54 protein-coding genes and 1 pseudogene (2 of these 55 only partly in view) are annotated in these 55,035 nt (G+C 69.0%); 30 read left to right on the forward strand and 25 right to left on the reverse strand.

Annotated elements, in window-relative coordinates; all coding sequences use genetic code 11:
* Positions 1–1,445, reverse strand: the 5' portion of a protein-coding gene (locus ACNKW1_RS11275; protein ID WP_418364686.1) for a Lon protease family protein. 985 nt of this gene lie to the left of the window's left edge; 1,445 of the gene's 2,430 nt are visible here — the first part of the coding sequence; the start codon lies at positions 1,443–1,445; its stop codon lies off the left edge, out of view.
* 192 nt (positions 1,446–1,637) lie between these two features.
* Here ACNKW1_RS11275 and moaA point away from each other — a divergent pair, with 192 nt between their 5' ends.
* The gene (gene moaA, locus ACNKW1_RS11280; protein WP_418364687.1) at positions 1,638–2,729 is read left to right on the forward strand and encodes a GTP 3',8-cyclase MoaA; all 1,092 of its coding nucleotides are present in this window, start codon (positions 1,638–1,640) and stop codon (positions 2,727–2,729) included.
* A gap of 55 nt (positions 2,730–2,784) precedes the next feature.
* On the opposite strand, the gene ACNKW1_RS11285 is transcribed toward moaA, so the two are convergent.
* Together ACNKW1_RS11285 and ACNKW1_RS11290 are read right to left on the reverse strand one after the other, a co-directional pair.
* Positions 2,785–3,408 (reverse strand): YceI family protein, encoded by a 624-nt coding sequence (locus ACNKW1_RS11285; RefSeq protein ID WP_418364688.1) that lies wholly within the window; start codon positions 3,406–3,408, stop codon positions 2,785–2,787.
* Positions 3,409–3,461: 53 nt separating this feature from the next.
* Positions 3,462–4,259 carry a CDP-alcohol phosphatidyltransferase family protein gene (locus ACNKW1_RS11290; RefSeq protein WP_418364689.1) on the reverse strand — a complete coding sequence of 266 codons (798 nt, stop codon included), beginning with the start codon at positions 4,257–4,259 and terminating at the stop codon, positions 3,462–3,464.
* An 84-nt stretch (positions 4,260–4,343) separates the two neighbouring features.
* Between ACNKW1_RS11290 and ACNKW1_RS11295 the strand changes: the two genes are divergently transcribed.
* The 4 genes from ACNKW1_RS11295 (at position 4,344) to ACNKW1_RS11310 (ending at position 8,834) form a co-directional block, all read left to right on the forward strand.
* Positions 4,344–5,390 carry a zinc-dependent alcohol dehydrogenase gene (locus tag ACNKW1_RS11295; protein WP_418364690.1) on the forward strand — a complete coding sequence of 349 codons (1,047 nt, stop codon included), beginning with the start codon at positions 4,344–4,346 and terminating at the stop codon, positions 5,388–5,390.
* Positions 5,378–5,776 carry a 6-pyruvoyl trahydropterin synthase family protein gene (locus tag ACNKW1_RS11300; RefSeq protein WP_418364691.1) on the forward strand — a complete coding sequence of 133 codons (399 nt, stop codon included), beginning with the start codon at positions 5,378–5,380 and terminating at the stop codon, positions 5,774–5,776. The genes ACNKW1_RS11295 and ACNKW1_RS11300 overlap by 13 nt, the downstream gene beginning before the upstream one ends.
* Positions 5,777–5,837: 61 nt before the next feature.
* Entirely contained in the window at positions 5,838–7,811 is a 1,974-nt protein-coding gene (locus ACNKW1_RS11305; RefSeq protein ID WP_418364692.1) for a glycosyltransferase, read from the forward strand.
* Between the two features lie 21 nt (positions 7,812–7,832).
* Complete coding sequence (locus ACNKW1_RS11310) at positions 7,833–8,834, forward strand: lysylphosphatidylglycerol synthase transmembrane domain-containing protein (RefSeq protein WP_418364693.1); 1,002 nt, start codon at positions 7,833–7,835, stop codon at positions 8,832–8,834.
* A gap of 99 nt (positions 8,835–8,933) precedes the next feature.
* Here the strand turns inward: ACNKW1_RS11310 and ACNKW1_RS11315 are convergent, their stop codons facing one another.
* A complete protein-coding gene (locus ACNKW1_RS11315; protein ID WP_418364694.1) occupies positions 8,934–9,803 on the reverse strand; it encodes a RibD family protein in 870 nt (289 codons plus the stop codon).
* Positions 9,804–9,899: 96 nt separating this feature from the next.
* On the opposite strand from ACNKW1_RS11315, the gene ribA reads away from it, so the two are divergent.
* A complete protein-coding gene (gene ribA / locus ACNKW1_RS11320; RefSeq protein WP_418364695.1) occupies positions 9,900–11,057 on the forward strand; it encodes a GTP cyclohydrolase II in 1,158 nt (385 codons plus the stop codon).
* Positions 11,058–11,132: 75 nt separating this feature from the next.
* Here ribA and ACNKW1_RS11325 read toward each other — a convergent pair whose 3' ends face one another.
* Entirely contained in the window at positions 11,133–11,987 is an 855-nt protein-coding gene (locus tag ACNKW1_RS11325) for a creatininase family protein (RefSeq protein ID WP_418364696.1), read from the reverse strand.
* 77 nt (positions 11,988–12,064) lie between these two features.
* Here ACNKW1_RS11325 and ACNKW1_RS11330 point away from each other — a divergent pair, with 77 nt between their 5' ends.
* Complete coding sequence (locus ACNKW1_RS11330; RefSeq protein ID WP_418364697.1) at positions 12,065–13,762, forward strand: hypothetical protein; 1,698 nt, start codon at positions 12,065–12,067, stop codon at positions 13,760–13,762.
* Positions 13,763–13,783: 21 nt separating this feature from the next.
* Here ACNKW1_RS11330 and ACNKW1_RS11335 read toward each other — a convergent pair whose 3' ends face one another.
* The 4 genes from ACNKW1_RS11335 to ACNKW1_RS11350 all read right to left on the reverse strand — a co-directional run bounded on the left by ACNKW1_RS11335 (position 13,784) and on the right by ACNKW1_RS11350 (position 19,154).
* Positions 13,784–14,113, reverse strand: coding sequence for a hypothetical protein (locus tag ACNKW1_RS11335; RefSeq protein WP_418364698.1), 330 nt, complete (start codon positions 14,111–14,113; stop codon positions 13,784–13,786).
* Between the two features lie 75 nt (positions 14,114–14,188).
* Positions 14,189–15,469, reverse strand: a complete 1,281-nt coding sequence (locus tag ACNKW1_RS11340) for a DNA recombination protein RmuC (RefSeq protein ID WP_418364699.1) — start codon at positions 15,467–15,469, stop codon at positions 14,189–14,191.
* 3 nt (positions 15,470–15,472) lie between these two features.
* On the reverse strand, positions 15,473–17,971 hold the full coding sequence (locus ACNKW1_RS11345) for an ABC transporter permease (protein ID WP_418364700.1): 2,499 nt from the start codon (positions 17,969–17,971) through the stop codon (positions 15,473–15,475).
* Positions 17,972–17,981: 10 nt separating this feature from the next.
* Entirely contained in the window at positions 17,982–19,154 is a 1,173-nt protein-coding gene (locus tag ACNKW1_RS11350) for a M20 aminoacylase family protein (RefSeq protein ID WP_418364701.1), read from the reverse strand.
* Positions 19,155–19,387: 233 nt separating this feature from the next.
* Between ACNKW1_RS11350 and dbpA the strand changes: the two genes are divergently transcribed.
* From dbpA to ACNKW1_RS11365, 3 genes are all read left to right on the forward strand, one after another.
* On the forward strand, positions 19,388–20,851 hold the full coding sequence (gene dbpA, locus ACNKW1_RS11355; RefSeq protein ID WP_418364702.1) for an ATP-dependent RNA helicase DbpA: 1,464 nt from the start codon (positions 19,388–19,390) through the stop codon (positions 20,849–20,851).
* A gap of 182 nt (positions 20,852–21,033) precedes the next feature.
* On the forward strand, positions 21,034–21,951 hold the full coding sequence (locus tag ACNKW1_RS11360) for a histone deacetylase (protein WP_418364703.1): 918 nt from the start codon (positions 21,034–21,036) through the stop codon (positions 21,949–21,951).
* A gap of 51 nt (positions 21,952–22,002) precedes the next feature.
* Positions 22,003–22,866 (forward strand): DUF429 domain-containing protein, encoded by an 864-nt coding sequence (locus tag ACNKW1_RS11365; protein WP_418364841.1) that lies wholly within the window; start codon positions 22,003–22,005, stop codon positions 22,864–22,866.
* A gap of 69 nt (positions 22,867–22,935) precedes the next feature.
* On the opposite strand, the gene ACNKW1_RS11370 is transcribed toward ACNKW1_RS11365, so the two are convergent.
* Entirely contained in the window at positions 22,936–25,341 is a 2,406-nt protein-coding gene (locus ACNKW1_RS11370; protein ID WP_418364704.1) for a molybdopterin-containing oxidoreductase family protein, read from the reverse strand.
* Between the two features lie 114 nt (positions 25,342–25,455).
* On the opposite strand from ACNKW1_RS11370, the gene ACNKW1_RS11375 reads away from it, so the two are divergent.
* The 8 genes and pseudogenes from ACNKW1_RS11375 to ACNKW1_RS11410 all read left to right on the forward strand — a co-directional run.
* A complete protein-coding gene (locus ACNKW1_RS11375) occupies positions 25,456–26,082 on the forward strand; it encodes a LysE family translocator (protein WP_418364705.1) in 627 nt (208 codons plus the stop codon).
* Positions 26,083–26,143: 61 nt separating this feature from the next.
* Complete coding sequence (locus tag ACNKW1_RS11380) at positions 26,144–26,668, forward strand: M48 family metallopeptidase (protein WP_418364706.1); 525 nt, start codon at positions 26,144–26,146, stop codon at positions 26,666–26,668.
* Between the two features lie 69 nt (positions 26,669–26,737).
* Positions 26,738–27,160, forward strand: coding sequence for a rhodanese-like domain-containing protein (locus ACNKW1_RS11385; RefSeq protein WP_418364707.1), 423 nt, complete (start codon positions 26,738–26,740; stop codon positions 27,158–27,160).
* A gap of 7 nt (positions 27,161–27,167) precedes the next feature.
* On the forward strand, positions 27,168–27,575 hold the full coding sequence (locus tag ACNKW1_RS11390) for a class I SAM-dependent methyltransferase (RefSeq protein WP_418364708.1): 408 nt from the start codon (positions 27,168–27,170) through the stop codon (positions 27,573–27,575).
* Between the two features lie 398 nt (positions 27,576–27,973).
* Positions 27,974–29,308 (forward strand): TrkH family potassium uptake protein, encoded by a 1,335-nt coding sequence (locus tag ACNKW1_RS11395; protein ID WP_418364709.1) that lies wholly within the window; start codon positions 27,974–27,976, stop codon positions 29,306–29,308.
* Entirely contained in the window at positions 29,298–29,996 is a 699-nt protein-coding gene (locus ACNKW1_RS11400) for a potassium channel family protein (RefSeq protein ID WP_418364710.1), read from the forward strand. The genes ACNKW1_RS11395 and ACNKW1_RS11400 overlap by 11 nt, the downstream gene beginning before the upstream one ends.
* 79 nt (positions 29,997–30,075) lie before the next feature.
* A complete protein-coding gene (locus tag ACNKW1_RS11405; RefSeq protein ID WP_418364711.1) occupies positions 30,076–30,297 on the forward strand; it encodes a hypothetical protein in 222 nt (73 codons plus the stop codon).
* A pseudogene (locus ACNKW1_RS11410) lies at positions 30,294–30,398 on the forward strand (cold-shock protein); the annotation flags it as partial. The gene ACNKW1_RS11405 and the pseudogene ACNKW1_RS11410, both read left to right, overlap by 4 nt.
* Positions 30,399–30,602: 204 nt before the next feature.
* Here the strand turns inward: ACNKW1_RS11410 and ACNKW1_RS11415 are convergent.
* Positions 30,603–31,070 (reverse strand): DeoR family transcriptional regulator, encoded by a 468-nt coding sequence (locus ACNKW1_RS11415; protein WP_418364712.1) that lies wholly within the window; start codon positions 31,068–31,070, stop codon positions 30,603–30,605.
* Positions 31,071–31,190: 120 nt separating this feature from the next.
* Here ACNKW1_RS11415 and ACNKW1_RS11420 point away from each other — a divergent pair, with 120 nt between their 5' ends.
* The 4 genes from ACNKW1_RS11420 to ACNKW1_RS11435 all read left to right on the forward strand — a co-directional run bounded on the left by ACNKW1_RS11420 (position 31,191) and on the right by ACNKW1_RS11435 (position 36,333).
* On the forward strand, positions 31,191–31,442 hold the full coding sequence (locus ACNKW1_RS11420) for an RNA recognition motif domain-containing protein (protein ID WP_418364713.1): 252 nt from the start codon (positions 31,191–31,193) through the stop codon (positions 31,440–31,442).
* 90 nt (positions 31,443–31,532) lie between these two features.
* Entirely contained in the window at positions 31,533–32,624 is a 1,092-nt protein-coding gene (locus tag ACNKW1_RS11425) for an efflux RND transporter periplasmic adaptor subunit (RefSeq protein WP_418364714.1), read from the forward strand.
* 14 nt (positions 32,625–32,638) lie between these two features.
* The gene (locus ACNKW1_RS11430) at positions 32,639–35,692 is read left to right on the forward strand and encodes an efflux RND transporter permease subunit (protein ID WP_418364715.1); all 3,054 of its coding nucleotides are present in this window, start codon (positions 32,639–32,641) and stop codon (positions 35,690–35,692) included.
* A complete protein-coding gene (locus ACNKW1_RS11435; protein ID WP_418364716.1) occupies positions 35,689–36,333 on the forward strand; it encodes a TolC family protein in 645 nt (214 codons plus the stop codon). The genes ACNKW1_RS11430 and ACNKW1_RS11435 overlap by 4 nt, the downstream gene beginning before the upstream one ends.
* Positions 36,334–36,344: 11 nt before the next feature.
* On the opposite strand, the gene ACNKW1_RS11440 is transcribed toward ACNKW1_RS11435, so the two are convergent.
* The gene (locus tag ACNKW1_RS11440; protein ID WP_418364717.1) at positions 36,345–36,854 is read right to left on the reverse strand and encodes a CIA30 family protein; all 510 of its coding nucleotides are present in this window, start codon (positions 36,852–36,854) and stop codon (positions 36,345–36,347) included.
* Positions 36,855–37,064: 210 nt separating this feature from the next.
* Here ACNKW1_RS11440 and ACNKW1_RS11445 point away from each other — a divergent pair, with 210 nt between their 5' ends.
* Complete coding sequence (locus ACNKW1_RS11445; protein WP_418364718.1) at positions 37,065–38,222, forward strand: iron-containing alcohol dehydrogenase; 1,158 nt, start codon at positions 37,065–37,067, stop codon at positions 38,220–38,222.
* A gap of 38 nt (positions 38,223–38,260) precedes the next feature.
* The gene (locus tag ACNKW1_RS11450) at positions 38,261–39,358 is read left to right on the forward strand and encodes an NADH:flavin oxidoreductase/NADH oxidase (RefSeq protein ID WP_418364719.1); all 1,098 of its coding nucleotides are present in this window, start codon (positions 38,261–38,263) and stop codon (positions 39,356–39,358) included.
* A gap of 92 nt (positions 39,359–39,450) precedes the next feature.
* On the opposite strand, the gene ACNKW1_RS11455 is transcribed toward ACNKW1_RS11450, so the two are convergent.
* Positions 39,451–39,987, reverse strand: a complete 537-nt coding sequence (locus ACNKW1_RS11455) for a PadR family transcriptional regulator (RefSeq protein WP_418364720.1) — start codon at positions 39,985–39,987, stop codon at positions 39,451–39,453.
* Positions 39,988–40,199: 212 nt separating this feature from the next.
* Here ACNKW1_RS11455 and ACNKW1_RS11460 point away from each other — a divergent pair, with 212 nt between their 5' ends.
* Positions 40,200–43,103, forward strand: coding sequence for a crotonase/enoyl-CoA hydratase family protein (locus ACNKW1_RS11460; RefSeq protein ID WP_418364721.1), 2,904 nt, complete (start codon positions 40,200–40,202; stop codon positions 43,101–43,103).
* A gap of 75 nt (positions 43,104–43,178) precedes the next feature.
* Here ACNKW1_RS11460 and ACNKW1_RS11465 read toward each other — a convergent pair whose 3' ends face one another.
* The 7 genes from ACNKW1_RS11465 to mltG form a co-directional block, all read right to left on the reverse strand.
* Positions 43,179–43,520 carry a zinc ribbon domain-containing protein YjdM gene (locus ACNKW1_RS11465; protein ID WP_418364722.1) on the reverse strand — a complete coding sequence of 114 codons (342 nt, stop codon included), beginning with the start codon at positions 43,518–43,520 and terminating at the stop codon, positions 43,179–43,181.
* 51 nt (positions 43,521–43,571) lie between these two features.
* A complete protein-coding gene (locus tag ACNKW1_RS11470; protein WP_418364723.1) occupies positions 43,572–44,291 on the reverse strand; it encodes an ankyrin repeat domain-containing protein in 720 nt (239 codons plus the stop codon).
* Positions 44,272–45,048 (reverse strand): TatD family hydrolase, encoded by a 777-nt coding sequence (locus ACNKW1_RS11475; protein ID WP_418364724.1) that lies wholly within the window; start codon positions 45,046–45,048, stop codon positions 44,272–44,274. Before ACNKW1_RS11475 ends, ACNKW1_RS11470 begins: the two co-directional genes overlap by 20 nt.
* 105 nt (positions 45,049–45,153) lie before the next feature.
* On the reverse strand, positions 45,154–45,519 hold the full coding sequence (locus ACNKW1_RS11480) for a PilZ domain-containing protein (RefSeq protein WP_418364725.1): 366 nt from the start codon (positions 45,517–45,519) through the stop codon (positions 45,154–45,156).
* Positions 45,516–46,574 carry a DNA polymerase III subunit delta' gene (gene holB, locus ACNKW1_RS11485; RefSeq protein ID WP_418364726.1) on the reverse strand — a complete coding sequence of 353 codons (1,059 nt, stop codon included), beginning with the start codon at positions 46,572–46,574 and terminating at the stop codon, positions 45,516–45,518. Before holB ends, ACNKW1_RS11480 begins: the two co-directional genes overlap by 4 nt.
* On the reverse strand, positions 46,571–47,242 hold the full coding sequence (tmk, locus tag ACNKW1_RS11490; RefSeq protein WP_418364727.1) for a dTMP kinase: 672 nt from the start codon (positions 47,240–47,242) through the stop codon (positions 46,571–46,573). Before tmk ends, holB begins: the two co-directional genes overlap by 4 nt.
* An 11-nt stretch (positions 47,243–47,253) precedes the next feature.
* A complete protein-coding gene (gene mltG / locus ACNKW1_RS11495; protein ID WP_418364728.1) occupies positions 47,254–48,255 on the reverse strand; it encodes an endolytic transglycosylase MltG in 1,002 nt (333 codons plus the stop codon).
* 188 nt (positions 48,256–48,443) lie between these two features.
* Here mltG and ACNKW1_RS11500 point away from each other — a divergent pair, with 188 nt between their 5' ends.
* On the forward strand, positions 48,444–49,478 hold the full coding sequence (locus ACNKW1_RS11500) for a YgfZ/GcvT domain-containing protein (protein ID WP_418364729.1): 1,035 nt from the start codon (positions 48,444–48,446) through the stop codon (positions 49,476–49,478).
* 22 nt (positions 49,479–49,500) lie between these two features.
* Positions 49,501–50,310: an NRDE family protein gene (locus ACNKW1_RS11505; protein WP_418364730.1), complete on the forward strand. Its 810-nt coding sequence runs from the start codon at positions 49,501–49,503 to the stop codon at positions 50,308–50,310.
* On the opposite strand, the gene ACNKW1_RS11510 is transcribed toward ACNKW1_RS11505, so the two are convergent.
* Genes ACNKW1_RS11510 through tadA form a run of 3 tightly spaced genes read right to left on the reverse strand, consistent with a single transcriptional unit; the run spans position 50,280 to position 51,701 of the window.
* Positions 50,280–50,759 carry a GNAT family N-acetyltransferase gene (locus ACNKW1_RS11510; RefSeq protein ID WP_418364731.1) on the reverse strand — a complete coding sequence of 160 codons (480 nt, stop codon included), beginning with the start codon at positions 50,757–50,759 and terminating at the stop codon, positions 50,280–50,282. The two genes, ACNKW1_RS11505 and ACNKW1_RS11510, sit on opposite strands and share 31 nt — an antisense overlap.
* Positions 50,756–51,235 (reverse strand): L,D-transpeptidase family protein, encoded by a 480-nt coding sequence (locus ACNKW1_RS11515; protein ID WP_418364732.1) that lies wholly within the window; start codon positions 51,233–51,235, stop codon positions 50,756–50,758. Before ACNKW1_RS11515 ends, ACNKW1_RS11510 begins: the two co-directional genes overlap by 4 nt.
* 1 nt (position 51,236) lies before the next feature.
* Positions 51,237–51,701 (reverse strand): tRNA adenosine(34) deaminase TadA, encoded by a 465-nt coding sequence (gene tadA / locus ACNKW1_RS11520; protein WP_418364733.1) that lies wholly within the window; start codon positions 51,699–51,701, stop codon positions 51,237–51,239.
* A gap of 121 nt (positions 51,702–51,822) precedes the next feature.
* Between tadA and xpt the strand changes: the two genes are divergently transcribed.
* Entirely contained in the window at positions 51,823–52,425 is a 603-nt protein-coding gene (xpt, locus tag ACNKW1_RS11525) for a xanthine phosphoribosyltransferase (RefSeq protein WP_418364734.1), read from the forward strand.
* Positions 52,426–52,516: 91 nt separating this feature from the next.
* Positions 52,517–53,377: an HDOD domain-containing protein gene (locus tag ACNKW1_RS11530; RefSeq protein WP_418364735.1), complete on the forward strand. Its 861-nt coding sequence runs from the start codon at positions 52,517–52,519 to the stop codon at positions 53,375–53,377.
* A 16-nt stretch (positions 53,378–53,393) separates the two neighbouring features.
* On the opposite strand, the gene ACNKW1_RS11535 is transcribed toward ACNKW1_RS11530, so the two are convergent.
* Positions 53,394–54,338, reverse strand: a complete 945-nt coding sequence (locus ACNKW1_RS11535) for an alpha/beta hydrolase (protein WP_418364736.1) — start codon at positions 54,336–54,338, stop codon at positions 53,394–53,396.
* 60 nt (positions 54,339–54,398) lie between these two features.
* Complete coding sequence (locus ACNKW1_RS11540) at positions 54,399–54,599, reverse strand: hypothetical protein (RefSeq protein ID WP_418364737.1); 201 nt, start codon at positions 54,597–54,599, stop codon at positions 54,399–54,401.
* Here ACNKW1_RS11540 and ppk2 point away from each other — a divergent pair.
* Positions 54,598–55,035: the 5' end (the start) of a polyphosphate kinase 2 gene (ppk2, locus tag ACNKW1_RS11545; RefSeq protein WP_418364738.1), read on the forward strand. Its footprint extends 744 nt past the window's final position; 438 of the gene's 1,182 nt are visible here — the first part of the coding sequence; the start codon lies at positions 54,598–54,600; its stop codon lies beyond the right edge, outside the window. The two genes, ACNKW1_RS11540 and ppk2, sit on opposite strands and share 2 nt — an antisense overlap.

Consider the following 55,035-nt stretch of genomic DNA (forward strand, 5'->3'; position numbering starts at 1 on the left):
GCAACACCTTCGCGATGCACCGGGAGGAGCTTGGCCGTACGCACCAGCAGCGCCATCAGGCGCGCGTACTCGCACTCATTCCCGGGCGTTCGCGGCAGGTCATCATCGAAGTCGGCCGGCACCTTGAACAGGTCGGCGAACTCCGGATCGTGCTCCATGAGCAGGTAATACACGTCGCGATCGCCGATCAGCACCACCTTGAGCGCGCACGGCAGCGCCTCGGGCTCGAGCGTCAGCGCGCCGCTCCAGCCCTGCGCCTCGGCAGGCGGTTCGATGCGGATCTCACCCGCGCGCAGGCAGCGCTTGAGGCCTTCCCAGGCAAAGGGCTGCGACAGCAGGCGCTCGGCATCCAGCACCAGGTAGCCACCGTTGGCGCGATGCAGGGCACCGGCACGGATCAGGTTGAAGTGGCTGACCTGGTTGCCCTGCTGCACGATGTGTTCGATGCGGCCAATCAGGTTGCCGTAGCCCGGGTTGTTCTCGAACACCACCGGCGCGCCCTGAGAGGCCGAATGGTCGACCAGCAGCTTGACCTGGTAGCGGTGGTAACGGGTGTTCTCCTCCGGCTCGGGTGCCTCCTCATCCTCCTCATCCAGCATCGTGCCCTTGATCGCGGAGTCGAGCACGTCGCGCTCCACGGCGTCGAGGAAGGCGAGCACCTCGGACAGATCCTCATGCGCCTCACGCACCTCGCGCAGCAGGTGCGCGACGGCCGGGCCCAGCACCTCGCGCTCGGCGCGCTCGATGGATTCACGCACTGCCTTGCGCCAGCCGGGGAAGTCGTTGAGCAGATCCTCCAGGCGGTCGCTCCAGGCGCCGACGCGCGCCTCGATGGTCTTGCGCTCGTCTTCGGGCAAGGCCTCGAAAACCTCGGGCGACATCGCTTCGCCCTCCCTGGTGGGTGCGAACACGAAGCCCTCGGGCGTCTGCATCAGGGAAATGTTCTCGGCTGCGCAGGCCTGGCCGAGCTCGCGCAGGGCGGCCTCCTCGCGCGCCTTGTGCGCACTCTGCAGCGATTCGACGCGATCTACGTGCGCATCGCTGTCGAGCGCGGCACCGAGCGCCGGCCCGAGGTCGCGGATGAAGGTCTGCATGTGCGTACGCAACGCCCCGCCCCGTCCGGCAGGCAGCGCGAGCAGCTTCGGCTTGAGCGGCTCGCCGAAGTTGTGCAGGTAGCACAGGTCGGGCGGCACGAGTTCGCTCGCCGCGCGTTCGTGCAGCAGCCGGAAGGTGGTGGCGTGCTTGCCGCTGCCCGTCTCGCCCAGCACAAAGACGTGATAGCCGGTGTGCCCCATCGCGAGCCCGAAGCGGATCGCTTCCACGGCGCGCGCCTGGCCGAGGTCGCCGGCATGTTCGATGAGGGATTCGGTGGTTTCGAAGGTGAAGCAGGCGGGGTCGCACTGCTTGCGCAGCGCCGTTGCCGGCAGCGGCACGAGATCGGCCATGTTTGATTCTTCTCCTGATGCCGGATCGATCCGGAGCGCAATGATACACCCCGCCTTCGCGGCCCGCGCCCACAGGCTGCCACGCCTTGACCCGCATCACGATGCGCCCCAGCGCGAACCCTGCCGCGAACCGTGCCTTGCATCGCGTTGTCCATGCTTTGATAATCCTGCAACCCGACCCCGCCGCCGACCATGAAAGTCATCCCGATCCAGCAGCTTGCTCCGAGCAACGCACCCCACACCGAGGTGCCCGACCCGGCCTCACGCCCAGCCCCGGGTGAAGCGCTTGTCGACCGCCGCGGGCGCGAGGTACGCGACCTGCGCATCTCGGTCACGGACCGCTGCAACTTCCGCTGCGTGTATTGCATGCCGCGCGAGGTGTTCGGCGACGACTATGCCTTCCTGCCCAGGCGCGAACTGCTCAGTTTCGAGGAGATCCTGCGTGTGGCGCACCTGTTCGCGGCACGCGGCGTGCGCAAGATCCGCATCACCGGGGGCGAGCCGCTGCTGCGCAAGGACGTCGAGCGCCTGATCGAGATGCTCGCCCGTCTGGACGGGGTGGAGATCACGCTGACCACGAACGGCGTGCTGCTGCCCCGCATGGCGCAGCGCCTGGCCGACGCCGGCCTGCATCGGGTCACCGTGAGCCTAGATGCGCTGGACGACGCCCTGTTCCGGCGCATGAACGACGCCGACTACCCGGTCGAGAAGGTGCTCGAAGGCATCGACGCCGCACGGGCAGCCGGGCTGGGTCCGATCAAGGTGAACATGGTCGTCAAGCGCGGCACCAACGACGGTGACATCGAGGCCATGGCCACCCATTTCCGCCATAGTGGGCACATCCTGCGCTTCATCGAGTTCATGGACGTAGGCGCCTCGAACGGGTGGAAGATGGACGAAGTACTGCCCTCGCGCGAGGTTGTCGCACGCATCGACCGCCTGTTCCCGCTCGAACCTGCCGACCCGAACTACGTGGGCGAGGTCGCCGAACGCTGGCGCTACAAGGATGGCGCAGGTGAAATCGGTGTGATCTCCTCGGTCACGCAGGCCTTCTGCTCAAGCTGCACACGCATCCGACTATCCACCGAAGGGCAACTCTACACCTGCCTGTTCGCCCAGCAGGGTCACGACCTGCGCACCTTGCTTCGCACCGGCGCGGACGACGCACAGATCGACGCCGTCATCGCCCGTGTCTGGAATGGCCGTGACGACCGCTATTCGGAGATCCGCACGGCGGCAACGGCGGCGCAGCGCAAGATCGAGATGTCCTACATCGGCGGTTGAGGCGACGACGGCTGCCGGGTGAGGCACCGCCGCACCCGGTCCCTTGTCGAATCGCTCAATCCCGGATCGCCTCTAGTTCGAAGCGCAGTTGCACCGCATCGCCGACCATGCCGCCCTTGAGCGCATAGTCCATCCCCCACTCGCTGCGTAGCAGGGTGGTACGGGCCGAGATGCCCAGCGTGTGCTTGCGATGGCCGAAGGGATAGCTCGCCACCTTGTTCAGCGACACGTCCAGCGTCACCGGTCGCGTCTTGCCGAGCAGGGTGAGATTGCCGCCGAGCCGGCCCTCGAGCCGCCCGTCACGCTCGCCCGTCAGCTCGAAGCCCGTGGCCTCGAAGACGATTTCCGGATAGCGCCCGGCGTCGAGGAAATCGCTGTCGCGCACATGACGGTCGCGCGCCTCGTGGTTGCTGAACACGCTGTCGGCGGCCACGACGACCTTCCCCGACACCAGCGTGCGCGCCTCCTCGTCATACACGAAGCTGCCGCGCGCCTTGAGGAACATGCCGATCACGTCGGCGTAGCCCACGTGATTGACCTGAAAGCCTATCGCGAAATGATCGGGATCGATCGTGTAGCCGTGCGGCTCGGCCCAGGCCGGCGCAGCGCCCAGAGCGGCCGCCGCGAGCCCTGCCGCAAGCCAGGGACGCAGGCCGAAAAACCGTGTGTTCCTCTTCATCCTGTCTTCCTCCTTACGCTTCCAACCCGTGCCGGCGAGCGCCCGGCACCCATTCAGGCGTCGACGCGGCCATGCGCGCGCCGCCACCGGACATCGACCGCGAACGACCACGCCAGCAGCGCCAGTGCCAGCACCAGCAGCGGCACCGCGAGCGCGGGCTTCACCATCGGCAGCAGGCTCACGAGCAGGCTGGCGACCTGCCACACACACACCAGCTTGCGCCGCCGACTCTCGGGCAGCGGCCCTTCGAGCCAGGGCCAGACGAACATCGCCGCCACGAAGCCGTAACGCATCGCCCCGATCGCCAGCACCCACGACCCCGCCTTGTCCATCAGCAGCAGATGCACGCACAGGATCAGGATCAGGAAGGCGTCGAGCTCCATATCGAAGCGCGCGCCGAACGCGCTCTCGCAGCCGCAGCGCCGCGCCACCCAGCCATCGACGCCGTCCATCAGCAGCGCCAGCGCGGCGACCAGGGCAAGCGCGGTCGCGTGCTGCTGCGCCCACGCCGGCGCCGCCAGCGCCCCCGCCACCAGCGCCACCAGCGCGGCGCGCAACAGGGTCACGCGGTTGGCCGGCCCCAGCCCGCGGCGCGTATCCGGCCACGCGTGCAGGATCAGGGCGCCCACCGCCGCCATCACCACCGCCGCCACACCCGCGACGCGGAGCGGCAGGGCCATCACACTCGCCGCCAGCGCGCCGAGTGCGATCGTCACCGCGAGCCCGCCCGCCAACTCCAGCCAGAGCTGCGGCCACGAAGCCTGCGTCGCGGGCATGCCGTCCTCGTTCATGCTCTCCTCGCCTCCGGCGCCTCGGTCGCGGCGCGCTGCTACCATGTCGGCTTCGATCATCGGACCGCGCGAAGGGTTCGCGCAAGACGGCGGAAACACCCAGCCGACTCCACCCCTCGCCTTACGAACGCCCAGGAACACAGGATGCCCGACACCAACCTCGCGTTCTGGACCCTCGCCCCGGGACACGGCGCCCTGCGCCCGGCGCCGCTGCGCCCGCTGCAGGACGGCGAAGTCCTCGTGCGCAACCTCTACAGCGGCATCAGCCGCGGCACCGAGAGCCTGGTGTATCGCGGCGAGGTGCCGGCGAGCGAATACCAGCGCATGCGCGCGCCCTTCCAGGAGGGCGCGTTTCCCGGTCCGGTCAAGTACGGCTACATCAGCGTCGGCGTCGTCGAGGCCGGCGCGGGACCCGATGCCGAAGCCCTCTGCGCCCGCCCGGTGTTCTGCCTTCATCCGCACCAGCAGCGCTACATCGTGCCGGCGGCGGCCGTGCTGCCCCTGCCCGACGGCCTGCCGCCCGCGCGCGCGGTGCTCGCCGCCAACATGGAGACCGCGATCAACGGCTGCTGGGACGGCGCGCCCAGCGTGGGCGACCGCATCGCTGTCGTCGGCGCCGGCGTGGTCGGCAGCCTGGTCGCCTGGCTGTGCAACCGCATCCCCGGCACCGACGTCGAACTGATCGACATCGACCCCGGCCGCGCGCGGCTCGCGGAGGCGCTCGGCCTCACACACCGCCTGCCCGATGCGGCGCGCGGCGACTGCGACCTCGTCTTCCACGCCAGCGGCAACCCTGCCGGCCTTGCCACCGCACTGGCGCTCGCGGGCCAGGAAGCGAGCATCATCGAGATGAGCTGGTACGGCAGCGCGCAGGTCGGCCTGCCGCTGGGCGGCGCCTTCCACGCGCGCCGGCTCGCCATCCGCTCCAGCCAGGTCGGCCACTTGCCGCCCCAGCGCAGCCCGCGCTGGGACCACCGCCGCCGCATGGAACTCGCGCTGCGCCTGCTCGTCGACGCCCGACTCGATGCGCTGATCAGCGGCGAGACGGATTTCGCCGCGCTGCCCGCGCTCATGCACCGCCTCGCCCACGCACCGGCAGGCGCGCTGTGCGAGCGCATCCGCTACCCGGGCGCCGACGCCCACCAGACCGCTCACCCCCACGACTCCGGAGATCCCGCATGTACAGCCTGACCGTCCGCGACCACATCATGATCGCCCACAGTTTCCGCGGCGAGATCTTCGGCCCGGCGCAGCGCGTGCATGGCGCCACCTATCTGGTCGACGCCTGCTTCCAGCGCGCCGAGCTCGATGCCGACGGCCTCGTGGTCGACATCGGCCTCGCCAGCGACACGCTCAAGGCGGTGCTCACCGAGTTCAACTTCCGCAACCTCGACGACGAACCCGCGCTCCAAGGCCGCAACACCACCACCGAGTTCATGGCGCGCGTGATCTTCGACCGCATGGCGGCCGCCATCCGGGACGGCCGTCTCGGCGCGGGCGGCCAGGGCCTGCAGCACCTGAAGATCACCCTTCACGAATCGCACATCGCGTGGGCGAGCTACGAAGGCGCGCTGTGACCTCGGCGCCGCCGGCCGTCCCGCGCCCTGCCCCCGCCCGCACGCGACCGCACCCCATCGCATGAACCGAACGCTCGACTTCATCGTGCCCGGCGATCCGGCGCAGCGCACGGGCGGCTACCTGTACGACGCCCACATCGTCGCAGAACTGCGCCGACTCGGCTGGACGGTCACGGTGCACGGCCTGCCCGGACGCTTCCCGCGCGCCGACGCGACCGCGCGCGCCGCGCTCGCGCGCACCCTGGACGCAATCCCCTCAGGGCGCACCGTGCTCGTGGACGGCCTCGCGCTCGGCGGCCTGCCCGAGGTCGCGATCCGCCAGCGCGACCGCCTCGCGCTCGTCGCCATCGTCCATCACCCGCTCGGCGACGAGCGCGGGCTGAGCGCCGCGCAGCGCGCCTGCCTGTATGCGAGCGAACGCGCCGCACTGGGCGCCGCACAGCGCATCCTCACCACCAGCGCCTTCACCGCGCGCCGGCTCGCCGGATTCGGCGTCTCGCGCGCACGCATCGCAGTCGTGGAGCCGGGCGTGGCGCCCCTGCCGCTGGCCCCCGCCGACAGCGAGCCGCCGCGCCTGCTCTGCGTCGGCAGCCTCGCGCCGCGCAAGGGGCAGGATCTGCTCGTGCGGGCGCTCGCCGGGCTGCGCGAGTTGCCCTGGCAGTGCGAACTGATCGGCAGCACCATGCGTGACCCGGACTTCGCCGCCGAGGTCGCGCGCCTGATCGAGGCGGCCGGCCTGCACGAGCGCATCCACCTGCGCGGCGAATGCAGCGACGAAGCGCTGCGCGCCGCCTACGCCGAGGCCGACCTCTTCGTGCTGCCCTCGTATTACGAGGGCTACGGCATGGTGGTGACCGAGGCGCTGGCGGCCGGACTGCCGGTGCTCACCACCACCGGCGGCGCCCTGGCCGACACCTTGCCCGCGGCCGCGGGTATCGCGGTGCCGCCGGGCGAGGCCGACGCCCTTGGCGAAGCCTTGTCGAGCCTGCTGCGCGAACGCAGCCTGCGCCTTGCCCTGCGCGACGGCGCCCGCGAGGCACGCGGACGCCTGCGCGACTGGAGGCTGGCCGGCGCCGAGTTCGCCGCTGCACTGACGACGAGTTCGTCCGCCCCGAACGCGCCTCATCCCGATGCCTGCTTCGACGCCGACTGGCTCGCCCTGCGCGCCACCGCCGACAGCGCGGCCCGCGCCCCACGGCTCGAGGCGCTCGCCGCCGAGTGGCTGCGCCAACGCCAGGTCGCCGCCCCCGGGCGTGCGCTGCGCATCACCGACCTTGGCAGCGGCAGCGGCGCCAATCCGCGCCACCTCGCGCCACGCCTGCCCGGGCCGCAGCAGTGGACCCTGGTCGACCACGACCCCGCGCTGCTCGCCCATGCCCGCGTCGCCTGCGAGGGACTGCGCGACGCACAGGGCGGCACCGCAGCGCTGCGCACGCGCTGCGCCGACCTCGGGCAGCTCGACCGCCACACCCTCGCCGAGGCCGATCTCGTCACCGCCTCCGCGCTGCTCGACCTGGTGGAAACCGCTTGGCTCGACCGCTTGGCGCAGGCCTGCGCGCAGACCGGCTGCGCGCTGCTGATCACCCTGAGCGTGGATGGTGGATGGTCGTTCTCGCCATCGTCCTCGGCAGAACCCGCGGACGCGGCGGCGCTGGAGGCGGAAGACGATTTCGTGCGCGAAGCCTTCAACGCCCATCAGCGTCGCGACAAGGGGCTCGGCCCCGCGCTCGGTCCCGACGCCGCACCGGCACTCGCCAGCGCGCTGCGACAGCGCGGCTTCACGGTCACGCTCGCGCCCAGCCCGTGGCGGCTGGACATCGCCGAACCTGCATCGGCTGCGCTCGCGCAGGCACTCATCGACGGCTGGCGCGACGCCGCCAGCGCGCAGCGCCCGGAAGCCAGCGTACGCATCGACGCCTGGCATGCCCGCCGCAGCGCGGACTGCCGGAGTGGACCCGGCAGGCTGGAGGTCGGCCATCTGGATCTCTTCGCGCTGCCGCCGGCCCCGGGCGAAAGCGCACCACCACTTGCCTGAACTCGCGCGAGCGCCTGCCGGATGAGCCTGCCCCCGCCCGCAAACCCCGCCCATGGCAGTCATGGGACCGGCGCCACCGCTGCCGCGCACCGCGCCCGCATCCTGCGCCTGGCCGCCAGCATCGGCCTGCTCGCGGGCGTGCTGTACTGGCTCGACCCACGCGCACTCGGCGCAGCCTTTTCCGCACCGCATCCGGGCTGGCTCGCGGCAGCGCTCGCGCTCGGCGTGCCGCAGGTGGTGCTGTCGGCCTGGCGCTGGCGGCTCACCGCAGCGCGCCTGGGTGCGCATCTGCCGCTTGGCGCCGCAGTGCGCGAGTACTACCTTGCCACCTTCCTCAACCAGGTGCTGCCCGGCGGGGTGATGGGCGACGCCGCGCGCGCCTGGCGTCACGCCCGCAAGGAAAGCCATTTCCAGCGTGGTGGCGCTGCGGCGTGGCAAGCCGTGGTGCTGGAGCGCGCCTCCGGCCAGCTCGCGCTCCTGCTGGTGGTGCTCGCCAGCCTGGCGCTGTCACCTGCGCTGCGCTCGGCCGTCCACGGCGCGTTCAGCGGCCCGAGTCACACGGAGGCGACGCTGGCCGGGCTGCTGCTCGCGCTACTGGCGCTCGGGCTGACCCTTTCGAGAACCCGCCTGCGCGTGCATCTCAGCCAGTTGCGGCAGGCGGCACGGCAGGCGCTGCTCGCACGCGGAGCTTTCCTGCCCCAGCTGATCGCCTCACTACTCGTGGTCGCAAGCTATGTCGGCGTGTATCTGTGCTGCATGCGCATGATCGGCATCGACACGCCCCTCGCCACGGCCGCGCCGCTCATCCCCTGGGTGCTGCTGGCGATGGCGATCCCGCTCTCGATCGCTGGCTGGGGCCTGCGCGAAGGCGCGGCGGCGCTGCTGTGGCAGGCGGCAGGTCTCGATCCGGCGCAGGGGGTGGCGATCTCGATCAGCTACGGCGCGGTGGTGCTGCTGTCCAGCCTGCCCGGCGCGCTGATGCTGCGCCACGGCGGCACAGTGGCCGTCCCGGACCCTGGCTGAGGCCACACTGCAGCAGCGGTAGACGCATCCTGTATGCAGAGCGCGCACCCTGCAGGGACCGGGGACGCATCCTGCGAGGGGATGCACGCAAACACCACCTCACGCCATCTGCCGGCGCAGGTCGAGGTCGAACACCACATCACCGCCACAGGAAAAGCAACGGCTCATCGGGCGCAGCGCCTGCGCCAGCGACTGGATCGGTGGCAACGCCAGCCCCGGCCGGCCCGAGCCGATCAGCATCGGCGCCACCAGCATGTGCAGCCGATCGAGCACACCCGCTTGCAGGAACCGCGACACCGTCACGCCCCCGCCTTCCACCAGCACCCGCCGGTAGCCCGCCGCATGCAGCGAGGCCAGCACGACCGCCGGGTCGAAGCCCGCATCCCCTGCCGGCAGCGCACGGCGCACAAGCTCGCCGGACCCGACCATGCCCGGAGCGCCAGGGTCTTCGCCGCTGCCTCCATCTGCAACCAGATGAAGTGTAGGCGCGCTGCGGTCATGGAACACGCGCGCCGCAGGATTGGCCCGACCGCGCGGGTCGAGCACCACCCGCAATGGATTTACCCCCGGCACGTGGCGCACCGTGAGCTGCGGATTGTCCGCATTCAGGGTGCCCACGCCAACGATCACCGCATCGACCACCGCACGCAGCCGATGCAGATGCATACGCGCCTCGGGCCCGTTGATGTAATGCGAAGCGCCGCTCTCGGTTGCGATGCGTCCATCCAGGCTCTGCCCAAGTTGGGCCACGACGAGCGGTCCCGGTGCAGTCACCAGCGGGAGGAAAATGTCGAGCAGCTGCGACGTCTCCGACGCCAGCGCCACATTGCAGCGCCACGCGCCGCCGGCCTCGACCTTGATCGTCGTATCGCCAACGATGAAACTTGTACGCATCTCGACGGCCCAATTCACGTCGTACGCTTGCAGGATGCAGGCCCAGCCCCAATCTGGTAGAAGTCTTTCCGACATCGAACATTCCTCAAAAGACGGTTTGCACCCGCGGCGCCCGCTCTGTGCGTGCATCGCAGCCTGGCAACCCGAGAACATCCCCACGGAGAACAACGAATGCGCCAAGCCGAGCGTGCCATCTTCGACCTGCGACGCGGGCTTCCGATCCTGCTCCGCCACCCTGGCCGCGAAATTCTCGTTCAGGCGGTCGAAGGCCTCGACGACAAGGCGCTTGCCGCGCTGCAATCCCTGTCCGGCGCACCTGCCCGGCTGGTGCTGAGCGAGCACCGTATGGCCGCGCTCGGACACCGCGATGCGGGCGAGACCGTCTCGCTCGACCTTTCGCCCCTGCCTGGCGCCGCCAGCCTGCGCGATCTGGCCTGGAAACGCGGCGTCCGTCTGCCTGCCGCCGCTACCTCCACACCCGGCGCGGATCCCGAGCGCGCGGCACTGCGTCTGCTCGGGCGCGCCCAGCTCGTGCCCGCGGCGATCGCATGCGATATCGCGCCGGGTCGCGCCGACGCCGTGGCTGCCGAGATCGCGAGCGGCGAGTTGCTCGCGGTAAGCAGCGAGACCGCGCTGCGCCTGTGCGAGAGCGGCCCGGGCGGACTCGCCCGCATCAGCGAGGCCCGCGTGCCGCTCGCCGAAGCCGAGGATAGCCGCTTCGTGCTCTTCCGCGAGGCCGACGGCATTCACGAGCACGTCGCCATCGTCATCGGCGACACTTCACGCTGGCCCGAGGCCGTCCCTGTCCGCCTGCACTCGTCCTGCCTCACCGGCGATCTCTTCGGCAGCCTGCGCTGCGACTGCGGTGAACAGCTGCGCCGCGGCGTGGCTGCGATCAATGCCATGGGCGGCGGCGTGCTGCTCTATCTGTCGCAGGAAGGGCGCGGCATCGGCCTGGCCAACAAGCTGCGCGCCTACGGACTGCAGGACGAGGGCCTGGACACCATCGACGCCGACCAGGTGATCGGTTTCTCCAAGGACGAGCGCGACTTCCGCGTCGCCCACGAGATGCTTGAGCAGCTCGGCATCCATCAGGTGATGCTGCTGACCAACAACCCGAGCAAGGTCGAGGCGCTGCAGCACGCTGGCATCAATGTGGTCGCGCGCCAGGCGATCTACGGCGAGGTCACCACGCAGAACCAGCGCTACCTGCGCACCAAGGCCAACCGCCACGGGCACTGGCTGCACGAGCTGCTCAACGAGCAGGGCGAGCCGGCCTCCGCCGACCCCGAGTGCCTGCCGGCGCCGGACGTGGCCACCAAACTCTGACCATCGCCACGGGCGACGACCATGCCTGTGCCTGGCGCGCCCGTACGCATTCGTGTGCGCAGCGAGCGGCGGCGTTCAGCCCCCCTCGCCGCAGTCCGCACCGCTGGCGGTACCGACATCTGCACCACGGTCGCGCAGGCCGGCCAGGTCGAATGCCCGCGCGTCCCCGATGACTCGTGCCAGCACGGTGGCGAAATGCTCGACCAGGCGCGCACCGAGCGCCGCATCGGCCAGGGACGCGTTGCCGGTGACGCCGTCAGGGTTCAGGTCCTGCGCCATCCACCCGAAGCCTGCCTCGCTCTCCGCGCCCAGCGTGCGCCCCGCGGCGGCCATTTCGGCGCCGAGCGAAGGGTAATCCCGCAGTGCCGCCGTGCGCACCTTGTGCGGCGCCAGGTGAAGCATCATCGCGGTCTCGAGCGCGCCGCCATGCAGGCCGTGACGCAGTTCGGCCGCAGGCAGCGCGTCGGGCGGCGGCGCGAAGCGGAAATAGTTTGCACGCACCACCAGCATGCGATGCGCCACGCGCAGCTTGAGCGCGGCCAGGTCCACCAGCGCCTTGTTGCCGCCATGGCTGTTGAACAGCACCAGCCGCCGCAGCCCGGCGCGCGCGACGCTGTCGCCGAGCTCGACCAGCGTGGCCAGCGCCGTCTCCGGGCTCAGGCTCAGGGTGCCGGCGAAGGCCGTGTGCTCCAGGCTCAACCCCACCGTCAGCGGCGGCAGCACGCACACCGGCATTCCCTCGGGCAGCTTCGGTACCGCCGCCTGCAGCAGGCCGAGCGCGATGTCGAGGTCGGTGGACAACGGCAGATGCTCGCCATGCTGCTCCACCGCCGCCAGCGGCAGGATGGCCACGCCATCGTCCGCGGCGAGGCGAGCGATGCGCTGCGGGGTGAGATCCTGCCACCAGGGCAGCGCGACAGGCACGGTCATGGGCGAGAACTCCTCGGGGCGCGTTCAGGTGCGCCCATCATAGCCTGCCGCAAGGCAGCGCCGGTTCGAGGTGGCGCATGAGGACACCGACCGGCCTCTGGTCGCGCGGCATGGCCATCGCCGCGACGGCAATCGCCCTCCTGGTGCTCAACACCCTGCTCGCCCACGGCAACGCCTGGCCCACGCTGTGGCCGGCGCTGGAATGGCGGCTGGCGCCCGAGCTCGCGCCCCTCACGATGCTGGTCGCTGCGTGGGTCGGGCTCGCAGGCCCGCTGCCACGCTGGCTCGCGCGCGCATTGGCCACGCTCGGCACACTGTGGGTGGTGTTGCATTACATCGACGTCACCGTGCCTGCGATACTGGGGCGCCGGGTCAATGCCTACTGGGACGCGCCGCATCTGGGCGCGGTGATCCGCATGGGCGGCAGCGAAGGCGCATGGCTGCGCGTGGCACTGACGCTGGCGGTCGCCGTACTCGTCCTTGCCCTGCTCTACCTGGTCGTGCGCGCCTGCATCGGCGCGCTCGGCCGCGCCGCGGCACAGCGGCCGGCGCGTACGCTGATGCTGGGCTTTGCCACGCTCACGGTCGCGCTGTGGCTGGCCCAGAGTTCAACCGGGCGACCGCCGGTGTCGATGTTCGCGCCCACGGTGTCCGCAATGCTGGCCGAGCAGTACCGGCTGCTCGATGCGGCGCTTTCGCGCGGCGCAAGTGCCGAGCGTCTTGGACCCGGTCCGCGCTTCGCAGGCACCCTGGATGCACTCGACGGCGCCGACGTGCTGCTCGTGTTCGGCGAGGCCTACGGCGCGGTCACGCTCGACCGCGCGGACATCGCGACCAAGCTCGCGGCGCCGCGCGAGCGCCTCGCGACCGCGATCGCCTCGTCCGGGCGGGCGGTGGTGTCGGCGCGGGTGGTGTCGCCGACCTTCGGCGGCGCCTCGTGGCTCGCCCACGCGAGCCTGCTCTCCGGCCTGGACATGCGCGACCCCACCGACTACCAGCTGCTGCTCACCACCGATCGCCCGACCCTGGTGCGCCACTTCGCCGCGAATGGCTACCGCACCGTGGGCTGGATGCCAGGCCTGCAGAAACCCTGGCCCGAAGGCGCCTTCTACGGCTTCGACCGCTACGGCAACGCCGACAGCATCGGCTATGAGGGGCGTCCCTTCGGTTTCTGGCGCATCCCGGACCAGGCCTCGATGGCGCTGATCCATGCGCAGGAGTTCGGGCTCGGCTTCGGGGCCGGCGGCGAGGGCAAGCCACAGGCGGGGCAGGTCAGGAATGAGCCGCTCCGTCCGGACTCTCCGAGCGATGCACGCCAGCCGCGGCTGGTGGTCTTCCCCACCGTGACCACCCACGCTCCTTTCCGAGCGCTACCGCCGTTCCGCGCCGAGTGGTCCACCCTGCTCGGCCGCGAAGCCTTCACGCAGGCCGAGGTGGATGCCGCCGAAGCCGTACCCACCGACTGGAGTGCCCCGCTGCCCGCCTACCTCGCCTCGATGCGCTACCAGTTCACCTGGCTGGCAGACTATCTCGCCCGCCACGCCCCCGAGAACCTGGTGCTGATCCTGATCGGCGACCATCAGCCGATCGGCAGCGTGACCGGGCCGGATCAGCCCTGGGACGTGCCGGTGCATGTGATCGCCCGCAATGCAGCTCTGCTCAAGCGGCTGGAGGCGGCAGGTTTCGTACCCGGGCTGCATCCGCGCGGCGCGTCGCTCGGTCCCATGCACGCGCTGACCCCGATCTTCATCGACGCCTTCGACGGTAGCGACTGAGCGTGGCGCACTTGCAGGCGCTCAGTGACCGCTCACACCTGCCTCCCGCTCACCTTCGCCCCCCTCTTGCCCCCCCTCTTCGGGCGGATCGAAGCGATACAGCAGGGTCTTGCAGCGCACGCAGGAAACGATGCGGCGCTCATCCTTGCCGTGCGTCAGTCCCTCGTCCTTCAGCTCGGTGGAATCGCAGGCCTTGCAGCGCGCCTCCGTCTGCTCGTTTGCGTAGAGGTAGCCGTTGAGGTCGGGCAGCGCGCGCTTGGCCTCCTCGATGCGGTGAAATTTGCGCAGGATCAGCCAGAAGGTGAAGAACACCCCAATGATGAACAGGATGGGAAGGGGAACGTCGGTCATCGGCTCTGGCGCCTCGTAAAGGATGATGGGTGCAGGGACCATACAGGCCCGCGCGGCCCGCATCCCTGTCTTGCGTCAAATACCGGACTGCCCCTGCAGGGATGACCCCGCCGGACTACCGCCGCCGGGTACAGCAGCCTCCACGGCGGGCACGTCAGGCGCTGTACCGTTGAGCGCATCGTCCTCGTCATCGAGCTGGACCGCCTCGATGCGGCGAAAGTGGGCGCTGATCTTGCGGCTCGAGGTGTGCACCTCCTGCACGTCGCGGCTGGCCTGGTCGATGTGGCGCGCGAGCGCGGCCATCCGCTCGTCGAAGCGGTGGAAGTCCTTCGCGAGCTTGCCGAGCGCGTCCTGAATGATGTGGATCTGCTTGCGCGTCTCCACATCCTTCAACACCGCGCGCGCGGTGTTGAGCACCGCCATCAGCGTGGTCGGCGAGACGATCCAGACGTGTTTTTGCTGCGCATAGGCAACGACTTCCGGGTGCCAGGCGTGCAACTCGGCGAACACGGCTTCGGCAGGCAGGAACATCACCGCGCCATCCGACGTGGTGCCGGGCAGGATGTACTTGCCGGCGATCGCGTCGACATGGCGCTTCACGTCGGCGCGAAAGGCCTGCTGTGCGGCGCGGCGATCGAGCTCGGCCAGCGCGGTATCGAACATGCGATGATAGTTCTCGAGCGGAAACTTGGCGTCCACCGCCACCTTTCCGGTCGGCTCGGGCAGGGTGAGCAGGCAATCGACGCGCGTGCCATTGGGCAGCACCTGCTGAAAGGAGAAAGCCTCGGGCGGCAGCATGTTGCGCACCAGGTTCTCGAGCTGCACCTCCCCGAAGGCGCCGCGCGCACGCTTGTCGCCAAGCAGCTCCTGCAGGCTCACCACGTTGGTGGTGAGGCCGTCGATCTTCTTCTGCGCCTCGTCGATCGTCGCCAGACGTGCCATCACGCTGGCGAAGGTCTCGTTCGTTTTGCGGAACCCCTCGTCCAGACGCTGATTGACCTGGCCCGACAGGGTATCCAGGCGGCCATCGACGCTTTGCGTCAGCACCTTCATGCCGCGCGACAACTGCAACGAGGCCGCAGTCAGGCCGCGCTGCAGCAGCTCGCGGTCGGCACGGGCGTGCTCGCCGATGCGGTCGGTCTGACGGGCGAGGCCCTCGTGGAGGTCACGCAAGAGATCCCGATGCTGGAGGTTGAGCTGCTGCTCCATGAGCTCCGCCAGATCGTCGCCAAGCCGAGTGCGCAACGCGCCCTCCGCCCGGAAGCTGCGCACCAGCAAGCACAGCAGCAACACCAGCACGGCGGCGAGCAAGCCGGTAATCAGCGCCTCGGCGTGACTCAGTTGCGGAAAGTCCATCGTTCAGCCCAGCGCACGCAGGCTGGCCAGCGGCGGGCGGGCAAGGAGCCCACGGGTACCGAGCCAGCCCCCCGCCACCACGCCAGCTGCGCCCAGCACCACCGCAGCCAGCACCGGCGCCAGCGCCGGCACGTAGCTCATGCGGAACACCTCCTCTGCCAGCAACCAGCCGATCGCGCTCGCCCCGATACCGGCCAGCACACCAGCCACTCCGCCGAGCACGAGGAACTCGGCAAACAGGGCCTGTCGCACCTGGCGGTTGCGCGCGCCCAGGGTGCGCAGCATGGCAAGCTCGTAGTCTCGCTCGTCGTGGGTGGACTGCAAGGCCGCATAGAGCACGACCAGACCGGCCAGCACCGCGAAGCCGAACACGAACTGCACGATCACGATCAGCTTGTCGGTCATCGCCTGTACCTGTGCGATCACCGCGGCGATGTCGATGACGGTGAGGTTGGGGAAGTCCGCCACCAGCCGCGTAGTGAAATCGTGCTCGCCCGCAGGCAGATGGAAGCTGGTGATCAGACTCGCGGGATACTTCTCCAGCAGGCCTTCGGATGCGATGAAGAAGAAGTTCACCCGCATCGAATCCCAATCCAGCTTGCGCACGCTGGTGATCGGCGCCTCGACCTGCTGCCCGGCGACCTCGAAGCGGATGCGGTCGCCGACCTTCAAGCCGAAGGTCGCCGCCAGCCCCGTTTCGACCGAGAGCTGCGGCTCGGTCGCCGCGCCGTGCCAACGCCCGGCCTCGAGCACGTTGCCGGCGGGAAGATCCGCGCCATAGGACAGGTTGAACTCGCGCTCGGCCAGACGCCGCGAGCGCTCGTCCGTGAAACTCGCCGGGTCGATGGCCTGGCCGTTGATGCTCAGCATGCGCCCGCGGATCATCGGCTGGATGGCCGGCGCCTCCAGCCCGGCATCCAAGAAGTGCGCGCGCACACCCTCGCGCTGATCGGGCTGGATGTTGATGATGAAGCGGTTGGGCGCATCGGACGGCGCCATGTTGCGCCAGTTGTCGAGCAGGTCGGCGCGCACCAGGGTCAGCAGCAGCAGCGCGGTCATGCCCAGGCCCAGTGCGGCAGCCTGGATGACGCTGCTGCCCATGCGCCGCCCGAGCGCGGCGATGCCGTACCGCCAGCCGCCACCGCGCAGGCTGCCCTGCCCCTTGAGCCGCCCGGCAAGCACGAGCACGCCCCAGGCCGCCAGCGCGAACACGCCGAGCGCCACCGCAAAGCCGATCGCAACCAGCGCCCCGAGGCGGGCATCGGCCGCGATCCAGAAGATCAGACCGAGCAACGCCGCCAGCCCCAGCACCCAGGCCGCGCCCGACACCGGCTCGGCGAACTCGAACTCGCGCCGCAGCACACGCAGCGTGCTCACTTTGCCCAGGCGGAGGAGTTGCGGCAGCACGAAACCTGCCAGCAAGGCCATGCCGACCACCAGCCCGTGCGCCAGCGGCAACAGGGACGGCGCCGGTAGCTCGGTCGCCATCAGCTCGCGCAGCCCGCCGGCCAGCCCCCACTGCACCGTCCAGCCAAGCGCCGTACCCGCCAGCGCGGCCGCCAGTCCGAAGAGCAGGAACTCCCCCACCACGATGCCCAGCACCTGCGCCTGACCTGCACCCAACACTCGCATCACCGCGCAGCCGTCGAGGTGGCGCGCCATGAAGCGCCGCGCCGACAGGCCCACCGCGACCGCGGCGAGGATCACCGCAAGCAGCGCCGCCAGGCGCAGGAAACGCTGTGCCTGGTCAAGCGCGGCGCGCACCTCGGGGCGGGCGTTCTCCACCGTCTCCACGCGCTGGCCGCGGCCGAGATGGTCGCGCGCCCATTTCTCGTAGGCCTCGACCGCCTGCGGCGTGCCCGCCACATGCAGGCGCCACGTGGCGCGGCTGCCGACGGTGATCAACCCGGTGGCCTCCAGATCGCTCAGATTGAAGATCGCGCGCGGCAGCAGCGCAAAAAAGTTCGCACCGCGGTCGGATTCGAAGCTCACCATGGCGCCGACCCGGAACTCGAGCATGCCCAGCCCGACCGTATCGCCCTGACGCACACCGAGCTCCGCGAACAGGCGCTCGTCCAGCCACACCTCACCCGGCGCCGGCGCACGTCCAGCCGGCGCGTCGGGCTGGTTCGGCCCCGATGCGACGCGGATTGCGCCACGCAGCGGATATCCGTCCTCTACCACCTTGACGCCGCCCAGCACCGCAGCCTCCTCGGTACTGGCCATGCTGGTGAACAGCACCGTGGTCGCCGTCTGCAGGCCGCGGGCGTGCGCCTCATCCACGAACCGCGCCGACCAGGGCTGATCGGCGCGCAGCAACAGGTCGCCGCCAAGCAGCTGGTTGGCCTCGCGATCCAGCGCGCGACCGACCCGGTCGGCCAGGAAGCCGACGCTGGTGAGGCTGGCGACTGCGATCACGATCGCCAGGCCGAGCAGGTGCAGTTCACCCGCGCGCAGGTCGCGCAGCATCATGCGCAAGGCAAGACGCAGGGTTCGCATCATCGCGCCGGCCTCATTTCACCGCGCCGAGCAGACGACGCACCAGTTCGCTCCAGTAGGCCACGCCGACCGGCATCACCTCGTCGTTGAAGTCGTAATTGGGGTTGTGCAGGGTGCAGCCGCCCTCGCCCGGGCCATTCCCGATCCACACATAGGCGCCCGGTTTGTGCTGCAGGAAATAGGCGAAGTCCTCGGCACCCATGCTCGGACGACGGTCGGTGAATACCCGCTCGCTGCCCGCAACCGCACGCGCAGCCTCGGCGCACAGCGCAGCCTCGGCGGCGGTGTTGACCGTCGGCGGATAGCCACGGCGGAACTGGAAGTCCACCTGCACGCCGTGGCTCAATGCGATGCCCTCGGCCATCTGCCGCAGGCCCTGCTCGAGGCGGTCACGCACCTCGGCGGAGAAGGTACGCACCGTACCGCACAGCTCGGCGCGGTCGGGAATCACGTTGTAGGCCTCGCCGGCGTGGAACTGCGTCACCGACACGACGCCGGCCTCGATGGGATCGAGCACACGGCTCACCAGCGTCTGCGCCGCCTGCACGAAGGCCGCGCCCGCGACGACCGGGTCCACGCCGAGGTGCGGCATGGCGGCATGCGCACCAACCCCCGTAAAACGGATGTCGAAGCGGTCGGCGCTAGCCATCACCGGGCCGGTATGCACTGCAAAGTTCCCCGCCTCCATGCCCGGCCAGTTGTGCATGCCGAACACTGCCTCCATCGGGAAGCGGTCGAACAGGCCATCCTCGATCATCGCCGCCGCACCGCCCTCGCCTTCTTCGGCCGGCTGGAAGATCAGATACACGGTGCCGTCGAAGTGCGGCTTCGCGACCAGCGCCTCGGCCGCACCGAGCAGCATGGTGGTGTGGCCGTCGTGGCCGCAGGCGTGCATGCAGCCCGCCACGGTGGACGCGTGTGCGAACGTGTTGCGCTCGGTGATCGGCAGCGCATCCATGTCGGCGCGCAGACCGACCGCACGCAGGCCACGCCCGCCGCGCACGACGCCCACGACACCAGTGCCGCCGATGCCGCGGTGGGTCTCGATGCCGAGCGATTCCAGGTGGCGGGCGACCAGCTCTGCGGTGCGGTGCTCCTGAAACGCGAGCTCCGGGTGGGCGTGGATGTCGCGACGGATCGCAGTCAGTTTGTTCTGCAGGGGGCGAACGTGTTCGATGAGGCTCATGGCTGCACCGTATTGTTGTCGTCTGTTGCGGGAAACTCGAGTGTATTACACGCGGGCAGAGCGACGGATCATGCCGCGCACAGTCGGCGTCGCAGGTTGGGTCAGAAGCCGGCGCGGGGGCGAAGTTCCCGCTCACGCTCATCCACCCGTGCCGAATCGGGGGTCGAATCACGCGCGGCACCGTTCCGGCAAGTTTTCTGCTGACGGCGCCGAATCAGGCCTGATAATTGCGCATGACCCAAATTATCGACAATGCCTCCGGGCACCCCAGCGGCGCACCCGACCAGCCCGAGGCGCAGCCCCCGGCGACCGAGCCCGGCCTGCCCTTCGACAGCCTGCCCCTGCCCCCAGCCATGCTGGATGCCCTGGGCCGGCTGGACTACCGCACGATGACTCCAATCCAGGCAGCCAGCCTGCCGCTGGCGCTCGCCGGGCACGACCTCATCGCACAGGCCAAGACGGGCAGCGGCAAGACCGCGGCCTTCGCGCTGCCGCTGCTGGCCCGGCTCGACGTGCGCAAAACGGCCGTACAGGCCATGGTGCTGTGCCCGACCCGCGAACTGGCCGACCAGGTTACCCAGGAAATCCGCCGTCTGGCGCGCTTCGAAGCCAACATCAAGGTGCTGCCGCTATGCGGCGGCACCCCGATGCGCCCGCAGCGCGACAGCCTGGAGCATGGCGCCCACGTTGTGGTCGGCACGCCGGGGCGCATCATGGACCACCTCGAACGCGGCAGCCTGGTGCTCGACGCACTCGACACCCTGGTGCTCGACGAGGCTGACCGCATGCTGGACATGGGCTTCCACGACGACATCGCCTTCGTCGCCAGCCGGTGTCCGTCGGCGCGGCAAACCTTGCTGTTCTCCGCCACCTATCCCGAAGGCATCGCCGCGCTTGCCGCACGCTTCCTGCGCAAGCCGCAGGAGGTGAAGCTGCCCGAGCAGCACGCCGCCAGCAAGATCCGCCAGCGCTTCTACGAGATCGAGCACCCGGCGCGGCTGCAGGCGGTCGCGAAGTTGCTGCGTCACTACCGCCCGGCCAGCACCCTGGCCTTCTGCAACACCCGCCGGCAATGCCGTGACCTCGTCGAGCTGCTGCGCGCGCAAGGCTTCGCCGCGCTCGCCCTCAGCGGTGAACTCGAGCAGCGCGAGCGCGACCAGGTGCTGATCCAGTTCGCCAACCGCAGCTGCTCGGTGCTGGTGGCCACCGACGTAGCGGCTCGCGGGCTGGACATCGCCCAGCTCGAAGCGGTGATCAACGTTGATGTCACCCCCGACCCCGAGATCCACATCCACCGCATCGGTCGCACCGGGCGCGGCGACGAAGAAGGCTGGGCGCTGAGCCTGTGCAGCAGCGCGGACAAGCGCCGGCTCGCGGGCATCGCGCAGGCGATGGGCTTCGAGCCGGAATGGCACGCGCTCGACGAATTGACGGCAGACGAAGGACTGCCGCTGCAGGCCCCCATGGTGACGCTGTTGATCCTGGGCGGACGCAAGGACAAGATCCGCCCGGCTGACGTGCTCGGCGCACTCACCGGCGAGGCGGGTTTCCAGCGCGAGCAGATCGGCAAGATCACCGTCACCGACCAGACCACCTACGTCGCCGTCGAGCGCGCGATCGCACGCGAGGCGGTGCGGCGCCTTGCGGCCGGCAAGCTCAAGGGTCGAAAGGTGAAGGTGCGGGCGCTGGAGGCATGAGGCACAGCAGCCCAGGGCGCGGACGTACGGGGGGTGGGCAGGCGCGCGCGTGCTGGCCGCGGTTCATCCTTTGCGCACTTCGCGACACGCCAGCGGCCTGAAGCAGCTGCCGGGGCCAGACCTCGCCTCGACCGCCCCAGCCCGCCACGCTCGACCGAAAACCCTTTGTCCTGAAGCCTGTCTTGAAGCTCTACTACGCCGACCATTTCGTCCTGCCCCTGCCCGAGGGGCACCGGTTCCCGATGGAGAAGTACGCCCTGCTGCGCGCCCGCCTGCGCGACAGCGGCTTGTTCGCGGAGGGAGATTTCCGCGTGCCCGCGGCAGCGGGTGACGCGGAAATCCTGCGTGCCCACGACGCCGGCTACCTGCAGCGCGTCGCCAGCGGCACGCTGGACGCTGCAGAGGTGCGGCGGATCGGTTTCCCGTGGAGCGAAGAGATGGTCGAGCGCTCACGCCGCTCGGCAGGCGCCACGCTCGCTGCCTGCCGCAGCGCGCTCGAACGCGAAGGTGGCAGCCCCTGCGCGGCCAACCTCGCCGGCGGCACCCACCACGCCTATCGCGACTTCGGCTCGGGCTTCTGCGTGTTCAACGACGCCGCAATCGCCGCCCTGGCGATGCGCGCCGAAGGCCGCGCCGGACGCATCGCCATCGTCGATTGCGATGTGCACCAGGGCGACGGCACCGCCGCCATCCTCGCAGACACCCCCGAAGTCTTCACCTGCAGCCTGCATGGCGCAAAGAACTTCCCCTTCCGCAAGCAGACGAGCGACCTCGATGTGGATCTGCCCGACGACACCGGTGACGAAGCCTACCTCACCGCACTCGACGCCGCGCTCGATACCGTCTTCAGCCGCGCCCGCCCCGAGCTGGTGATCTACCTCGCCGGCGCTGACCCCTTCGCCGGCGACCGCCTCGGCCGGCTCGCGCTCAGCATCGAGGGACTGGCCGCCCGCGACGCACGCGTACTCGGGGCCTGCCGTACCGAGGGGGTGCCGGTCGCCATCGCCATGGCCGGCGGCTATGCTCAGCCGATCGACGATACCGTGGCGATCCACTTCAACACCATCCGCACAGCAGCACGGATGCTGCGCCCGGGCTGAGTGTCCCCAGCGCATGCCTTCGACGCCGTCCGCTCGACCATCCACCCCTACATGCCGCCTGCAGCCAACGCTGTTCCCCACCTGCGCCTGATCGGCGTGGATTTCACCTCCGCCCCACGCCGCGCCAAAGCGATCACGGTGGCCTGCGGCCACCTCGATGGCGACCGCGTCGTGCTTGGGGGTTTCGAGCGCTGCTCCGACTGGCCCGCCTTCGAAGCCCTGCTCGCCCGCCCCGGTCCCTGGCTGGGCGCGTTCGACTTTCCCTTCGGCCTGCCACGCGAAGCGGTGCGCGACCTGGGCTGGCCGCGGGACTGGGCGACACTGGTGCGCCATTGCGCGGCACTGGGCAAGCCGGCCTTTCGCACCGCGCTCGACACCTACCGCGAATCCCGCCCCAGCGGCCAGCGCTACGCCCACCGCGCCACCGACCTGCCCGCGCGCTCGCACAGTCCGCTCAAGCTGGTGAATCCCCCGGTGGGGCTGATGTTCCTCGAAGGCGCCCCCCGCCTGCTCGCGGCCGGCGTGCACGTACCCGGTCTGCATGACGGCGACCCGCAACGCATCGCCCTCGAAGCCTACCCAGGCCTGCTCGCCCGCCGCATCACCACGGCCTCGTACAAGAGTGACGAGCGCCGCAAGCAGAACGAGGAACGCCATGCCGCGCGTGCGCAAATCATCGACGCACTCACCGCCGGGCGGCCCCCAGCATCCCCCGCGGAGCGAGGCCCCTTGGGCACACCGACCTTGGTCGCTTCGCCCGAGCAACGCCAGGCCCTGGAGGACGACGCCAGCGGCGACCTGCTCGACGCCGCGCTCGCCCTGCTGCAGGCCGCCGCGGCCGCACGCCAGGGCCCGCCGAATTTCGGCCTGCCCGCGGCAATGGACCCGCTGGAAGGGTGGATCGCCGGCTGCTGAAGCCCGGCGACCTCCTCTGCGGCCAGACCCCACGCCGGCACATCAAGTCGAAACGCCCGCGGCCGCCGATCACCCCTGCAAGCGCGGGCCTTCCAACTCGACTTCGCACAGCCCGGAGCGCAGCGGCTGCGAGCCGCTGACCGGATCGACGCGACGGTCCGACACCAGCCGGCTGTAGTTCGCGCCCTGCTCCGAGAGCGCGTCGTAGCCGTCCGCCCCACCGCGCCCGCCGGGCTGCCACCAGCCGTACTCGACCCACACCACGCGCGCATCGAGCGCGGCGTCGAGGCGCGCGCGCACGCGGATGCTGCCGTTGGCCGTGCGCACGCGCACCCGATCGCCCTCGGCAATCCCGCGTTCATGGGCGGCATCCGGATGCAGGTGCACCGCCGGCTCGGGCGCGCGGCGGCGCAGCGAGGGTGCCTGCCGGTCCTGCCCGTGGCGGAAGTGGCGCAGCTTGGCGGTGGTCATCACGAGCGGAAAGTCGCCGGCGCTCGACCCGAAGGGCGAGTCCGCCGGCTCGACGAAGGTGGGCAACGGCGGCACACCGTGGGCCAGCAGGTTCTCGGAGTACAGCTCGATACGGCCGGTTGGGGTCTGGAAGCCCTCTTCCAGATACTTGCGGTAGCGGGTGGCACCCGGCTGCGCAAGGCCGCCGGGCGTGCGCCGCAACTGCTCGAGGCAGACGCCTAAGGGGGCGAGGACGTGGGCCAGCCCGGCCTCCAGGTCGCCGCCCCAGAAGTGCTCCGCCAGGCCCAGCCGCTTGGCCAGTTCGAACACCACCCACGCGTCGGCGCGGCTTTCGCCCAGCGGCTCGATCGCGGCCAGTCGCAGCTGGACCCACTGCTCGGCGGCCTGGCTACCCTCGAAGCCGACCCGCAAGGCCTCGCGCTCCCAGGGCGTGCAGATCGGCAGCACGATGTCGGCAAGCGCAGCGGTCGGCGTCAGCGTCACGTCGGCATAGACACAGAACTCAAGCGCACCAAGCGCCCGCGCGCCGCGTTCGGCGTCGGCATGGTTGAGCAGGAAGTTGCACCCGAAGCCGATCAGCGCACGGACCGGATAGGGCTTTTGCTCGAGGATCGCGTCGTAGAGCACGTCCGAGCCGATCCGCGCATTGCACGCCGGCCCGATCCGCGACTGCTCGAAGCCGATGCAGCGCGCACGCTGCGCGGCCGTGAGCAGCGCCTTGCCGGAAACGTCGTTCGCCGGCAGCGGCGTGAACGCCACATTGCCACCGGGCGCATCGAAACTGCCGGTGAGCGCCATCAGCGTGGCGATCGCGCGGTCGGTCTGGGTGGCGTTGGTATGCTGGCACACGCCCGCCCAGCAGTAGTAGGCGACCGCCGCGCCGGCCTCGTGCAGCAGGCGGGCACACTGCTCCACTTGCCCCGGCTCGATCCAGCACAGCGCCGCCACGCGCTCGGGCGTATAGGCAGCACACGCTTCCTCAAACAGCGAAAACGCAGTACGGCAGTGCACGCGGCGTCCGTCCGCATCCGCCAGCTCGCACGCACCCGCAAGCACGGGCTGAGCGCCCGCGCCACGGCGTGGCCCCACTCCCTGCGCACACGCAACCGCCGCCCCGTCCGCACCCAGCGCCACGAAATCATCCGCCGCAGCCCCCGCAGGGGGCACCGCGAGTTCGCCCGCGCGCAGAAAACGCCCGGTGTCGCTGCGTACCAGCAGCGGCGCGTTGGTGAAATCGCGCACGAAATCGGCATCGAACCAGCCGTGCGTCAGCATGGCGCGCGCCACGCCGAGCGCGAGCGCGCCATCCGCCCCCGGGCGCACGCGCAGCCACAGGTCGGCGCCCGCCGCAAACCCGGCCTTGCGCGGATCGACCACCACCACGCGCGCGCCACGCGCCTTCGCGTCGCGGATCGACAGTGCGTTGTTGAGCCAGGTGTCGCGCGGGTTGTGGCCCCACAGCACGATGCAGCGGCTGTGCGCAAAATCGGGCGTGGCGATGCCGCGACCGAAGGTGTGCACATGGGTGTAGTCCTTGTGCCAGTTGCAGATCTCGGTACCGTTGGCGACGTTGGGGCTGCCGAAGGCATTGGCCAGACGCTCGATCCAGCGAACGTCATCGGCGATCGGGGTGCCGCTCGGGGTCGCGATTGCGAACGCCACCGCTTCGGGACCGGATTCGTCGCGGATGCGCGCCAGCGCCGCCGCCGTACGCGTGAGCGCCTCGTCCCACGAGATCTCGCGCCAGCCCGGGTCGGCCTCCCCCTTGGGCCGCGTGCGCATCATCGGACGCAGCAGGCGCTGCGGGTCGTAGACCAGCTCCGGCGCCGCACGCCCCTTCACGCACTGCGCCCGCCCGGTGGGGTGCGACGGATCCGGCTGTTGCGCGACGAGGCGGCCGTCCTCCACCACCATGCGCGAGCCGCAGCGCGACTTGCACAGGCCGCAGAAACCGGGAATCGACTGCCTGGATGCGGAGGCTTGCGCCGTGTGGGCTTCTTTCATGATTGCAGGCTCCATGATGCCCGGACCGGTGCACCCGGCCGGCGCGAAGACATAAGATACGACGCTTCGAAACCCGCCGGCCATTGCGCCACACCACCACGGCACTCGCAGACCATGCTCGCCCCCGACCAGTTTCTCGCTTTCCTGCTCGCCGCCATCGTCGTCACCATCTCGCCCGGCCCGGACAACCTCATGGTGCTGGCCATGGGCATGTCGAAGGGGCGCAGCCGTGGTATCGCCTTCGGACTGGGCTGCGCGCTCGGTTGCCTCAGCCACACCGCGCTCGCAGTGATCGGGGTAAGCGCGCTGATCGCCGCATCGCCGCTCGCCTTCACCGCGCTCAAGGTCGTCGGCGGGCTCTATCTGCTGTGGCTGGGCGTGCAGGCCCTGCGCAGCCGCGGCGGCACCCGGGTGGCACGCGCCGAGATGCCCGACCAGGCCTTGTCCACGCTGTTCTTCAAGGGGGTGTTCGCCAACGCGATCAACCCCAAGGTGGCACTCTTCTTCGTCGCCTTCCTGCCGCAGTTCGTGGTGCCCGACAACGGCAGCGTGGGCCTGCAGATGGCGCTGCTGGGCATCGTGTTCACCGCGCAGAGCGCGCTGCTCTTCGGCCTGCTCGGCTACTTCGCCGGCAGCGTCGGCCAGTGGCTCAATGGCAAGCCGCGCGTGGGCACCTGGCTCGATCGCATCGCCGGCTGCATCTTCGTGGCGCTCGGGCTGCGGCTCATCGTCACGCGCTGAAGCATCGCACACCTGGCCGACCGTCACCGCCCGGCCCCCCGGGCTTTCGCCCTCCCTCACCATGCGCCCCCGCCCCGCACCCGCCTACCTCGCCGGCTATCCCGCACACCTGCAGCAGCAGGTGCTTGCCCTCATCGAACAGGCTCGATTCGCCCCCGCGCTGCTGCGGCGCTACCCGAAGGCGCACACCGTACGCTCCGACAGCGCGCTCTACGACTACGTTCAGGCGCTCAAGGCCGAACACCTGCGCAGCGCGCCGCCGCTCGGCAAGGTGCGCTTCGACAACACCCTGCACGTGATCCGCAACGCGCTCGGCACCCACACCGCCATCTCGCGCGTGCAGGGCGCACGCCTGCAGGCCAAGCGCGAGATCCACATCGCGACCCTGTTCCGCGCCGTGCCGGAGGAGTTCCTGCGCATGATCGTGGTGCACGAACTCGCCCACCTGCGTGTGCGCGAGCACGAAAAGGCCTTCTACCAGCTCTGCCTGCACATGGAACCGGACTACCACCAGTACGAGTTCGATCTGCGCGCCTACCTGGTCTACCGCGACGCGGGCGGCGAAGCGCTCTGGACTGCGGGGTAGCCGGGCATACGCGAGCAAAATTGTCCGCGCCCTATTTGCCAGCGTTCTTACGCAGGTTCGAGTGTTGCCATGAACGCAAACGTGACCAAGTCCTCGCTCTACAAGCACGTCGCCCGCATCGGCAAGGCACTCTCGAGCCCCAAGCGGCTCGAGCTCGAAGGCGTGGCCAAGCAGGACAAATCCGGCCTGCTGTTCCAGGACACCGTGCACCGCGACTTCGACGCGCGTGATGCCGGCCAGTTCGCCAAGGACCACATCCCCGGTGCGGTCAATCTGGAGTGGCGCCGGGTGCTCGCCGAGCGCGACAGCATTCCGCGCAACAAGCCGGTGCTGATCTACTGCAACACCGGTAGCCTGTCGGCGCAGGCCGGCTTCGCGCTGCGCGTCGCCGGCTACGAGAACGTGCGCATCCTGCAGGGCAGATTCGAAGAATGGAAGGCGAAGGGCGGATTCGACGCGGCAAGCAAGACAGCTGCTCCGGCGAAACACTGAGGCTTTCATGAAAGGGCGCGAGAGCGGCATGCCGGACGAGGCCTACTGGGCCTCGTTCTTTGATCCTCAGGCTGTGCTGGAACGGCTACGGTTACCGCAGAACAGCCGCTGCAAAGCGCTTGAGTTCGGCTGTGGCTACGGCACCTTCACCTTGCCAGCGGCAAGCTGCACGCAGGGCACGGTGACGGCGCTCGATATCGAGCCTGACATGGTCAGCCTCGTCCAACAGCGGGCCAAGGACGCAGGGCTAGCGAACGTCCGCGCCGAAGTGCGTGACTTCGTCGAGTACGGCACGGGCGTGCCCGATGGTTCGCAGGGCCACGTCATGGCCTTCAACCTGCTGCACATCAAGGACCCGCAGGCCCTGCTACGCGAGCCCACCGGATTCTCCAGCCTGGCGGCTCGCTATCGGTGATTCACTGGCGTAGCGACATTGAAACGCCGCGCGGGCTGCCGTTGGCGATTCGTCCCAAGCCCGAGCAGTGTGCTGCCTGGCTGTCGGAAGCCGCTTTCGGCGCGATTGTCGAAGTGCCCTTGGGGCGGAGTGCGCCCTATCACTACGGTCTGTTGGCGCAACGACCGATGCGTGGCGGGCGTGGGTCGGACGTTACTGGCCAGAGAGGGAGGTTACACGCTCAATCCGCGATCCGGCGACGTCTGCTGCGGGAGGCAGTCTACGCATCACCATCCACCGCTTCACGTTCAGCGGCACGAAGGTTCTGACCTGAGCAATCCCAACCCGCCGGGCGTATGATTCGCACCCGATGTGCGCTGTTCTTCCGCGCCGCAACATGACTCGAAGGATGGTGCGAATTGAAGATTCGTGAGGTCCAGCACCCGGCCCGTGTCGTTCCGACCGCGTTCCTGATCACGATCCTGATCGGAACCGGGCTGCTCATGTTGCCGATCGCTCGTGCAGATGCGGTCGCCACGCCCTGGCTTACCGCGCTGTTCACCTCGGTATCGGCGGTATGCGTGACCGGCTTGGTGACGGTGGATACGGGCACCTACTGGTCGTCGTTCGGGCAGTGGGTGATCATGGTGCTGTTCCAGATCGGTGGCTTCGGCATGATGACGGCCGCCACGCTGCTCGGGCTCATCGTCAACCGATCGTTCCGCTTACGCACGCGGCTCACCGCGCAGGCTGAAACACACGCCGTCGGTATCGGCGACATCACCAGCGTGGCCAAGCTCGTACTGATCGTAACCCTGATCGTCGAGCTGTTTGTAGCGCTGACCTTGATGCTGCGTTTGCGCACCGCTTACGAGCTGCCTTGGGCCGACGCCGCCTGGAGCGGACTCTTCCACGCCGTGTCCGCTTTCAACAACGCGGGATTCTCGATCCACGCAGACGGGCTGGTACGCCATGCGACCGACGTCTTCATCCTCGCCCCCATCATGCTGGCGATCGTGATCGGCGGCCTGGGCTTTCCTGTCTTGCATGACCTGCGCCGGAAGTTCGCCAGCCCGCACCGCTGGTCGGTGCATACCAAGCTCACGCTCGTGGGCACGGCCGTGCTGCTGGTGGGCGGCACGATCCTGCTGCTTGGCTTCGAGTGGTCCAATCCGCGCACGCTCGGTCCAATGGCCGCCGGAGACAAGTTGCTGTCGGCGATCTTCGCGTCGGTGTCGGCACGCACGGCCGGATTCAATTCGATCGATATCGGTGGGCTGACGCACGAGAGCCTCGGGGCGCACTACTTCCTGATGTTCATCGGCGGCGGCAGTGCTGGAACGGCCGGTGGTGTCAAGGTGGGTACGGCGATGATCCTGGTAATGCTGGTGATCGCCGAGATCCGGGGGCGGATGGATACGGAGGCTTTCGGTCGGCGTATCAGCCATTCGGCCCAGCGCCAGGCCATCACCGTGCTCGTTCTCAGCAGCGCGGTGATCGTACTGGGCACGGTCTTCATCCTCCACACCACCGACATCGCCACCGACAGGATCATCTTCGAGGTGGTCTCGGCCTTTGCAACGGTAGGCCTGTCCACCGGCATCACCGCTGAACTGCCCGAATCCGCCCAAATGATGCTGGTCCTGCTGATGTACGTCGGACGGGTTGGAACGATCACATTGGCGGCATCGCTCGCGCTGGGCGAGCATCGTATGCCGTTCCGCTATCCAGAGGAGCATCCCGTTGTTGGCTAGGCTATTTACAGAGCAGTTCGCCTTCTCGAAGGGCGACAGTGTGGTCGTGATCGGTCTGGGCCGCTTTGGTGGCGCCGTAGCCGACTCCCTGATGCAACTCGGGCACGACGTGATGGGGATCGACCGTGATGCCGAACCGGTGCATGCGTGGGCGGACCTGCTGACCCACGCAGTCCAGGCCGATTCGACCAACGCGATGACCATGCGCCAACTCGGCGTGGCGGACTTCTCGCACGCCATCGTGGGTATCGGTGGCGATCTGGCCGCGAGCCTGATGACTGTGATGGCGCTGACCGAGCTGGAGATCCCGGATATCTGGGTCAAGGCCATGACGCCCGAGCACGGCAAGATCGCCGAGCGCATCGGCGCGCATCACGTCGTCTACCCCGAGGCCGACATGGGTGAGCGCGTCGCCCACCTCATCAGCGGGCGAATGATGGACTACATTGAATTCGACGACGGCTTTGCGATCGCCAAGATCCAGGCGCCGCCAGCGACGCACGACCTCTCGCTCGCCGAGTCCCTGGTGCGCGAGCGGTTCGGCGTCACGGTGGTGGGCATCAAGCGCGCGCACGAGGACTTCCAGCACGGCAAGCCCAGCAGTGTCGTGCTGCCCGGCGATCTGCTGATCGTCTCCGGGCCCACCAAGAAGGTGGAGGCGTTTGCGGCCAGTGGCCGCAGACGTTAGCCGGGCAAGCCGCTGGTGACTGCTGTCCGGCAGTCTGTGGTTCATCTCATCGTGTCGCCTCCGAAATGGCCTCCGCAAAATGCTCAACTGGATCCTGAGTCAGTTCAAGCGGCAATCGGCCGAAGATTTCGAGCGGGCGCGAGCACTGGTCAAGGCAGCCGAGCGGGGAGGGGCACACTTGAACCTATCGAAGGCACGTGAGCTTGCACGAGTGCTCGGGGTCGAAGTGGAGGTTCATGCAAGCGCCGATGAGGTCGTTCACGCCATCCGGCGTTACCTCAGTCATCACGGCGAGCTGTGAGTCTCCAAGGAAAAATCACCACCTGGAAAGACGACAGAGGTTTCGGCTTCATCACGCCCAACGGCGGTGGCGAACTGGTCTTTCTGCACGTCAGCAGCCTCGCCAACCGACAGCGCCGGCCGCAGGGTAACGAGCTGGCCACCGACGCTAAGGGGCGGCGGCAGGCAAAGGCGGTCGCCTTCGCCGGCGAGCGCGCGGGGGCGCCGGCCGCGCCGGGGCGCAGCACCCTGCCCCTGATGTTCGCGGCGGGATTCCTCGCCCTCCTGGCGGCGATGGTGTGGCTCGGACGGCTGCCGCGTCGCACTTCAGTCCACGCGGGCGTGCTGCAATATGCCTTCGATCACCCGCGCGGTCTGCAACAGGCGCTTGACCGACTCGCGGGTGAACTCGTAGCTGCCCTCGTCGACGCCGCTGCGTGGCGCAATCCAGCGCCCGTCCTCGCTGCGGGTGAGCTTGCCGCGCTCGCGCAGCTTCTCCAGCTTGCGCCGCACGGTCTCCTTGGGCAGGCCCGACACCTGGACGAGGTCGGCGAGGCGGACGGAACGGGCCTCGCCGAGCATGAAGCCATCGGGGGCGAGCATATCGGACGGCAGTGCCCCCGGACGCATCGCGTGGGCGACGCCGAGGTGCGCAACCAGTCCCCACAGCATGGCGCTGTCGATATCCATGTCGAGCCGCTGCACCAGGCGCCGCATGTGATCGAGGAGGTGGCGATTGGTCGCGAAAGCCACCATCGAGAAGCTCTTCTCGAAGCGCCGGTCGAAGTCGTCCATCCAGGTCTCCTTGCGGTCACCCGTCCCAAAATGGGCTCGATGCCGTCGATTGTCCCGGTGTCCGGTCTATCCTTCAAGCCCCTATGAACGCATTGCAGAACCGACCACCGGAGACCATGGATGAAGCTGATCCTCTCGGGCCTCGGCCCCGAAACGGACCTCGAGAAACTGCGCGAGCGCATGCGCCATTTCGGGCCGGTGCTCGGGGTCGAGCCGATCCATGAGGGCGACCTGGAACGTCCCTGGTTCATCGTCGAACTGGACCTTCCCACCGGAGCAGCGACCGAAGTGGCACGGCGGATCGACGGCATCTACTTCAACGACCGCTTCGTCCACGCGAGCGTGATGCTGCCGGTCGGGAGGACCTCATGAAGCCCCGCCGCCTCTCCCCGGTCGAGCAGCCCCCTGCGGCGTAACGGCCGCGCAAGTATGGCCATTCAACCCCCTAAGGAACCTCCTCGGATGAACACTCCCTCCGTGCTCTGCGCAGGGCTGCTCAGCCTGTCCCTCGCGGCCTGCGGCGAGCCGCCTGCGCCCGCAGCGGTGGTGGAGGCGGCGCGTCCGGCGCTCATCGTCACCGTGGCTGAGACCGCTGCGAGAGAGGCAGTGCGCCTGTCCGGGCGGGTGCGCGCAGCCAGACGCGCCGAGCTGTCGTTCGACGTGCCCGGCTTCGTGGATGAATTCAGCCTCGAGGAGGGGCGGCCGGTGAAGGCGGGAGAGGTGGTGGCGCGCCTGGACGAGCGCATCTACCGCTCGCGCCTGGACGCGGCGCGCGCCGAGTTCGAGCGCGCGAAGAACGACCTCGCGCGCTACCAGCGCCTGTGGGACAGCGAGCAGGCGGTGGCGCGCGCCGAGGTCGACGACCGCCGCGCCCGCCTCGAGGCCGCGCGCACCAGCCTCGCCGCCGCCGAGCGCGACCTCGCCGACACCGTGATCAAGGCGCCCTTCCCGGGCGTGATCACCCGCCGCCGCATCGAGCCCTTCACCAATGTGCAGGCCAAGCAGCCGATCGCCGAGCTGCAGGATCTGAACGCGCTCGAAGTGGTGGTGAACGTGCCCGAGCGCCTGGTGCGCCGCATGCGGCCGCAGCAGGGCGCGGTCGCTTTCCTCGAAGGGGATCGCGCGGTGGCGGGTGACGCCGGCGCGCCGCGGCAGGCGCTGTCGCTTGAGCTCAAGTCCTTCGCCGCCGAGGCCGACCCGCTGACGCAGACCTATGCGGTGGTGCTCGCCGTGCGCTCGGTACCGGCAGGCGTGAACCTGCTGCCGGGGATGGCGGTGAGCGTGGAGGCAGCGGACGCAGAGGCTGAAGCGGCCGCGGCCGCCGCCACGATCCGCGTGCCGCTCGCCGCCGTCTCCGCAGACGCGCAGGGCCAGCCGGGCGTGTGGGTGGTCGGGCAGGACGGGCGGGTGACGCGCCGCCCGGTACACACCGGCGCCATCGTCGGCGCCGACATGGTCGTGGCCTCCGGCCTCGCCTCCGGCGAGCGCATCGTCGCTGCGGGCGTCGGTGCGCTGCGCGAAGGCATGGCGGTGCGTCCGCTCGAATCCCGCTGAGCCCGGGGCCGCGCATGAACATCGCCGAATACACGATCCACAAGGCGGTCGTCGCCTGGGTGGCCACGCTGCTGGTGCTGGCGGGCGGCTGGCTGGCCTACGAGCGCCTCGGCCGCTTCGAGGACCCGGAGTTCGTCATCCGCCAGGCGGTCGTCGTCACCGCCTATCCGGGCGCCTCGCCGGCGCAGGTGGCCGAGGAGATCACCGACCGCATCGAGGGCGCGGTGCAGCAGATGCAGGAGGTGGAGGAGATCACCTCCGTGTCGCGCGCCGGCGAATCGCTGGTCAAGGTGGAGGCCAAGCTGGCGTTCTCGCACAGTCAGGCCGAGCTCGACCAGGTCTGGAACAAGCTGCGCAGCAGGATCGCCGATGCGGCGCGCACGCTCCCGCCGGGCGCGGCCGAGCCGGTGGTGAAGAGCGATTTCGGCGACGTCTTCGCGCTCTTCTACGCAGTCACCGGCGAGGGCTACAGCCCGCGCCAGATGTACGACTACGTCGACTTCCTGCGCCGCGAGCTGGTGCTGGTGCCGGGCGTGGCGCGGGTGGCACTGCTCGGCGAGCGCAAGGAGGCGATCTACGTCGAGGTGTCGAGCGCGCGCGCCGCCCAGCTCGGCGTGCCGCTCGACCGCATCTACGCCTCGTTGCGCTCGCAGAACCTGGTCGCGCCGGCGGGGGCGGTCGATGCCGGGCCGCTGCGCCTGCAGATCCAGCCCGCGGACGCCGTGGTGTCGGTGGACGCGCTCGGCGAGCTGGTGGTGGCCGGCGACGCGGCGAGCGGCCTGCTGCGCTTGCGCGACGTGGCCGAGATCCGCCGCGAGTACGTGGATCCGCCCACGGTGCTGATGCGTCACGACGGCCAGCCGGCGATCGGGCTGGGCATCTCCAACGTGTTGGGCGGCAACGTGGTGGAGATGGGCGACGCGGTCAAGCGCCGCCTGGCCGCGCTCGAAGGCCAGCGTCCGGTGGGCATGGCGCTGAACGTGGTCTCCTTCCAGTCGGACTCGGTGCGCGTTGCCGTGTCGAGCTTCGTCGACAACCTGGTTGCCGCAGTGGCAATCGTGGTCGTGGTGCTGCTGCTCTTCATGGGCCTGCGCAGCGGACTGATCATCGGCGCGGTGCTGGTGCTGACCGTGGCCGGCACGCTGATCGCCATGTGGATGGACGGCATCGCGATGCAGCGCATCTCGCTCGGCGCGCTGATCATCGCGCTCGGCATGCTGGTGGACAACGCAATCGTGGTCACCGACGGCATCCTGGTACGGCTGCAGAAGGGTGAAACAGTGGCTTCCGCCGCCGGCGCGGTGGTGCGCGCGACGGTCTGGCCGCTGCTCGGCGGCACGGTGGTCGGCATCCTCGCCTTCAGTGCGATCGGCCTGTCGCCCACCGACATGGGCGAATACGCCGGCTCGCTGTTCTGGGTGATCCTGTATTCGATGCTGCTGTCATGGCTGTTCGCGATCACGCTGACGCCGCTGCTGTGCGCCGCCTTCCTCAAGGTGAAGGTGGAGACGAACGTACAGGAAGGCCGAGCGCTGCGCGCATATCGCGGCCTGCTGCGGGGTGTGCTGGCCCACCGCAAGCTCAGCGGCGTGGTGCTGGTCGGCCTGCTCGCCGCCGGCGTGGTCGCCTTCGGCCATGTGCCGCCCGGCTTCATGCCCGACTCGGCGCGGCCGCAGTTCGTGGTCGACCTGGCGCTGCCGCAGGGCACCGACCTCCGCACGACCGCCGCCCTGGTCACCGAGGCCGAGGCCAAGGTGCGCGCGGCGCCGGGCGTGACTCATGTGACCAGCTTCATCGGCCAGGGAGGGCTGCGCTTCATGCTCACCTACAGCCCGGAGGACCCCAACCCGGCCTACGGGCAGCTGCTGGTGGACGTGGAACGCTTCGAGGACATCGCCGGCCTCATCGAGCGCCTGCAGCCCGAGCTCGAGGCCGGCTTCCCGCAGGCCAGCGTGAAGGTGTGGAAGTTCATGCTCGGCCGCGGCGGCGGCAAGAAGATCGAAGCAGCCTTCCGCGGCCCCGACCCAGCGGTGCTGCGCCGGCTGGCGGAGGAGGCCAAGGCGATCATGGCCGCCGACCCCGAGGCGGTGGCGATCCAGGACGACTGGCGCCAGGCGGTGCCGGTGGTGCGCCCGCGCTTCTCGGTCGAGGCCGCGCAGCGCGCCGGCGTGCTGCCCTCTGACATCGCCGCCGCGCTCGAGCGCAACTACGTCGGCCAGCAGATCGGCGTGTATCGCGAGCGTGATCGCCTGATCCCCATCCTTGCGCGCGCGCCAGCCGACGAGCGCGGCGGCGTCGAGGAGCTTGGCAATGTGCAGGTTTTCAGCGCGACGGCGGGCAAGTCCGTACCGGTGAGCCAGTTCGTCGAGCGCGTCGACACGGTGTGGGAGGACGCGCTGATCCGGCGCGAGAACCGCTTCCCCACCATCAAGGCGCAGTGCGACCCGCCCGCCGGGCAGTTGTCCGCGCCGCTGTTCGAGCGCCTGCGCCCGCAGATCGAGGCCATCGCGCTGCCGCCGGGCTACGTGCTCGAATGGCATGGCGAGCACAAGGCCTCGGCCGAGGCCAACGCGGGGCTGGCCGCGGCGGCGCCCTTCGGCTTCGCGGCGATGGTGGTGGCGGTGATCGTGATGTTCAACGGCCTGCGCCAGACCGCAGTGATCTGGCTCACCGTGCCGCTGGCGGTGGTCGGCGTCGCGGTCGGGCTGCTGCTGTTCCAGGCGCCTTTCGAGTTCATGGCCATCCTCGGCTTCCTGAGCCTGACCGGCATGCTGATCAAGAACGCGATCGTGCTGGTGGACCAGATCGACGTGGAGATCCGCGAAGGCAAGCCGCGCCTGCTTGCGGTGCTGGACGCCTCGGCCAGCCGCGCGCGGCCGGTCTTCCTGGGGGCGGCTACCACCGTGCTTGGGGTGGCGCCGCTGCTGGTCGATCCCTTCTTCCGCAGCATGGCGGTGACCATCATGTTCGGCCTCATCTTCGCCACCGGGCTCACGCTGGTGGTGGTGCCGCTGCTGTACGCGAGCTTCTTCCGCATCCGCGGCGACGAGACGGAGGCGGGACGATGAGGCGCGCACCGCTGCCCGGGCGTCTGCTCCCCGCCCTGTCTGCTGTCCTGGCCCTGCTGCTTGCTGCCTGCCAGCCCGCCGCCTTCGTGCGACCGGACGTGCCGGTGCCGGAGCGCTGGCCGCGACAGGCGGCGACGGCGAACGCTGAAGCGGAGCAGGACGCAGCAAGCCTGGGCGCGCTGCCGTGGCGGGAGATCCTGCCCGCACCCGAACTGCATGCGCTGATCGAGGAGGCGCTGGTCGCCAACGCCGACCTGCGCATCGCGTTCGAGCGCATCGAGCTTGCCCGCGCGCAGTACGGCATCGAGCGTGCGGCGCTGTTCCCGGGCGTGACTGCGACCGCGTCTGCGACGCGGGAGCGCATGCCCGGTTTCGATCCGCGCGAGAACCGTGTCGGCGAGAACGCCGTCGCCGGCCTGTCGATGCCGGCCTGGGAGATCGACCTGTGGGGCCGGCTCGCCGCCCGCAAGACCTTCCTGCCGCGCATCACGCTCACCACGCTGCTCGGCTTCGCCAGCACCGATCTCGCACAGCTCTTCGACAGCGAACTGGCTCAGTCGCAGATCAAGCGCGGCCTGCAGCAGGCCGTGGTGCAGTTGTATCGCGCGCTGGGAGGAGGCACGACCTCGACCCGAGGCTGATCGAAGGCGCCCTACTCGCCCGCAGCGAGCGTGCCAATCTCTCGAATCGCCAGCTCGAAGGGCCCGAACTGCCGATCGGCGATCATCAACCCGACTTGCCGGATGCGTGCGCCGCGCAGCGCCGGCGCATCCGGCACCGGCCGGCCGCGGAAGCTGGCGCGGAAGGCGTCGATCGGCAGCCGCAGCACCTGCCACTCGCCAGCCATGGTGTCGAAAGCCGCCTGGTAGTTGATGCCATCGAAGCCACCGTCGATGCGCAGATTGAGCTTGTAGCGCCGACCATCGCCGCGCACGGTGATCTGCAGCGCGTAGATCGCACCGTTCGGCGCATCCGACACGGGCGCGCGCACCGAGGCGAAGCCGCCGTTGTTGTCCGGGGAAACCACGCCGCTGAATACCGCGTGACCGGCGGGATCGAAGCGCAATGCGCTGCGCGACACCCCGCCCATCACGCGGTCGTCGATCGCACCCCAGCCCGCGACGGATTGCGGATGATCGAAGAGGAAGAGCGTGTCAGGCATGGCACGATTATGGCCCTGCGCAGCTTAAGAAGGCTGGGCCAACGCCAGCCGGCCAATGCAAGCCCGCCATCGAAGCTATTCAGCCCTGCGGCCAACTTCCGCACTGCCGCGAACTTTTGCGACTCGGCCCTTTCAATACCGGGTCTCGTTCAAGACCCGCCACATTCACTCCGGCAACCGCAGCCGGCGACAACAACAAAGGACCCCCCGATGCAGAACTTCGACTTCTACAACCCCACCCGCATCGTCTTTGGCGAAGGCACGATCACCCGCCTGGACGAACTCGTACCGGCTGGCGCCCGCGTGCTGGTGCTCTACGGTGGCGGCAGCGCCGAGCGCAACGGCACGCTGGCGGAGGTGCAGGCCGCACTCGGGCAGCGCCGCGTGCAGCGTTTCGGCGGCATCGAGCCCAACCCGAGCTACGAGACACTGATCAAGGCAGTCGAGCTGGTGCGCCGTGACCAGATCGACTTCCTGCTCGCGGTGGGTGGTGGCTCGGTGATCGACGGCACCAAGTTTGTCGCCGCCGCTGCCGGCTACGAGGGCGAGCCGTGGGAGATCATGCAAACGCGCGGCAAGCATGTCGCCCGCGCGCTACCGATCGGCTGCGTGCTTACCCTGCCGGCCACGGGCTCGGAGATGAACTGCTTCTCGGTGGTCACGCGCAAGTCGCTCCAGGCCAAATTCGGCTTCTCCAGCCCGCACGTGTTCCCACGCTTCTCGGTGCTCGACCCGGTCAAGACCTATACCCTGCCCCCGCGCCAGATCGCCAATGGCGCGGTCGACGCCTTCGTGCATGTCATGGAGCAATACCTGACCTATCCCGTGAACGCCCCGGTGCAGGACCGCTATGCCGAGGGTCTGCTGCAGACCCTGATCGAGGTCGGCCCCCAGGCCCTGGCCACGCCCGAGGACTACGCGGTACGCGCCAACCTGATGTGGGCCGCCACCCAGGCCCTGAACGGACTGATCGGCGCCGGGGTGCCGCAGGACTGGGCGACCCACATGATCGGCCACGAACTCACTGCCCTGTACGGCCTGGACCACGCGCAGACGCTCGCGGCCGTGCTGCCCAGCCTTCTGAACGATCGCCGCGCCGCCAAGCGCGCCAAGCTGCTGCAGTACGCCGCGCGGGTGTGGAACATTCATGATGGCGAAGAGGATGCACGCATCGACGCCGCCATCACCCGTACCCGCGCCTTCTTCGAGTCGCTCGGAGTGAAGACCCGCCTGTCCGACTACGGCATCGGCGCGGACGCGATCGACCGGATCGTCGCCCAGCTCGAACTGCATGGCATGACGGCACTCGGCGAGCACCGCGACATCGACCTCGCCACCAGCCGCCGCATCCTCGAAGCCAGCCTGTGAACCCGGGTTATTCCTCGAACCCTGCAAGGACCCACTGCATGACCGCACTCTTCCAGCCACTCAAGCTCAAGGACATCACCCTGCGCAACCGCATCGCCGTGCCGCCAATGTGCCAGTACATGGCCACCGACGGCGTGGTCAATGACTGGCACCGCGTGCATTACCCTGCCATCGCACGCGGCGGCGCGGGTCTGGTCATCGTCGAAGCGACGGCGGTTTCGCCCGAAGGCCGCATCACCCCGGCTTGCACCGGCCTGTGGAACGATGCGCAGGCTGCGGCCATGGCGCCGATCGCCGCGTCGATCAAGGCCGCCGGCGCGGTACCCGGCATCCAGATCGGCCACGCCGGCCGCAAGGCCAGCGCCAACCGCCCCTGGGAGGGGGACAACCACATCGCCGACGGCGACCCGCGCGGCTGGCAGACGATCTCGCCCTCGGCCACTGCTTTCGGCGCACATCTGCCCAAGGTGCCAAAGGCGATGACGCTGGAAGACATCACCCGCGTGCGCGAGGACTTCGTGGCCGCCGCCCGGCGCGCACACGAGGCCGGCTTCGAGTGGCTGGAACTGCACTTCGCCCATGGCTACCTCGGCCAGAGTTTTTTCTCGGTGCACGCCAACCAGCGCGCCGACACCTACGGCGGCAGCTTCGAGAACCGCAGCCGCTTCCTGCGCGAGACCGTGCAGGCGGTGCGCAAGGTGTGGCCGGAAAACCTGCCGCTGACCGCACGGTTCGGTGTGATCGAATACGACGGCCGCGATGAGGAGACCCTCGCCGAAGCCATCGAACTCACCCGCCGCTTCAAGGCCGAAGGTCTGGACCTGCTCAACGTCAGCATGGGCTTCTCGACGCTCACCGCGAACATTCCCTGGGCGCCGGCCCTGCTCGCACCGGTGGCCGAGCGCGTGCGCCGCGAGACCGGGCTGCCGGTGGCATCGGCCTGGGGGTTCGACCACCCGGCCACCGCCGATGCCTGCGTGCGCGACGGCCAGCTCGATCTGGTGATGATCGGGCGCGCGCATCTCGCCAACCCGCACTGGCCGATGCAGGCCGCGCGAGCGCTCGGGGTCGAGCGCCCGACCTGGGTGCTGCCCGCACCCTACGCGCACTGGCTGGAGCGTTACGCGGGCAGCTGAGCAGAAGGGCCCGCACGGGAGCCTGGCTGGGCGCGCGGGTTACAGAGTCGGGTCCGCTCGCGCGTCAGGCCTCGCGGATGAAATCTCGCGGGTCAGCTCTCACCGAGCACCTGCACTGCCTCGTCGTACCATGCAATCCAGTTTTCCTCGTACTGGATGCCCGCCTTGAGGATCAGGTGATGGATACGGCGCTTGCGCGTGGGCGTCGTCTCGGGCGCAAAGTCGCGGGCCTCGATCGCACGGTAGGCGCGCAGTTTTTCGCAGTGGAGCTCACGGCGCCGGCGCAGTTCGGGCAGCAGGCCAAGCGGGCCGAGCGTGGCGTCAGCGCGCAGCCGGACCATGAACTCGTCACGCAGTTCGGGCAGCGGCGCAGGTTCGGCGGCCCAACGCTCGAGCTCCTGGCGGCCAGAGGGCAATACACAGTAGGTGCGCTTGCGGGTGCGGCCAGCGTCAGGGTCGGGCTCGGACAGGATCCAGCCCGCCTTTTCCATTCGGCCCAGCTCGCGATAGATCTGCTGGTGCGTCGCCTGCCAGAAGTGGCCAATGGACTTGTCGAAACGCCGTGCCAGATCGTAGCCGGACGAGGGTTGTTCGAGCAGCGAGGTGAGCAGGGCGTGGGCGAGCGACATGGCGCAAGTCTAGCCGCGTGCATGTGCACCATGCAACGCGTTGCATAGTCGATCGAGATCTTCTAAAGTGCTGCAACTGGTTGCATAGTTGGACGGCACCCCTCCACGGCCTGCGCACCACTCCCTCCCTCCTCGAGCGCGCAGGCCGGACTCCCTCCCCCGCGGTCCGGCCATGCAACCAGCCCCACCATAAAAACACCGCGAGCGAGACGATGGCCACCTACCCGAACCTCTTCCGTCCCCTGGACCTCGGCTTCACTACCCTGCCCAACCGCTTCCTGATGGGCTCGATGCACGTCGGGCTGGAAGAGGCCGAAGGCGGCTTCGAGCGCATGGCGGCCTTCTACGCCGAGCGCGTGCGCGGTGGCGTCGGCCTCATCGTGACCGGCGGCATTGCCCCCAACGCCGAGGGCCGCCCCTGGAGCGGCGGCGCCACGCTGACCACATCGGAAGAAGCCGCGCACCACCGCGTGATCACCGAGGCAGTGCATCGCGAAGGCGGCAAGATCGCCATGCAGATCCTGCACTTCGGCCGCTACGCCTACCACCCCGAGTTGGTCGCACCCAGCCCCATCCAGGCGCCGATCTCGCCTTTCGTGCCGCGCGAACTGTCCGCCGCCGACATCGAACGCACGATCGAAGACTTCGTGCGTTGCGCCGAGCTTGCCCGCGAAGGCGGCTACGACGGTGTCGAGATCATGGGCTCCGAGGGCTACCTGATCAACGAGTTCATCGTCGCCCATACCAACCAGCGCAGCGATGAATGGGGCGGTGCCTACGCCAACCGCATCCGCTTCGCCACCGAGATCGTGCGCCGCACGCGCGAACGCCTCGGGCGCGAGTTCATCCTCATCTTCCGCCTGTCGCTACTTGACCTCGTCGAGGATGGCTCCACCTTCGAGGAGGTGGTGCAGCTCGCGCAGGCGATCGAAGCCGCCGGCGCCACGCTGATCAACAGCGGCATCGGCTGGCACGAGGCGCGCATCCCCACCATCGCCACCTGCGTGCCGCGCGCCGGCTTCGCCTGGGTGACGCAAAAGCTCAAGGACCACGTCGGCATCCCCTTGATCGCCACCAACCGCATCAACACGCCCGAGATCGCTGAGGCCATCCTCGCCGAGGGCAAGGCCGACATGGTGTCGATGGCGCGGCCCTTCCTCGCCGACCCTGACTTCGTGAACAAGGCCGCTGCGGGCCGCGGCGCCGACATCAACACCTGTATCGCGTGCAACCAGGCCTGTCTGGACCACACCTTCAGCGGCAAGATCACCTCCTGCCTGGTGAACCCGCGTGCCTGCCACGAAACCGAACTGGTGATCGAGCCCACCGTGACCCCGCGCAACATCGCGGTGGTCGGTGCCGGCCCCGCGGGCCTGGCCTTCGCCACCACAGCCGCCGAGCGCGGGCACAAGGTCACGCTGTTCGAAGCCGGTGCGCGCATTGGCGGGCAGTTCAACATCGCGATGCAGATCCCGGGCAAGGAAGAGTTCGCCGAGACCCTGCGCTACTTCGGCCGGCGCATCGAGCAGACCGGCGTCGCATTGAAGCTGAACACCCGCGTCTCCGCCACCGAGCTGTCCGGGAAGTTCGACGAGGTCGTGCTCGCCACCGGCATCGTGCCGCGCGTGCCGGAGATCGAGGGCGTGGATCACCCAAAGGTACTCGGCTACCTGGATGTGTTGCGGGAGAAGAAGCCGGTAGGCCGTCGCGTCGCCATCCTGGGGGCGGGCGGCATCGGCTTCGACGTCGCCGAGTACCTGAGCCACGAGGGCATCAGCCCCAGCCTGGCGCCGGACAAGTTCTATGCCGAATGGGGCATCGACGCTGCCTACGTCCATCGCGGCGGCCTGACCAAGCCGCATCTGGAAACCGCCCCGCGCGAGATCGTGCTGCTGCAGCGCAAGACCAGCAAGGTCGGTGAAGGCTTGGGCAAGACCACCGGCTGGATCCATCGCACCGCGCTCAAGAACCGCGGCGTGCAGATGATCCCGGGGGCAAGCTACCACCGCATAGACGACGCCGGCCTGCACCTGAGCATCGGCGGCAAGAATGAGGTGCTGCCGGTCGACAACGTGATCCTGTGCACCGGTCAGGAGCCGCAGCGAGAACTCCAGGCCGCGCTCATCGAGGCCGGCATGCGCGTGCACCTGATCGGCGGCGCGGACGTGGCCGCCGAACTCGACGCGAAGCGCGCGATCAAGCAGGGCATCGAGCTGGCGGCCAGCATCGAGAGGGCCGCCTCGGCACCGGCCGTCGTCGCGGGCCAGTTCCCTGCCTCCGCCACGACCGCAGGGATCCCCCTGCCGCAGTTCGACACCCTGCGCATCGGCCTCGACGGCCAGGTCGCCGTCGTCACCCTGAACCGCCCCGACAAGGCCAACGCGATGAACCTGCAGATGTGGCAGGACATCCGCGCCGCGATGCAGTGGGTGGACCGTACGCCGGCGGTGCGCGTGGCGGTGCTGCACGGCGCCGGCGCGAACTTCTGCGCCGGCATCGACCTGCAGATGATGATGAGCATCCTGCCCACCGTGAAGGACGCCTGCGAGGCGCGCACGCGCGAGAACCTGCGCAACCTCATCCTCGACCTGCAGGACACGCTCACCAGCCTCGAACGTTGCCGCAAGCCGGTGCTCGCTGCCATCCAGGGCGCCTGCGTGGGCGGCGGCGTGGACCTGATCGCCTGCGCCGACATGCGCTACTGCGCGGCGGATGCGAAGTTCTCCGTCAAGGAGATCGACCTCGGCATGGTCGCCGACGTCGGCAGCCTGCAGCGGCTACCGCGTCTGATCGGCGAAGGCATGGTGCGCGAGCTTGCCTATACCGGGCGCGGGTTCGATGGCGGGGAGGCTGCCCGCATGGGCCTGGTCAACCGGGTCTTCGATACGCCCGAGGCCTTGATGGAGGGCGTGATGAAGCTCGCCCACACCATCGCCGCCAAGTCGCCGCTCGCGGTCCGTGGCACCAAGGACATGCTCAACCACGCGCGCGATCACAGCGTGGCCGACGGTCTGGACCGCGTCGCCACCTGGAACGCTGCGATGCTGCTGTCCGAGGACCTGCAGACCGCAATCCGCGCCGGCATGACGAAACAGGCACCGAAGTTCCGCGACTGAGCCCCGGCGCCTTGCAGAAACGGAGGGGCCGCTTGCGCGGCCCTTTTGCATTCGTCTCGCCGGATAGGCGCGGCTTCAGTTCTTCTTCACGAACGCCGACTTCAGCTTCATCGCACCGATACCGTCGATCTTGCAGTCGATGTCGTGATCACCCTCGACCAGGCGGATGTTCTTCACCTTGGTGCCGACCTTCACCACCAGGGACGAGCCCTTGACCTTGAGGTCCTTGATCACCGTGACGCTGTCGCCATCCTGCAGCACGTTGCCGTTGGCGTCTTTCCACACCTTGCCCGCCTCCTCGGCCTCGGCGCCCGCCTTGCGGGGCCACTCGTGGGCGCACTCGGGACAGACGTAGTTGTCACCGTCCTCATAGGTGTATTCGGAGTTGCAGGCGGGGCACCTGGGCAGACTGCTCATGCTGTTTCCTTCACTGGATATGAATGGGGCGCAGGCGCCTCATGGTCGGGCTCACTCGATCGTGAGCTTGATCGCCGGCGGACGCAGGCCGCGACGCTTGCGTTCGGCCTGGATGAGCTCGGCGATCTCGGTGTTCTTGCCTTGCAGCGCCCACGCATCGGCGGACAAGCCGACGTCGTTGAGCGCATTGAGGTCCGTCTGCGGCATCGCCAGCAGACGGCGGACCACGCCGACGTGACCGTTGCGCGCGGCGAGCATCAGCGCCGTGGCCTTGTTCGGCGCCGGCGAATTGACGTTTGCACCGGCAGCGAACAAGGCATCAAGCATGTTCTCCCGCCCTTCGAAGGCGGCATAGTGCAGCGGCGTCCAGCCTTCGTGTTCGACGCGGGCACCAGCCTTGAGCAGCACGCGAACCGCTGCCTCGTGCCCACGCAGCACCGCAAGCATCAAGGCCGAATCGCCGGCAAGGTTGCGGTAATCGACACGAGCGCGATACTTCAGCAAAGCCGCCACGGTGTCCGCCTGGCCTTCCCGCGCAGCGAGGATCAGCAGCGAATTGCCCTGCGGATCGACAGTGTCCGGATCGATACCCCGGTCGAGCAGGCTGGTGAGCTGGCGCGTGTCGCCAAGACGCGCCGAATCGAGCGCATCGTCGTAGCTGCCCGCGATCGCTGCGCAGGAGCAGAGCGTGCTGGCGGCCAGCAGGGTGGCAACGATCAGCCTGCTCGCGGGCCGAGCCTTGGCGCGCGTTTCAGGCAGGTCTTTGTGCATGATGGAAAAGCCGGAAGAAGTTGTCGGTGGTGGCCTGCTCGATGGCAGCCAGCGGCAGTTCGCGCAGACGGGCGATCTCCTCGGCCACATGCACGACCCAGGCCGGTTCGTTGGTCCTGCCCCGGTGTGGCACCGGCGCGAGATAGGGCGAATCGGTTTCGATCAGCAGGCGGTCGAGCGGCACGCGGCGGGCGACCTCCTTGAGTTCCTTCGCGTTGCGAAAGGTGACGATGCCCGAGAATGAGATGTAGAAGCCGAGCTCGAGCGCCGCCTCGGCCACCTCCCAGCGCTCGGTGAAGCAGTGCATGACGCCGCCCGCCTCGCCCGCGTTTTCCTCACGCATCAGGCGCAGAGTGTCCTCGGCGGCGCTGCGGGTGTGGATGACCAGCGGCTTGCCTGTCTCGCGCGCGGCGCGGATGTGCACGCGGAAGCGTTCGCGCTGCCACTCGGGCGCATCCTTCTGCCAGTAGTAGTCGAGCCCGGTCTCCCCGATCGCCACCACCCGTGGATGATCGGCAAGCTCGATCAGCCGCGCGAGGTCGGGCTCCTCCACATCCGCATTGTCGGGATGAACGCCCACCGAGGCCCACAGGTTGGCGTGCCGCTCGGCAAGCCCACGCACGCGCGGGAAATCCTCCAGCTTGACGCTGATGCAGAGCGCCGCACCGACACCGTTCGCCGCCATGTTGGCGAGCAACGCGTCCTCACGGCTGATCAGGTCTGGGAAATCGAGGTGACAATGTGAATCGACGAACATCCGGTTCCTGCAGGTCAGTGAGTGTCCCGGCGCGCTCCCGTACGAAGTGCTCGCCGGGACGCCGGGCGGAAACCGGAGCGGCGCGCGTGGCGCGCTCCGGCAGCGTCAAAGCGTATGGGTGGGGCGTGCCGAGTTCAGGTGGCCCGCCAGCACCTGTTCGATCCGCGCGCGCAAACCCTTGCCAGAATCGTCATCGGAAAAATGCACGCCGATCCCCTGTGTCTTGCCCCCCTGGGCTCCCTGCGGTGTCAGCCAGGCCACCTTGCCCGCGACCGGGTGGCGGGTGGGGTCGTCCAGCAGTTGCAGCAGCAGGAAGACCTCGTCGCCAAGCTTGTAGGTCTTCGGCGTGGGCACGAAGATGCCGCCATGGACCAGAAAAGGCATGTACGCCGCATACAGCGCAGCCTTAGAGCTGATGTTGAGCGACAGCACGCTCGGGCGGGCAACGGCAGGACGTGCAGCTTCGGTCATCCTCGGGCTCCGGCAATGGCACGGGCGTAACGCATGAGCATGTCTTCGAGCACCAGGCGCAGACTGAGCGGATGGCGCGATACCTTGTGGATCTGAAGGAGCTCATTGTAGCAGGCGCTTGCCGCGGCCACGCTCGTGCGGCTGGCCAGCGCAGCGAGCACGCCTTCCTGTGCGGGAAAGAAGCGCACGCGCCCCCCCATCCGCAGGGCAGCGAGATCGCCTACCCAGCGCAGCATCCAGTCGGTGAGCTCGGGTAGCCCGAAGCCGGCCGCCATCGCCTCCTTCGACTTCAGCCAGCTTTCCCACTGCCCCGCCAGGCGCAGCGCCCCGGTCGCCTCCAGGCCGCCAAGGTCGCGTACGAAGCGCGCGAGCATCGCTGCGCCGCCGCTGCGCGCAAGGCGTTCGGCCGCCAGCGGCATGCCTCCACCCACCGCCAGCAATGCCTTCACCTCCTTGTCAGCATGCGCCCACCAGTGCGCCAGCGCGGCTTCGTCCGGGCGCGCGAAGTGCCACTGCTGGCAGCGGCTGCGGATCGTGGGCAGCAGCCGGCGCGGCGCAGACGACACGAGCAGGAACACGCAGCCCGCGGGCGGCTCCTCGAGCAGCTTCAGCAGCGCGTTGGCGGTGAAGGGGTTCATCGCTTCGGCCGGATCGATCACCACCACGCGGCGGGCGCCATGGTGCCCGGTGATGCTCAGCGCCGCCTGCAGGTCGCGGATCTGCTCGATGCGGATCTGCTCCGACGCGGACTTGCCTCCTGCCTCGCGCGGCGAGAGCTCACCTTCGCCCTCGGCGCGCGCGGCCACGGCATCGGCCTCCGGCACCACCCGCATCAGGTCGGGGTGATTGGCAGTCAGACGCCACTGGCAGGGTTCGCAGTGATCGCAGGCATGACCGTCGGGCCTCGGCGCATCGCACAGCAGTCTGGCGGCGAGCGCCTCGGCCAGTTCCCGCTTGCCGAGCCCTGGGGGACCGACAAAAAGCAGCGCATGCGGCAGGCGCTCGCCGAGCTCCACGAGGCGCTGCCAGGAGGGCTGGAGCCAAGCGTGGATCATGCCAGCAGGCGCTCGCGCACGACGCGCTCCACCTCGGCCCGGATCGCCTCGGGCGTGCGGCTGGCGTCGATCACGCAGATGCGCTGCGGCGCCCCGCGCGCGCGTTCGAGGTAGGCCTCGCGCACACGCTCGAAGAAACCGCACTGCTCCCGCTCGAAGCGGTCCGGGTCGACCCCGGTCGAAGCGACGCGCGCCGCAGCGACGGCCGGCTCGAGGTCGAACACGAGGGTTAGATCCGGCTGCAGCCCAGGGTGGACCCAGTCCTCGAGCGCGTCGAACTTGGCACGATCGAGGCCACGTCCGCCCACCTGATAGGCGAAGGTGGCATCGGAGAAGCGGTCGCATACCACCCAGCGGCCCGCAGCAAGCGCTGGCTCGATGCGGGCCGCAAGATGTTCGCGGCGGGCGGCGAACATCAGCATGGCCTCGGTCTCGAGATGCATGGGCTCGTGCAGCAGCAGCGCCCGCAGGCGCTCGCCCAACGCGGTGCCCCCGGGCTCCCGGGTCTGGTCCACATCGATGCCGGCCACCCGCAGCAGCGCGACCACGGCGGCAATCTGCGAGCTTTTGCCGGCCCCGTCGATGCCCTCGAAGGTGATGAAGCGGCCGCGCTCAGGCGCGGGAGAGGTGTCGTGGTGCATGTCGGCAGATGCCCGTTGTGCGTGCATGGCGTGTCGCATCATCCGCCCCGCTTGCGGATGAACTTGTTGACCGCGCGATTGTGGTCGGCGAGGTTGCGGGAGAACTCGCTGCTGCCATCGCCGCGCGCGACGAAGTACAGGTAATCGCTTTTCTGCGGCTGGACGGCGGCGCGCAGCGAGGCCTCGCCCGGCATCGCGATCGGCGTCGGTGGTAGTCCAGCGCGCGTGTAGGTGTTCCAGGGGTGATCGGTGTCCAGATGCACGCGACGCAGGCGGCCGTCGAAGCCCTCGCCGAGGCCGTAAATCACCGTCGGATCGGTCTGCAGCCGCATCCCGATGCGCAGCCGGTTGGCGAACACCGAGGCGACGAGCGCACGATCTGCTGCGCTACCCGTTTCCTTTTCGATGATCGACGCCAGGATCAGCGCCTCATAGGGCGAGGCAAGCGGTAGCGCCGGGTCGCGCTCGCCCCACGCGCGCTCGAGCCGCACCTGCATCATCTGGTACGCGCGCTCCAGCACCGCAAGCGCGCTGCTGTGCTTGTCGAACAGGTAGGTGTCGGGAAAGAACAGGCCTTCGGGATGCGCCTCGGCGGCCCCAATGCGCGCGAGCAGCTCGGCGTCGCTCAGCCCGGCGCTGTCCGGCTCCAGCTCGGGATGGGACTCGAGCGCCTGACGTACCTGGCGGAACGTCCAGCCTTCGAGCAGCACCAGCTCGCCCTGGGTCACGTCGCCATCGGAGAGCTTGAGCACGATCTGCCAGGGCGTGATGCCCGCATGCACCTCATAGCTGCCCGCCTTGATGCGGTGCGCACGATCGCCGATACGCGCGATCAGCGCCAACGCGCGGGCATCCACGCCAACGCCTGCGCGCTCGATGATCGTCGCCGCCTGACGCATGCCCACACCGCGCGGGATGGTGAAATCGACGCGCTCGGCAGACAGGGGCAGCGAACGGTGGGCATACCACCACCCTGCGCCGGCGACGGACGCCGTGGCAAGGACGAGCAGGACAAGGAGGCTGAGAAAAAGACGCTTCATCGGCGGTTGCTGGGCAAAATCCCTGCCGGCAGCATGGGCGACCGGCGCACGGAGGGGGCCTATAATACTTCATCGTGCAGCGCGTCCCCCGCGGGACGAAATACCACAGAACACGCAAACAAGAATTCGCTGCCGCTAGACCCGACGACCCGACATCCGACCAAAAACCGAACCCAAACGATCCGACCATGACAGCCTGGACCGACCACCTCGCCCACCGGGGCGCCACCCTGGGCGACGATGCCCGCTCTGCCTCTTTCGCCGACGCCACCACCGAAGCGCGCAGCGCCGACGGAACCATCGCGGTGCCGCTGCTGCACCTGGGCACCCTCCGCGCAGTCGGCCCGGACTCGGCCGAGTTCCTGCACAACCTCGTGTCCAACGACGTCAAGAAGCTGCCCGCAGACGGCGCCGAGTGGAACAGCTTCAACTCGCCCAAAGGCCGGATGATCGCGAGCTTCCTGCTGTGGTCCGAGCCCGAGGGCCACGCCTTCGCGCTCTCGGCCGACATCTTGCCGGCCTTCCTGAAGAAGCTCTCGATGTACGTGCTGCGCAGCAAGGTCAAGCTGTCGGACGCGCGTGCGGACACCGCCCTCATCGGGCTGGCCGGCCCCGACGCCGCCGCTGCCGCGCTGGGGGCCGGCGCCCTGCTGCCGGAAGCCGACATGAAGCAGACGGTGACCGACGCCGGCCTGCGCTGCATCCGCCTGAGCCCGACCCGCTACCTGCTCGCCGCGCCAATCGCCACCGCCGGCGCTGCTTTCGATGCTGCGTGCGCGGCCGGGGCCACCGCTGCCGGCACCACTGCCTGGCAGCTCGACATGATTCGCGCCGGACTCCCGCTGATCACCGCAGCCACACAGGAAGAGTTCGTCGCCCAGATGCTCAACTACGAACTCATCGGCGGGGTGAACTTCCACAAGGGCTGCTATCCCGGCCAGGAGATCGTGGCGCGCACGCAGTATCTGGGCAAGCTCAAGAAGCGCACCTACCGGGTCGCGCTGCCCGCGGGCACCGAAGCCGGCCCGGGGACGGACCTGTACGCACCGGACTTCGGCGAGCAGTCGGCCGGCAAGCTGGTCAACGTCGCACCCACTGCCGACGGCGGCTTCGAAGCGCTGGCGGTGCTCCAGTGCAGCAGCGCCGAGGCGGGCGAGGTCCGCGTCGGCGCACCCGATGGCCCGCGCCTGTCGCTGCTCGACCTGCCCTACGCGCTGGCCTGAGCGACACCGGAACCCGCCCACCGTGTGCCTGATCGTCTTCGCCTGGCAGGCGCACGAACGATACCCGCTGATCGTCGCGGCCAACCGGGACGAGTTTTTCAGCCGCCCAGCCGCGCCCGCGCACTGGTGGCCCGAATCGCCCGCGCTGCTTGCCGGCCGTGATCTCGAGGCGGGCGGCACGTGGATGGGGCTGACGCGAGGCGGGCGCTTCGCTGCGCTCACGAACTTCCGTGATCCAAGCCAGCGGATGGAAGGGGCGCCATCGCGCGGCGCACTGGTCCGCAGCGCGCTCGAGGACGGGGAGGACGTCGAGACTGCGCTGCAGGCGCTGGCGCGAGGCGCGCAAGCGTATGCAGGGTTCAACCTGATGCTCTCGGACGGCCACCGGCTCGGGGTGCTCGAGAGCACCACCGGCGCGGTGCGCATGCTGACGCCGGGCGTTTACGGGCTGTCGAACCATCTCCTCGATACGCCCTGGCCCAAGCTGGTCAAGGCTCGCGCGGGCCTGTCCGCAGCAATCCCTCTGCTCGATGAAGCCGCAGCCGATGCGCAAGAGCACGCGGAACAGGCCGCAATCACCGCTCTGCTCGACCTGTTGCGCGACCCCACACCCGCCCCCGACCCGCACTTGCCCGCTACCGGCATGAGTCTGGAATGGGAGCGCTGGCTCTCACCCGCCTTCATTCGTGCCCCCGGTTACGGCACGCGCTGCAGCAGCGTCCTGCTACAGGCCCGGGACGGACACCTGCGCTTCGTCGAATGGAGCTGGGATCGCGACGGCGCCCTGCTCGGCCGGGTGGATCACCACTTTCCCGCACGATCGCCCGACTGAACCGCGGGCAGCACGCGCCGCATGGCGCGGTGCTCGATGCCGGCCTCCATGAAGACCTCACCGAAGGCTTCGAAGCCATGCCGGCTATAGAAGTCGAGCGCATGCACCTGGGCGTTGAGCACAACCTCGCACATTCGCCGACGCCGCGCCTCCTCGACGAGAGCGCTCAGCACCGCGCCACCCACGCCGGCGCCGCGGGCTGGGGCCGACACCGCCATGCGTCCGATGTGGCCGTCGGGCAGCAGGCGGCCCGTACCGACCACCCGGCCGCGGGCATCGCGTGCGATGGCGTGTCGGCTGAGCGGATCCATGGCGTCGCGCTCGATCTCGGGCGGCACGCCCTGCTCGCACACGAACACCGCCTCGCGCACGGGCATCACCAGCGCCTCGGCCACGGCCCAGTCCGCGACCTCGATGCAAAAGGGTTCGACATCAGCCTGTTCGCTCATTCAACGATCTCCACCTGCGCCCCGGGCGGCAGCAGGTCGAACAGTTCGATGATGTCCCGGTTTCGCATGCGCACGCAGCCATGCGAACGCGGTTCGCCCATGGGCTGGTCATCGCCGGTGCCGTGGATGTAGATGTAGCGGCGCATGGAGTCGACCTCCCCTCCGCGGTTGCGTCCGGGCTCCTCGCCGCATAGCCACAGGATGCGGGTCAGGATCCAGTCACGGCCAGGGTGGCTTGCCGCAAACCCGGGCGTCCACAGCTCACCAGTCGGCCTGCGACCACGAAACACCGTACCGCAGGCGGCACCGGCACCGATCCGGGCGCGCACCCGGTGGCGGCCGCGCGGCGTGCAGTGGCTGCCCTGCTCTTCGCCCGCCCCCCTGGCGGCGGTGGAGATCGGGTAACGCCGGATGCAGGCCCCGTCGTCGCCGAAGAGGTGCAGCAACTGTTCACCGATCACGACGCGCGCGCGCATGTCAGGCCACCAGCGTCTTGTTGCGTCGCGCCGCGAAGAAGCGCGACAACATGTGTCCGCAGTCATCGGCCAGCAAACCGCCTTCGACGCGGGCATGGTGGTTGAGCCGGGTTTCCGCGAACAGATCGAGCACACTGCCCGCCACGCCCGTCTTGGGGTCCCGGGCACCGAACACCACGCGCGCGATGCGCGCATGCATGATTGCCCCGGTGCACATCACGCAGGGCTCCAGGGTCACATAGAGTTCACAGCCCGGCAGGCGGTAGTTGCCCAGCCGCGCAGCCGCATCGCGCAGCGCCATGATCTCGGCATGCGCGGTCGGATCGTGTCGACCGATGGGCTGGTTTAAGCCGCGGCCGACGATCTCTCCTTCGTACACGACGATCGCCCCCACGGGGACTTCGCCACAGGCACCGGCCTCGCGCGCCTGCTCCAGGGCGGCGCGCATGTAGTCTTCGTCGTTCATCGCTTGCATCGCTATCGGGATGGCGGAATTCTAGCCCGAACACCCGCGCACCTCATCCGCGCGCTAAAATCCGCGCAATCCGCCCCCGGCAGAGGGGCGTTTTCAGTTTACGGACCTGCCCATGATTGTCGACCCTGACCTCATCCGCCCCTACGCACCGCTGGTGCGAAGGATCGAAGCCGAAGCCACCGTGATCGGCGACCAGATCCTCAAGATCGACCATTTCCTGAACCACCGCATCGAACCCCGTTTCATCACCGAGATGGGCAATGAGCTCGCAAAGCGGCTCGCACAGTTCCAGCCCACGGTCGTGCTGACTGCCGAGGCCAGCGGCATCGCGCCCGGCCTCGTCGTGGCACAGGCACTCGAGTTGCCGCTGGTGTACGCGAAGAAGTACGCACCCGAGGTCGAGTCGCCCGCCATCGCGCGCGTCATCCCGTCCCCTACCAAAGGTGGCGAGACCAAGCTGGTGCTCTCGCAGCGCTACCTGCTCCCCACCGACCGCGTGGTGATCGTCGACGATTTCCTCTCCAATGGCCGCACCGCGGTGGCGCTGGTCGAGATGGCGCGGGAAGCCGGCGCCCAGGTACTGGCAGCAAGCTTCATCGTGGAAAAACGCTTCAAGAAGGGCCATGCAACGATCGAGGCGCTGGGCGTGCCGGTCTGCACGCTCGCCCAGGTCGAAGCCCTCGAGAACGGCCGCGTCGTCCTGACCCAGCCCTGAGCACGCAAACGTTGCGAACGTGGGCGACGGCATGCCCGCAAGCGCACGTGTGCGCTTACACTCACATCACTCTTTGAACCGGACCCTGGCCATGGATGACTTCCAGTCGCAACTCGATGCCTTCTCGCAGCAGGTTGAAGAGGAACTGCGCGAAGGCGCACTGAGCTTTCCGACCGTATTCGACCTGTCGCTGCGGATCAAGAAGCTCGCCGACGACCCGGACAGCTCGCTCAGCGACATTACCGCAGCCGTCCGTGCCGAGCCGGTGCTCGCGGCCAAGGTCATCCGCATGGCAAACACCCTGTCGATGAACCCCTACCGTGGCGAGATCACGGGACTGCCCCAGGCAATCGGGCGTATCGGCCTGTCCACGCTGCGCTGCCTGGCCTTCGCCGTAGCGGCGGAACAGGTTGCCCGCGACCACCGCTCCCGCCAGATGCGCCTGATCGCGACCGGGCTGTGGATGCATTCGGTGGACGTCGCTTCCTGGGCCTGCGCGTTCGCGCATCACCTTGGCCGCCGTGACGCAGACGCCGCGATGCTTGCCGGCCTGGTGCTCGACATCGGGCAGTTCTTCCTGCTCGCGCGCGCAGCCCGCTACCCGGCACTGGAAAGCGATATGGGCCGTTTCGCAGAGGCCGTCGCGGTCTGGGACGATCCGGTGCGCGGCGCCATCCTCGAGGATTTCGGCATGCCCGAGGTGATCATCGACGCCTGCACCAGCGATCCGATCGCAATCACCGCATGGCCGCCGGTCGCACTCAACGACGTCCTCCACCTCGCCACGCTCGCCGCGGAGACGCCCAACCCCTTCGACAGTCTGCTCGGCATTCAGAATCGGCCGGAGCTTCGCGATGCAAGCCTCGGCGAGGTCGGCGCCAGCGAGTTCGAGCCGCTGGTGGCCGAAGCGCGCGAAACCCGCCTCGAACTCATTTCGGCAGTGAGCGACTGAAGGGGCGGCACGAGACTCAGTCGCCCCGCAGGGCGCGGCGAAGCGCCTGCGCCGCCAGCGCCACGGCCCGCCCCGACTCTGGGAACAGCTTGCCGAGCGTGAAGAAGCCGTGCACCACGCCTTCGAAGACGTGGTGTTCGACCATGCCGCCCTCAGCGACCGCGCGTTGCGCAAAGGCAGCGCAGTCATCGACCAGCGGATCGAATTCTGCAGCGATCAGTAGCATCGGCGGCAGCCCCGCCAGCGATGCGGCGCGCATCGGCGAGGCACGCCAGTCCTCCGTATTGCCTTCGGGAAGATAGCGCTCGAAGAACCACTGCAGCGTCTCGAGATCGAGGAAGTAGCCGTCGGCGTAACGCGCGCGCGAAGGGCGCGCACTGAGGATCTCGGTGCTCGGATAGACGAGCATCAGGAACACGGGTCGCGTCGGCTGCTGGCGCAAATCCAGCGCAGTCACCAGCGACAGGTTGCCCCCCGCGCTGTCGCCACCAAGCGCGATCCGCTCAACATCCACACCGAGCAGGCCGGCATTCCCGGCACACCAGTCAAAGGCCAGGCGCGCATCCTCCACCGCAGCCGGAAAGGGATGCTCGGGGGCGAGCCGGTAGTCGACCGACAGCACCGCGCAGTCCGACCCGTTGGCGAGCTCGCGGCACAGCACGTCGTAGCTGGGCACGTCTCCAACGCACCAGCCGCCCCCGTGCAGGTAGATCAGCAGCGGTAGCACCTCGTCCCGGTGGCTGGCAAGCGGCCGGTAGAAGCGCGCCAGCAGGGCCGAACCATCGCCGCGCGGAATCGGCACCTCGGTCACAGAAGCCACCGCCGGAGCCTCGGGCCGGAAGGCGAACTGCAGCTTCTGAAAGGAATGGCGCGCCTGCGCCGGCGACAGCTCATGGAAACGGGGGGCACCGACACGGTAGGCCATGTCGAGCAGGGATCGGGTCTCGGGTGTCAAAGGCATGAAGTCGGAGAAGCGACACTGCGCGCGGCAGGGTCGGTAGCGGATTGAAGGCGCGCAATTCTACCCGCGCAGCGTCCACCGCGCCGAACGACCTGCCGGCGCGATGAGCCGCCAGCGCACATCAGTTGACCAATCGCCCAGCCTGCGAAGCCCCGGATACATGCATTGCATCGCAGGCAGAAAGAAGATCGATCGAAAGTCCATCCGCGGGCAATCGCTAAGGGCATAGAATTTATCCTGATCTATCAGGAGGAAATTCATGGCGAAATCCAACCATGCAGAAGAAACCGGCACTTCCGGACAGCAAACCACGGTGCGTGCCGAGAGCACCGGGGCGCGCCGGCGCGCACCAACTCGCAAGGCTCGCGACGGTGACGTTGCACCCGCCCTCGACACGGCCGAGATCGAGCGCTTCGAGGTCGACGAGGCCATCGCTGCAGCGCAGGACGCCAAGATCGTCGCTGTCAGCGACATCCTCCAACACGAGGCGGAGCGCAGCGCCGCAGACAAGCTGCGCACCCTGGAAGCGATCCTGTCCGGCGCATCACCAGACGACATCCACATGCTGCGTAGCGCCCTCATGCGCGCCGACCGCACTCAGGGCAAGGCACAGGACCCCGACGACGAGCTTGCACCCGACTGGCGCCAGGGTGGCTATCCTTACCGCAACCTGATGTCGCGCAAGGCCTACGAGAAG

Origin of the sequence: Thauera sp. WH-2 (genome assembly GCF_048321015.1) — a bacterium.
In the GTDB taxonomy this organism is placed as follows: Bacteria; Pseudomonadota; Gammaproteobacteria; order Burkholderiales; family Rhodocyclaceae; genus Thauera.

Coding starts and splice junctions, on each gene's coding strand:
- moaA (WP_418364687.1), top strand. CDS start 1,638: ATGAAAGTCATCCCGATCCAGCAGCTTGCTCCGAGCAACGCACCCCAC.
- ACNKW1_RS11285 (WP_418364688.1), bottom strand. CDS start 3,408: ATGAAGAGGAACACACGGTTTTTCGGCCTGCGTCCCTGGCTTGCGGCA.
- ACNKW1_RS11290 (WP_418364689.1), bottom strand. CDS start 4,259: ATGATCGAAGCCGACATGGTAGCAGCGCGCCGCGACCGAGGCGCCGGA.
- ACNKW1_RS11295 (WP_418364690.1), top strand. CDS start 4,344: ATGCCCGACACCAACCTCGCGTTCTGGACCCTCGCCCCGGGACACGGC.
- ACNKW1_RS11300 (WP_418364691.1), top strand. CDS start 5,378: ATGTACAGCCTGACCGTCCGCGACCACATCATGATCGCCCACAGTTTC.
- ACNKW1_RS11305 (WP_418364692.1), top strand. CDS start 5,838: ATGAACCGAACGCTCGACTTCATCGTGCCCGGCGATCCGGCGCAGCGC.
- ACNKW1_RS11310 (WP_418364693.1), top strand. CDS start 7,833: ATGAGCCTGCCCCCGCCCGCAAACCCCGCCCATGGCAGTCATGGGACC.
- ACNKW1_RS11315 (WP_418364694.1), bottom strand. CDS start 9,803: ATGTCGGAAAGACTTCTACCAGATTGGGGCTGGGCCTGCATCCTGCAA.
- ribA (WP_418364695.1), top strand. CDS start 9,900: ATGCGCCAAGCCGAGCGTGCCATCTTCGACCTGCGACGCGGGCTTCCG.
- ACNKW1_RS11325 (WP_418364696.1), bottom strand. CDS start 11,987: ATGACCGTGCCTGTCGCGCTGCCCTGGTGGCAGGATCTCACCCCGCAG.
- ACNKW1_RS11330 (WP_418364697.1), top strand. CDS start 12,065: ATGAGGACACCGACCGGCCTCTGGTCGCGCGGCATGGCCATCGCCGCG.
- ACNKW1_RS11335 (WP_418364698.1), bottom strand. CDS start 14,113: ATGACCGACGTTCCCCTTCCCATCCTGTTCATCATTGGGGTGTTCTTC.
- ACNKW1_RS11340 (WP_418364699.1), bottom strand. CDS start 15,469: ATGGACTTTCCGCAACTGAGTCACGCCGAGGCGCTGATTACCGGCTTG.
- ACNKW1_RS11345 (WP_418364700.1), bottom strand. CDS start 17,971: ATGATGCGAACCCTGCGTCTTGCCTTGCGCATGATGCTGCGCGACCTG.
- ACNKW1_RS11350 (WP_418364701.1), bottom strand. CDS start 19,154: ATGAGCCTCATCGAACACGTTCGCCCCCTGCAGAACAAACTGACTGCG.
- dbpA (WP_418364702.1), top strand. CDS start 19,388: ATGACCCAAATTATCGACAATGCCTCCGGGCACCCCAGCGGCGCACCC.
- ACNKW1_RS11365 (WP_418364841.1), top strand. CDS start 22,003: ATGCCGCCTGCAGCCAACGCTGTTCCCCACCTGCGCCTGATCGGCGTG.
- ACNKW1_RS11370 (WP_418364704.1), bottom strand. CDS start 25,341: ATGAAAGAAGCCCACACGGCGCAAGCCTCCGCATCCAGGCAGTCGATT.
- ACNKW1_RS11375 (WP_418364705.1), top strand. CDS start 25,456: ATGCTCGCCCCCGACCAGTTTCTCGCTTTCCTGCTCGCCGCCATCGTC.
- ACNKW1_RS11380 (WP_418364706.1), top strand. CDS start 26,144: ATGCGCCCCCGCCCCGCACCCGCCTACCTCGCCGGCTATCCCGCACAC.
- ACNKW1_RS11385 (WP_418364707.1), top strand. CDS start 26,738: ATGAACGCAAACGTGACCAAGTCCTCGCTCTACAAGCACGTCGCCCGC.
- ACNKW1_RS11390 (WP_418364708.1), top strand. CDS start 27,168: ATGAAAGGGCGCGAGAGCGGCATGCCGGACGAGGCCTACTGGGCCTCG.
- ACNKW1_RS11405 (WP_418364711.1), top strand. CDS start 30,076: ATGCTCAACTGGATCCTGAGTCAGTTCAAGCGGCAATCGGCCGAAGAT.
- ACNKW1_RS11415 (WP_418364712.1), bottom strand. CDS start 31,070: ATGGACGACTTCGACCGGCGCTTCGAGAAGAGCTTCTCGATGGTGGCT.
- ACNKW1_RS11420 (WP_418364713.1), top strand. CDS start 31,191: ATGAAGCTGATCCTCTCGGGCCTCGGCCCCGAAACGGACCTCGAGAAA.
- ACNKW1_RS11425 (WP_418364714.1), top strand. CDS start 31,533: ATGAACACTCCCTCCGTGCTCTGCGCAGGGCTGCTCAGCCTGTCCCTC.
- ACNKW1_RS11430 (WP_418364715.1), top strand. CDS start 32,639: ATGAACATCGCCGAATACACGATCCACAAGGCGGTCGTCGCCTGGGTG.
- ACNKW1_RS11435 (WP_418364716.1), top strand. CDS start 35,689: ATGAGGCGCGCACCGCTGCCCGGGCGTCTGCTCCCCGCCCTGTCTGCT.
- ACNKW1_RS11440 (WP_418364717.1), bottom strand. CDS start 36,854: ATGCCTGACACGCTCTTCCTCTTCGATCATCCGCAATCCGTCGCGGGC.
- ACNKW1_RS11445 (WP_418364718.1), top strand. CDS start 37,065: ATGCAGAACTTCGACTTCTACAACCCCACCCGCATCGTCTTTGGCGAA.
- ACNKW1_RS11450 (WP_418364719.1), top strand. CDS start 38,261: ATGACCGCACTCTTCCAGCCACTCAAGCTCAAGGACATCACCCTGCGC.
- ACNKW1_RS11455 (WP_418364720.1), bottom strand. CDS start 39,987: ATGTCGCTCGCCCACGCCCTGCTCACCTCGCTGCTCGAACAACCCTCG.
- ACNKW1_RS11460 (WP_418364721.1), top strand. CDS start 40,200: ATGGCCACCTACCCGAACCTCTTCCGTCCCCTGGACCTCGGCTTCACT.
- ACNKW1_RS11465 (WP_418364722.1), bottom strand. CDS start 43,520: ATGAGCAGTCTGCCCAGGTGCCCCGCCTGCAACTCCGAATACACCTAT.
- ACNKW1_RS11470 (WP_418364723.1), bottom strand. CDS start 44,291: ATGCACAAAGACCTGCCTGAAACGCGCGCCAAGGCTCGGCCCGCGAGC.
- ACNKW1_RS11475 (WP_418364724.1), bottom strand. CDS start 45,048: ATGTTCGTCGATTCACATTGTCACCTCGATTTCCCAGACCTGATCAGC.
- ACNKW1_RS11480 (WP_418364725.1), bottom strand. CDS start 45,519: ATGACCGAAGCTGCACGTCCTGCCGTTGCCCGCCCGAGCGTGCTGTCG.
- holB (WP_418364726.1), bottom strand. CDS start 46,574: ATGATCCACGCTTGGCTCCAGCCCTCCTGGCAGCGCCTCGTGGAGCTC.
- tmk (WP_418364727.1), bottom strand. CDS start 47,242: ATGCACGCACAACGGGCATCTGCCGACATGCACCACGACACCTCTCCC.
- mltG (WP_418364728.1), bottom strand. CDS start 48,255: ATGAAGCGTCTTTTTCTCAGCCTCCTTGTCCTGCTCGTCCTTGCCACG.
- ACNKW1_RS11500 (WP_418364729.1), top strand. CDS start 48,444: ATGACAGCCTGGACCGACCACCTCGCCCACCGGGGCGCCACCCTGGGC.
- ACNKW1_RS11510 (WP_418364731.1), bottom strand. CDS start 50,759: ATGAGCGAACAGGCTGATGTCGAACCCTTTTGCATCGAGGTCGCGGAC.
- ACNKW1_RS11515 (WP_418364732.1), bottom strand. CDS start 51,235: ATGCGCGCGCGCGTCGTGATCGGTGAACAGTTGCTGCACCTCTTCGGC.
- tadA (WP_418364733.1), bottom strand. CDS start 51,701: ATGAACGACGAAGACTACATGCGCGCCGCCCTGGAGCAGGCGCGCGAG.
- xpt (WP_418364734.1), top strand. CDS start 51,823: ATGATTGTCGACCCTGACCTCATCCGCCCCTACGCACCGCTGGTGCGA.
- ACNKW1_RS11530 (WP_418364735.1), top strand. CDS start 52,517: ATGGATGACTTCCAGTCGCAACTCGATGCCTTCTCGCAGCAGGTTGAA.
- ACNKW1_RS11535 (WP_418364736.1), bottom strand. CDS start 54,338: ATGCCTTTGACACCCGAGACCCGATCCCTGCTCGACATGGCCTACCGT.
- ACNKW1_RS11540 (WP_418364737.1), bottom strand. CDS start 54,599: ATGAATTTCCTCCTGATAGATCAGGATAAATTCTATGCCCTTAGCGAT.